We start from the raw sequence: 56,360 nt of genomic DNA, 5'->3' as shown, positions 1-56,360 counted from the left end.
GGTGGTGCGGAACAGCGGAAGCGCAAACACATAGGCCGCCATGGCCATCGCGGCGGCGGCGAGCATCGTGCCCAGCGTCAGCACGGTCCAGTAAATCAAGAACCGGGTCACCTTGGGCCGCGCGGCAGCCACCCGCCAGATGCTGTTGAAGGTCTGCTCGATGCTGTGCAGGGTGATCAGCAACGAGGCCACCAGCGCCACCATACCGGCGACGGTGAACTTGCCCAGATCTTCCAGCGAGCGGTTGAGGTAGTTCTGTACCGAGCGCGCGGCGCCCGGCACGAAGTTGTTGAAGATGAAGTCGGTGAGCGCGTCCTTCCACTCGTTGAAGGCGGGAAACGCCGACAACACGCCGAACACCACGATGGCCAGCGGCACCAGCGCAAACACCGTGGTGTAGGCCAGCGAGGCGGCGGCCTGGAACAGGCGGTCGTCCAGAAAGCGGCGCCACAGAAAGCGACCGAAACTCACCGTCCGCGCGCGATCGCGCAGACGCTCTTTCCATTGGTGGAGTTTGTTCACACGCGACATCGCGCAAGGGTACCCGATGCGCCGTCATCGCGGCCTTGCCGCACCTGCGGCGTGCAGGCAGGCGGTGGCATGGCCGATACTGCGGCAACTCAATAAGCGGTAGAGGCACGATGGCGGAGATTCTGGTGCTGTATTACAGCCGTGGCGGCTCGGTAGCGCGGCTGGCGCGGCAGATCGCGCGCGGCATCGGCGAAGTGCCGGGCATGAGCGCGCGGCTGCGCACGGTGCCGCCAGTGGCCGCGGTCACCCAGACCAGCGCCCCGCCGGTGCCGGACGAAGGCGCGCCCTACGTGGACCGCGCCGACCTGGCCGAATGCAGCGGCCTGCTGCTGGGCAGTCCGACCCGCTTCGGCAACATGGCCGCACCGATGAAGCACTTCCTCGACAGCCTGGGCGCCGAATGGGCCACCGGCACCCTGGCCGGCAAGCCGGCTGGCGTGTTCACGTCCACCGCCTCGATGCATGGCGGCCAGGAATCCACCCTGCTGTCGATGCACTTGCCGCTGCTGCACCACGGCTGCCTGATCGTCGGCATCCCGTTCACCGAGGCCGCGCTCAGCCACACCACCAGCGGCGGCACCCCGTATGGCGCCAGCCATGTGTCCGGCGCCGGTGGCGACCCGCAACCCAGCGAGGACGAAGCCCTGCTGGCGCGCGCGTTGGGCCGCCGGGTCGCCGACATCGCGCGCCGGCTCGCAGCGCCGTGAGCCTGCGCGCTGTACATTGGCTGCTGACGTTCGCACTGCTGGCGCTGGCGGTGTTGTACGTGATCTGGTTTCACGACGACCCGCGCCGTGCCGCCGCCTTGCTGGTCTTCGCGCTGCCCCCGGCACTGACCGGCGTACTGGCCGTGCGTAGTGCCCGTGCCCGTTTCTGGGCCGGCACCTTTGCGCTGGGCTGGTTCAGTCACGGCGTGATGGCCGCCTGGAGTCAACCGCACGTCCGCGCTCTGGCGTGGCTGGAACTGCTGCTGGCGCTGCTCGTCATCGGGTTGGTCAGCGGGCCCGGCGTTGCCGCGCGCTTCGGCAACAAACGCGCCCCGCGCTAAGGCGACGCGCTGCAGCGCGCGCCGTCGCGCCGTATCATGACGGCCCTCGCGCGCCCTGCACCGCGCACGTTTGAAGGATTGGCTGCAATGGAAGACCTCCTGATCGTCACCACCGGTGGCACGATCGACAAGATCTACTTCGACGATAAATCCGACTACCAGATCGGCGACCCGCAGATCGGCCAGATCCTCAAGGAACTGGGCGTGACCTTCCGTTTTTCGGTGATTCCGATCATCCGCAAGGATTCGCTGCACATCACCGAGGCCGACCGCGAACTGATCCGCGCCACCATCGCCGCCCAACCGACACGCCACGTATTGATCACCCACGGCACCGACTCGATGGTGGAGACCGGCAAGGTGTTGCAGTCGATCGCCGACAAGACCATCGTGATGACCGGCGCGCTCAATCCGGCGCGCTTCCGCGGCTCGGATGCGGAATTCAATATCGGCTGCGCGGTCGGTGCAGTGCAGTCGCTGCCGGCCGGCGTGTATATCGCCATGAACGGGCGCATCTGGAATCCGGAAAAGGTGCGCAAGAACGTCGCCGCCAACCGCTTCGAGTCGCTCTGAGGCCATGAGCAAGGCCACCCGCGCGACCAAGGCATTGGACGCTGCCGGTGTGGCCTATGTGTTGCATCCCTACGACTATCAAGCCGATGCAGACGCCAAAGGCCTGCAGGCGGCAACTGCGCTTGGGCTAGCACCGCAGACGGTGCTGAAGACATTGATGGCCTGGGTCGACGATCTGGCCGTGTGCGCAGTCATTCCCTGCGACCGGCGCCTGTCGTTAAAGAAACTGGCCAGCGCATGCGGCGGCAAATCCGCACGCATGATGGACGTGGCCGATGCCGAACGCCGCACCGGCTATAAGGTCGGCGGTATCAGCCCGCTCGGTCAGCAACGGCAGGCGCCGGTGCTGATCGAAGCTACCGCGCTGGACGCACCGGCGCTGTGGATCAACGCCGGCCAACGTGGGTTGCTGCTGGAATTGCCCGGCGAACAGCTGTTGCAGGCCCTCAGCGCACGCGCCTGCGCGCTGTGCGAGTAAGAGCGGCCAACAAGACGACTGCGCAGCCGCCGGGCGCTCGACGCGGCATGTCCCACCCGTCCACTCCGTTTTCTGAGTGCACTGTCCTCACCGGCCCGACGACTGCTCGCTACGTCTTGTCAGCCGCGATAAGCCGCGGCGATCGAGCTGCCGAGGCGATACTCAGTACGCCGCCGTGACGCTGACTCCCGAAAACGCCAGCGTCGCCTTCAACCGCACGTAATACGTACCTGCCGCCGGTGCGTTCAGTGTGCAACTGTCGGCATTTCCGGGCAGCAAGCTGCGGCAGATGTAGACAGTGTCGGTGGGCAGTGCAGCTAGGCGCAGCGACAGATCCGCATTGCCGCTGCCACCGTTGAGCGTCACCTTGAGTGCGCGGGTGCCGGCCGGCACATTGATCTGGTAATACAGCGCATCCGACTGCGCTGCACTCAAGCCGATACGCGCCACATTACGGCTCAATGTCGTTGACGCGATCACCGCCGCCACCGCGCCATCGGCATTGACCAGGCCCGCACCGCAGCCCTGTGTGCAGGCAACCGGCAATGGCCGGGCGCTGCTCTTGAGCATGGCTTTCACCACGGCCGGCGTAAGCGGATTCAGTGCCACTGATTGCATCAGCGCCACCACACCGGCCACATGCGGTGCGGCCATCGAGGTGCCGCTGTAGGACGCATATGCCGCATTTCCCGAGACCGTGGTGCCGCTGTTGAGCGTGGAAACGATGGCCTGCCCCGGCGCTGCGATATCCACGCCCTTGCCGAAGTTGGAGAAGCTGGCCTTGGCGCCTGCCGAAGTCGTGGCCGCCACTGCGATTACGTTCGGGCAATTGGCTGGAACGCTGGTGGAGACATCCAGATTGCTGTTGCCGGCTGCCACCACTACCGAGCTGCCGCGCGTCACTGCGCCGGTGATGGCTGTGCTCAACGTTGTCGAACAACTGCCGGCGCCACCCAGCGACAGATTGATCACCGTGGCCGGATTGGGATTGGCCGGCACGCCGTTGACCTTGCCGCCCGATGCCCAGACGATCGCATCGGTGATATCGGACATGTAACCGCCGCATCGGCCAAGCACGCGCAGCGGCAGCAGCTTGGCATTGAACGCGGTACCGACCACCCCGACTGCATTGTTGCCGACCGCCGCCACGATGCCGGCCACATGCGTGCCATGCCAGCTGGAGCTGGAGGCCGATGCACCGGGCCCGCACTCGTTGGCGGCAGTCCAGTCGCCCTGGTCGGCAGAAGTGGCATCGCGCCCATTGCCGTCGCGCGCCGTCGCTGGGTCGGTGATGAAGTCGTAGCCGGGCAGCACATTGGCGTCCAGATCCGGATGTTTGGTAATGCCGGTATCGATCACCGCCACCACGATGCCCTTGCCGGTGGTGCGGTCCCACGCCGGCCGGATATTCAGACCGGCGGTACTGGTACCCATCGCCCACTGCTGCGGCACGCCCGGATCGTTGGGCACCAGCAAGGGACGCATCAATACGTCCACTTCCACGCGCTTGACGGCCGGGTCGGCGGCAAGACGCCGCATCAGGCTTTCTGCGTCCACGCGGTCCAGTTTGCGATCGGCCACCAACAGCATCGGGCCGGTGCTGAGCCGGCGTGTGGCGGATAACCCCACCGCGCGCCCGCGCTGTGCAGGCACGACGCTGGCGATCTCGCGCCACGGCTCGGACAGGCCGGTCGCACGGCTGCTGCCCACACGGTCCTTGTAGCTGACGATGAAACGTTGATGGGTGGAACTGGAGGCCAGCCCCTGCAGGCTCACCTCGCCGGCAGTGGCATAAAAGGTGCAGGACAACGCACAGACAAGTGCAGCGTGGCGCAGCACCCCAACCGAGACATGCGACATGGATCAACCCTCCCCAAGGAGCTGAAAGTCGGAGGACACCACGCCGATACCCTCTGCGAGGCGCACTGCCTGTCGTGGAGCGGCCGTGTACGGCGATGCCTCACGTGCGCTGGCTATCGGCGTGCCAGATGCGTAGCTGAAGCGGCCGGAGAGCAGTGCCATGGGCTGTGTTCAGCCATTGCCGACGCTGGCCGGCCAACGCCCAGGCGTGGCCAAGCCCCAAACGCACACTGCCCCACCGAAGCGGGGCATTTCAAAACACCGACAACTGCGTCGGGACCGGCCCGACGTCGATGCCAGCGGTCAGGCCGGCATCGCATCTCGCCTTCGCCTTACGGGGTCTGGCTGACCGCTCCGGCTGCGTTGACGATGCCGGCACCGCAGCCGCCCGAGCAGGCGCCCGGCAACGGACGCGCGGTGTTCTTCAACAGGGTTTCCACTGCCGCCGGGGTCAGCGGACGGCTGGCCGCCGACTGCACCAGCGCCACCACGCCGGCGACGTGCGGTGCGGCCATCGAGGTGCCGTTGTAGCTGGCGTAGCTGGCCGAACCCGGCGTGGTGGTGCCACTGTTCAAGGTCGACAGGATCGCCGAGCCCGGGCCGGAGATGTCGATGGTGCTGCCGAAGTTGGAGAAGCTCGAACGCGCGCCTGCCGAGGTGATCGATGCCACCGAGATCACGTTGGCGCAGCTGGCCGGCGTGAAGTTAGCCACGTTGGCATTGCTGTTGCCGGCCGCCACCACCACCGTGGTGCCGCGCGACACCGCGCCGTTGATCGCGTTCTGGTAAGTGCTGGAACAGGTGCCATTGCCGCCCAGCGACATGTTGATCACCTCGGCCGGATTGGCATTGGCCGGCACGCCGGACACACTACCGCCGGAGGCCCAGACGATCGCATCGGCAATATCCGACGTACTGCCCCCGCACAGGCCCAGCGCACGGATCGGCACGATACGCGCATTGAATGCGGTACCAGCCACACCGGTGCTGTTGTTGGTCACCGCGGCAATGGTGCCGGCCACATGGGTGCCGTGCCAGCTGGAATTGGCCGCGGCAACGCCGGTCCCGCACTGGTTGGCAGCACGCCAGTCGCCCTGGTCGGCCGGATTGTTGTCGCGACCATTATTGTCGCGCGCACGCGCCGCGTCGCTGATGAAGTCATAGCCCGGCAGCACGTTGGCGTTGAGGTCCGGGTGGCTGGTGATGCCGGTGTCGATCACCGCCACCACCACGCCGGTGCCGGTGGCGGTGTCCCAGGCCGGACGCACGTTGATGCTGGAGGCGGTGGTGCCGAAGCCCCACTGCTCCGACAGCCGGGTGTCGTTCGGGGTCAGGACCGGATACATGATCTGGTCGACTTCCACGTAGTCCACGCTCGGGTCGGCGGCGATGCGGCGCATCAGCGTTTCGGCTTCGGCGCGGTCCAGCCCACGGCTGGCCTTGAGCACTTCCGAGCCCAGCGCAGTGCGGCGCACGTGGTTCAGGCCCAGCGCGCGACCGGCGCGGGCCGGCACCGCGGTGGCGACAGAATTGAGCGATGCGCGCATCGACGTCGGGCTTACTGCCGGGCTGCTGCCGTCCTTGTACTTGACGATGAAGCGGTCCAGCGTGGGCTGCGAATCCAGGCCAGACAGATTGACCTGACCGGCAAACGCCGGCACGGCCAGCAGGGAGGTCAGCGCGGAAACACCCAGCACCACCAGTGCGCGTGCAGGTGCACGACGTTGCGACACATTGGACATCGATCGTTCCTCAAGAAGTAAGAAGTACCGCAGCTGCGGCGAGATGGCCGACCCCTTGCCGCATGCCGCGGTTCGGGGCGGAATGGACGGGCGATGACGCCCGTCGAAACGACTGACCGGCGTCCATTCCGGCCGAGCGGCAATGCCTCGCCAACGCCTGCCGAAACGGCAGACGTGGGCGGACATCGCAGATGGGATGCAGCGCTGGTTAGCGCTGCCTGGCCAGGCGGCCAGACAGCGCCCCAGCGTCGTAGGACAGGCTTAGTAGCTGGCGCTCAAGGTCACACCGGAGAACGTGCTGTACGCCTTGACCCGCACGTAGTAAGTGCCCGAGGGCGCGGTAATGCTGCAGGTTTCGGCATTGCCGCTGCGGTACGGGCGGCAGGTGTAGGTCGTGTCGGTCGGTGCACTGCCGGCGCGCACGTACAGATCCGCATCGCCGGTACCGCCACTGATCGCCACGGTCAGCGTCCCGCTGCCGGCGGGAACGGCGATGGTGTAGTTCAGCTCCGCACCGCTGGCCGCACCCAGGCCGGTGACCGGCGTGCCGTTGGTCAGCGTATTGCCGGTTCCGCCACCGCCACCCCCGTTGCTGCCGCTGATGGCCGCCGTCACTGCGGCGTCGGCATTGACGATGCCGGCGCCGCAACCGCCAGAACAGGCACCGGGCAACGCGCGCGCGGTGTTCTTCAGCAGCGTTTCCACCGCTGCTGGAGTGAGCGCGGTCGGTGCGACCGACTGCACCAGCGCAACGACGCCGGCCACGTGGGGGGACGCCATCGAGGTGCCGTTGTAGGACGCATAGCTGGCGCTGCCCGGGGTGGTGGTGCCGCTGTTGAGCGTGGACAGGATCGCCGAGCCGGGCGCGGACACATCGATCCCGGCGCCGAAGTTGGAATAGCTGGCCTTGGCGCCGGCAGAGGTCGTGGCCGCCACCGCAATGACGTTGGCGCAGTTGGCCGGCAGCGAACCGGACACGTTGGCCGAGCTGTTGCCGGCGGCCACCACCACAGTGGTGCCGCGCGAGACCGCGCCGCTGATCGCGTTTTGCATGGTGGTCGAGCAGGTGCCGCCACCACCGAGCGACATGTTGATGACCTCGGCCGGATTGGCGTTGGTCGGCACACCGCTGACGCTGCCTCCCGAGGCCCAGATGATGGCGTCGGAGATATCCGACAACGAACCGCCGCACTTGCCGAGCACGCGCACTGGCACGACCTTGGCGTTGTAGGCGGTACCGGCCACGCCGGTGTTGTTGCCGGTCACCGCGGCGACCGTGCCGGCCACGTGGGTACCGTGCCAGCTGGAGTTGGAGGCCGGAATTCCGGTGCCGCATTCGTTGGCGGCGTACCAGTCGCCCTCGTCCGCCGGATTGCTGTCGCGTCCATTGCCGTCGCGTGCAGCCGTCGCGTCGCTGATGAAGTCGTAGCCCGGCAGGATGTTGGCGTTGAGGTCGGCGTGCGTGGTGATGCCGGTATCGATCACTGCGACCACCACGCCGGTTCCGGTGGCCTTGTCCCAGGCTGGGCGAATGTTGAGGCCGGCATTGGTGGTGCCGAACGCCCACTGTTCGGACAGGCGGGTGTCGTTGGGCGTCAGCGTGGCGCGCAGGATCTGGTCCACTTCCACGCTCTGTACGTTAGGGTCGGCAGCAAGCTGGCGCATCAGGGTCTCGGCCTCGGCGCGATCCAGCGCGCGGTCGGCCTTGATCAGTTCCGGCCCCAACGCCAGACGGCGGACAGGGGCCAGGCCCAATGCCTTGCCGGCCTTGATCGGCACCGCACGGGCGGCGGTGCGCAACGCGCTGGTCAATGCACTCGGGCTGGCCAGCGTGGTGCTGCCATCCTTGTAGGTCACGATGAATTTCTGGTGGGTCTGGGCGGTGGCAAGACCGTCCAGATAGACCTCACCGGCAAACGCAGGCGTTGCCAGCAACAGGGAGGTCAGCGCGGCGGCACCCAGGACGGTGAGCGTGCGAGGACGCTTGCGGAAAGACTCGTTCGACATCGAATTCCCTTCTAGATCAAAGAGAACCGCCGTAGCGGTGTAGTCCGGCGCCGTCTTCCATCAGTCGGCGCCGAGGTCCTCGAACCGACCCCCTGTTATCGATTCGTTCAGCGAACCTATCTCACTACAACCAGACTGGAAAATACGAAATCGACATTTTTGAAACTTAAATATCATTTTTGTGACAAGCGTCATGTCTGTTCAGTCCGCTTCCCACACTTTTTTGACTTAGCGCGTGGCGCGCTGCTGCATAACAGGCAAAAAAAAGCCCCTGCGCTGACGCGCAGAGGCCTGTTTTTGACGCTGTAACGCTGACTTAGGACAAGCGCACTAGCCAGCCGTGTCGGTCCGCCACGCGGCCGTACTGGATATCGGTCAATTCCTGGCGCAGCGACATGGTGACTTCGCCTGCCGGTGCGGACAGATCACCCACCGCAAAGCCGTCGCCCTTGAGCTCACCGATCGGGGTGACCACCGCAGCGGTGCCGCAAGCGAACACTTCGACGATGTCGCCGGACGCTACGCCCTGCTTCCATTCGTCGATTGCGACTTTGCGCTCGACCACGCGCATGCCGCGGTCGCGCGCCAGCTGCAGGATGCTGTCGCGGGTGATGCCTTCCAGGATGCTGCCGGACAGTTCCGGGGTCACCAAGGTGCCGTCTTTGTAGACGAGGAACACGTTCATGCCGCCCAGTTCTTCGATGTACTTGCCTTCCACCGGATCCAGGAACAGCACCTGGGAGCAGCCCTGCGCATAGGCTTTTTGCTGCGGCAACAGCGAGGCGGCGTAGTTACCGCCGCACTTGGCCGCGCCGGTACCGCCCTTGGCCGCACGCGCGTACTCGGTGGACAAACAGATCGACACCGGCGCCACGCCCTTGGCGAAGTAAGGGCCGGCCGGGCTGGCGATGACGTAATACGAAGCCTTGTGCGCCGCGCGCACACCCAGGAAGGCCTCATCGGCAATCATGAAGGGGCGGAAATACAGGCTGGTTTCCGGTGCCGACGGCACCCAGCCGGCATCCACGGCAACCAGCTGGCGTAGCGATTCAACGAACAGGTCCACCGGCAATTCCGGCAACGCCAGGCGACGCGCCGAGCGCTGCAGGCGCTCGCCGTTGGCCTGGGGGCGGAAGGTCCAGATCGATCCATCGGCGTGCCGGTAGGCCTTGATGCCTTCGAAGATTTCCTGGCCGTAATGCAGCACCGAGGCAGCCGGATCCAGCTGCAGCGGGCCGTACGCACGCACTTGCGCATCGTGCCAGCCCTGCTCGTTGTTCCAGGAAATGGCGACCATGTGGTCGGTGAAATGCAGCCCGAAACCGGGCGCGGCCAGAATCACGGACAGTTCGTCGGCACTGCGCGGCGACGGGGAACGGGTGGAAGCGAAGGACACGGACACCGGAAGATTCCTGTATGGCGGGCGAAAGGACGCGGCGCCACATCTGAGGACATGGCGCCTGACGATCAGAGCATGCCGGTCTCGAGACGGGCCGCTTCGGACATCATATGCCGGCCCCACGGCGGGTCGAACACCAGCTCGACGTCGGCCTCGGCAATGGTCGGGATCATCTCCACCTTGCTGCGCACGTCGTCGACCAGGATCTCGCCCATGCCGCAACCAGGCGCGGTGAGGGTCATCTTGACGTCCACCCGGCGCTGGCCATCTTCTTCGCGATGGCTGACCACCGCCTCGTAGACCAGGCCTAGGTCGACGATATTGAACGGGATTTCCGGGTCGAAGCAGGTGCGCAACTGCTGCCACACTAGGGCTTCCACTTCTTCATCGCTGGCGTTGTCGGGCAATTCCAGCCCCGGCGGGGCCTCCTTGCCGATCGCATCGCCATCCTTGCCGGCAATACGGAACAGATTGCCTTCGACAAAGACCGTATAGCTGCCACCCAAGGCCTGGGTGATATAGCCGTAACTGCCTGCGGGCAGGGTCACCGAATCGCCCTGCGGCACCATGACGGCATCGCAATCGCGTTCGAACTGGACGGGTTCGCTGCTACGGGAGTACATGGGCTGGATATGGGGCCGCGCCGGACGCGCGCAAGTCGGCCATTCTAGCCGACCGCGGTGGCGCCACCGCCGCCGGCCGCCCATCCCGTCGACGACGCTGCATTCCATTCGCCGACGCAGTGCGTCGCAAAGTGCGGCATGCGCTCTATCATGTGCGCACTGTCAGGAGCTCCAATGCCGCCCACTTCCGCGTCCGCCAGAACCGCCCACTGGCTCTGGCCCCCGCTCCTGCCGCTGGGAAGCGTCACCGCCCTCATCGCCTGGCTGCTCATCGCCCTTGCGCTGGGCAACCAGGCCGGCTGGATGGCAGTGCTGGTTGCACTGGAAGTGGCCTGGATGCTGCGCCTGGGCACGATGCGCGCCGGCCGGTTGCGTATCGGCGTGGCAGTGGCGACCACCGCACTGGTCATCGTCGGCGCCAACTGGGGCATTGCCTCCGCGCAACTGGGCGGATCGCTGGGGCTGGACCCATGGACCTCGGCGCAGAAAATGGGCCCGCGTCTGGCCTGGACCCTGTTGCAACTGGCAAACAATGCATTTGATCTGCTGTGTTATGCCGCGGCAGTGATCGTTGCGTGGTGGGCGGCGCGCTGAACCGCACGTGGTCGCAACGGCTACCGATAGCAGTCGTTGACGCTGATGCTTCATCTGCCCGGCTCAAGTCACGCTTCTGCTACTGAGCGCCGGCGCGTTCTTTTCCCTGACGCGGCGATGCCGGGGGCTCTGCGACTTGGCTGCGGAGCCCTTGCCCGCCCACCATCGCAGGACACGCCGCAAGTACGTCCCTGTGGGCTCTTACGCGGCATCCATGCCGAGCAAGGCCCGCGACGGTGGGCGGGCAAGGACCTGTCGGAATGGTCGGTGGGCATGGTTGCAAGCGGTGCATGACGTGCGCTGGTCGGATCACGTGCGTCGACCAACGTCTCACCTCCCATCGCAAACCGGGCAATGGGCAGGCGTCGACACACGACATACAAACTTCTCACTTGCCCAGACGGGCAACACGCTTTCAAGAGAGCAGCCAACCAACTCTCTGGTGCGGCGTCCTTGCCGGTTGCGGGACCCTTGGCGGCATGGATGCCGCCAAGGAGCCTCCACGCACGGATTCACGGCGTGTCCCGCAAGCGGTGAGGCACCGCGCACTCGACAAGCCGAGCTTTTGGATGTCTTTAAACACCGCTACGCCCCCGAAAGCTCGGTATTTTCTTGAAACTGCGTGGCTGGTTTACGACTGGCTGGACAATGCAAGCAGATCAACTGTGGAGCGGCGGTTCTGCAGCTCCGCTACTAGCTCCTTGGTTGTAAGGGATGCCCCCCTCGACCAAGCAGCTTCGCAAATTCACCTGCCAAATCAGTCGCACCACGCCTCAATGCCCGCCCCCATCCAACGCTTTCAACTCGCTGACCAGCGCGCCCGCCGCCTCCGCGCCATCGCCATAAAGCATGCGGGTGTTGTCTGCATAGAACAGCGCGTTTTCGATGCCGGCAAAGCCGGTGCCCTTGCCGCGCTTGATCACCACGGTATTGCGTGAATTGACCACGTCCAGGATCGGCATGCCATAGATCGGACTGGCCGGGTCGGTCTTGGCGACCGGATTGACCACGTCGTTGGCGCCGATCACCAGCGACACATCGGTGCTGGCGAACTCGGGATTGATGTCGTCCATATCGGCGATCAGGTCGTACGGCACGCCGGCCTCGGCCAGCAACACGCTCATGTGCCCCGGCATGCGCCCGGCGACCGGGTGGATCGCGAACTTCACTTTCACCCCGCGCGCGATCAGCCGCTGCGCCAGCTCCCAGATCTTGTGCTGCGCCTGCGCCACGGCCATGCCGTAGCCGGGCACGATCACCACCCGCTCGGCGAAAGCCATCATCGCGGCCACGTCGCCGGCTTCGATGGGTTTTTGCGCGCCGCCGATCTCCTGCGCCTGTCCGCCGCCGCCGAAGTTGGAAAACAGCACGCCGCTGATCGGCCGGTTCATCGCCTTGGCCATCAACCGGGTCAGCAGGATGCCCGCCGCGCCCACCATCATGCCGGCGATGATCAGCGCCTCGTTGCCCAGCACATAGCCCTCGAACGCCACCGCCAGCCCGGTAAACGCGTTGTAGAGCGAAATCACCACCGGCATGTCGGCACCGCCGATCGACAGCGTCATCAACACGCCCAGCGCGAGCGCCACAGCGAAGAAGGCGATGATCGCCAGCGGCTGCAGACTGCTCGCCGCCCAGATGCCAAGGATCAGCACCGCCACTGCTACCACCAGGTTGAACACCTGCTGGCCGGGGAAGATGACCTGCCGGTCGAGCCGGCCATCCAGTTTGGCCCAGGCGATGATCGAGCCGGACAAGGACACCGCCCCGATCGCCGAGCCGATCACCGCCAGCACCACGGTGGTGGTGTCCGGCCGCCGTGCCGCCAGCTCAGCGATCGCCTGCGCGCTCCAGTGCGCGGTGTCGCGATTGGCGAAGAAGGAAAACCGCAGCAACTCCACCGCGCCGATCGCCGCCGCGGAGCCGCCGCCCATGCCGTTGTACAAGGCCACCATCTGCGGCATGTCGGTGATGGCCACCTTCTTGGCGGACCACCACGCCACCCCGGTGCCAATCGCCAATGCCGCCAGGATCAACGGCACGTTGTGCAGTTCCGGCAGGAAGAACGTGGCCACCGTGGCGATCAGCATGCCCAGCCCGGCCCACCGGATGCCGCTGCGCGCAGTCAGTGGCGAGGCCATGCGCTGCAGGCCGAGCAGGAACAGGGTGGCTGCGATCAGATAGCTGGACTTGACCAGCCAACCCAGCAATTCGGGCGTGGAGACGTTCATGGCGCCTGCCCGCCAGGCGGCTTACGGCTGGATTTGAACATGTCCAGCATCCGCTCGGTCACCACATAGCCGCCGGCCGCATTGCCCGCGCCCAGCACCACCGCGATAAAGCCCAGCGCTTTTTCCAAGGGGGTATCGGCATGCCCAAGTACCACCATCGCGCCGATCAGCACGATGCCGTGGATGAAGTTGGAACCGGACATCAGCGGGGTATGCAGGATCACCGGCACCCGCGAGATGATCACGTGCCCGGCGATGGCCGCCAGCATGAAGATGTACAGCGCTACGAATCCGTCGCTCATCGTCTTTCGCTCCACTGGCCGGTGTGGCCCGCCGATCATACCCACGCATCGGGCATGCCAACCGACCATGTCAACCAAATCCGCGCTCGCCCGTTGACGTCGTATCGTCTTCGCGGAAGCTACGCTGTGCTGGTGGGAACTCCTTTCGATCCGCAACCCGCTGCAACGGCCGCCGCCGTCCCGGTGTCGCTGGACGCCTTCCTGGCCGGCATCGGCCCGCGCGCGTTCCGGTTTGCCGAGGCCGGCCTGCGCCACCGCGAAGACGCGCTGGATGCCGTGCAGGACGCCATGGTCAAGCTGCTCGGCTACCGCGAGCGGCCGGCTGCCGAATGGACGCCGCTGTTCTGGAGCATCCTGCGCAGCCGCATCATCGACCTGCAGCGCCGCCGCACGTTTCGGCTGAAATTCTGGGCACCGGCCGAGCGCGCCGATGACGAAGGCCCGATCGATTGGGCCGACCCTGGCATCGGCCCGGTCGGCGAGCAGCAACATCAGCAGGCCTACCAGCGGCTGGTTCAGGCGCTGCGCAACCTGCCGGCACGCCAGCGCGAGGCATTCACGCTGCGCGTACTGGAAGACCTGGATGTGGCCACCACCGCCAAGGCGATGGGCTGCTCCGAGGGCTCGGTCAAAACTCACCTGTCGCGCGCTCGCGACGCGTTACAAAAACAGTTCGAGGATTTCCTGTGAACCGCTCCCACGATCCGGCCCAGTTCGATGCGCAACTGCGCCAACTGCATGCCGCCGCGCTCACCAGCCTGCCGCCGCAGACCCTGGCACGCCTGCGCCAGGCCCGCCAGGCGTCGGCAACGCGCACGCGCCGCGGCTATTGGCTGCTGGCAACCGCCTGCTCCGGGCTGCTGGCCATCGGTATCGGCCTGCAGCTGCGACCGGGCGACAGCGCACCCGCAGGCGTGGCCCCGACCCAGGCCGTGGCCACCGCCGGCAATGCCGCCAGCACCGACACCGACGACCTGCTGACCCAGAACCCCGACCTGTATGTCTGGCTCGGGTCCGACACCGCTTTGGCCATGGAATGAGCACGATGACCCGCACCACCCGCCTGCTGTTGACCCTGTTGCTCTGCGCCGGGCCGTGCGCGCCGCTATTGGCGCAGGACCGCCCGCCGCCGGGGCCAGCGCCGATGCTGGACGGGCCCGGCCCGCATGGCCCGACACCGCGTAACGAAACGCCGATGCCGGAGTGGGACAAGCTGACCCAGCAGCAGCGTCAGGTACTGATCGACGCGCTGCGCGAGCGCTGGAACGATGTGCCCGAAGAACGGCCACGCATGTACCGGCACGCCAGCCGCTGGCTGGACATGACACCCGAACAGCGCAAGCAGGCCAAGGCCGGCATGGACCGCTTCCGCAACATGAGCCCGGACCAGCGCCGCGAAGCCAAGGCCTTGTTCGACCGCATGCGCACGCTCAACCCACAACAGCGCAACGAGCTGCAACAACGCTGGCAGAAGATGAGCCCGGCCGAACGCAGCGCCTGGTTACGCGAGCACCCGCCGACGGACGATTGAACGCCGCTGCATCAAAGGCGCGAGCGCACCGGCTTGCGATGGAAGGCGGCACCGATCAAACCACGGCGCCCCCAGCGCTCCTTGAAAGCCCTTTGGTGCTTCAAAGAAGACACGGCGCGTTACGCAGCCGGTGTCGCGGGTATCGCTGACCAACGCGTCTTCACCAGCAACTCGTCGTCCCAGTCGAATGACAGCGCACCATCGGCGATCAACAGCGCGGCGAACGCGTACACGTTGCGCGCGAACATCTCGCTGGCGTGCACGGCACCCTGGCTTGCCAGATTGAGCGGCCCGGCGATCACCACGCCATCGAGCTCAAAGGTTTCGCCCGGACGCGTGGCGGCGCAATTGCCGCCGGTTTCCGCAGCCAGATCCCCGATCACGCTGCCGGCGCGCATGCCCTGCACCATCTGCGTGGTCACGATCGTTGGCGCAGGCCGGCCCGGCACGGCCGCGGTGCAGACCACCACATCCACGCCTTTGAGATGCTCTGCCAGGCGGCGCTGCTGCTCGGCGCGTTCGTCGTCGGTGAGTTGGCGTGCATAGCCGCCTTCGCCGGCAGCACTGACGCCCAGATCCAGAAAGCGCGCGCCTAAGGACGCGATCTGTTCGCGGGTTTCCGGGCGCACATCGAAGCCTTCCACCTGCGCGCCAAGCCGTTTGGCCGTAGCGATGGCCTGCAAGCCGGCCACGCCCGCACCGATCACCAATACCTTGCTGGGGCGCATGGTGCCGGCCGCGGTGGTGAGCATCGGGAAGAACCGCGGCGCCAGTTGCGCGGCGATCAGCACCGCCTTGTAGCCGGCCATGCCGGCCTGCGAACTCAGCACGTCCATCGATTGCGCGCGCGTGGTGCGCGGCAGGCGCTCCAGCGGAAACACAACCAGTTCGCGGGTGGCAAATGCCTGCGCACGCGCCGGGTCGGCATCGGGTGCAAGCATGCCGATCACCACCGCCTGCGGCTTGCAATGCAGCAGGACGTCGGTCGGCGGCGCCTGCACGCAGAGCAACATGTCGGCCTGAGCGAGTGTGTGCGCATTGGCCAATTGCGCGCCGGCCTGCAGATACCCTGCATCGTCCATGCTGCTGGCGCGGCCGGCCGCCGGCTCGATCCACACGCTGGCGCCGAGCGCGACCAGCTTTTTGACCGTTTCCGGCGTTGCGGCCACCCGGCGTTCGCCTGCCGCCTGTTCTTTCAGCACCAGCACCTGCACAGCCATGGGTTGCTCCGGTCTCGCGCTCAGTGCGGCGATGCTAGCAGAGCGTGGCCGCGGGGCCTGGAACGCGTGCTGCGGCCGGGTCACCACCTCGGCACGTACTGCAGTTGCCTCGCAGATCGCCCCTCAGGGCTCCAGCACCGCATGCAGCAACGGGGCGAATACCGCTTCAGGCGCAAACGCGCGCAAGGCGTCGTACTTGCGGTCGATCGCCAGCGAGGCATAACCGTGCACTGCGCTCCACGCCAGCAGGGTGCGCTGTTCCAGCAGCTCGGCAGCCGGCGCCCCGCCGTGGCGGGCAATCCACTGCGTGCGCACCGTGTCGCGCAGGCAGGCCATGGCCGCCTCGCTGGCCTGCTGCAGCCTTGGCAGGCTGCGCGCACGCACGTCCAGGCCCAGCATCAGCCGGAACTGCTGCGGATAGTCGATGGCGAATCGCACATATCCCAACCCGCAGCCCAGCAGGGGGTTGGCAAGTTCCTGCTGGGTTGCGTGGATGCGCGCGAGCATGCGCTCGTAGCCATCGGCCGCCAGTTCCGCCAGCAATCCCTCCAGCGAACCGAAGTGATGCGCCGGTGCGGCGTGTGAGACCCCGGCCCGGCGCGCGCATTCGCGCAAGGTCAACCCACGCACGCCCGATTCGCCGACCAGCTCCCAGCCAGCCCGACGCAGCGCGGCTGGCAGATCGCCGTGGTGATAGGCAGCAGGGACGTCTAATCGCGACATGGCGGCTTCGTTTATCGGGATCTCAGTGGAGCAGATCATCTTGACGCTGACAAGATTCAATCGGCAGACTTGTGCTGCATCTTGCCATCGACAAGATATGCGACGCACCCTCCACCACAAGGACTTTCCCATGAGTTCGTCCATCGCCAAATTGCGTGCGCGACTGCTCCGCGGTCTGATGAGCGGAGCCAGTCGCGTGGCCCCGGGCCCCACTGGCCGCTATCTGGCGCGCCAGTTCGTCACCCCGGGTGCGGCTGGGCGCCGGCAGGCCGCCGCCATCGCTGCGACGCTGGCCAACGTGCAGCGGCAGACCCTGCACATCGAGGGTATCGACACCGCCGTCTACCAGTGGGGCGACCCCGCACAACAGCCATACGTGCTGTTGTCGCACGGCTGGGCCAGCTACGGCCTGCGCTTTGCGGCCTGGGTGCCGCAGCTGCGCGCGCTTGGCTATGCGGTGCTAGCGTTCGACCAGGCGGCGCATGGCCTGAGCAGCGGCAAGATGAGCAATATGCCGCACTTTGTAACGATGCTGCGCCAGATCGGCGAGCGCTTTGGCCGGCCTGCGGTCTTCATCGGTCATTCGCTGGGGGCGGCATCGGTGGTGTTCGCCGATGACCCGGCATGGCGTCCGGCCCGTTACGTGTTGATCGCCCCGCTGCTGGCGCCGGCCGCCAGCGCGCAACGGCAGTTCCGCGCATTCGGCATCGCATCCGGCACATTCGCGCCGTTCGAAAACTGGCTGTTCCAGCTTACCGGCAAGCGCTTTGCCGACTTCGATGCGACCGCGCACCTGCCGCACTTCGATCGCCCGGCGCTGATCATCCACGACCGCCGCGACCGCGAGACGCCGTGGGAAGAAGGCGCGCGCTTTGCCGCACTGTGGCCGGGCGCGCAGCTGTTCAGTACCGAAGGGCTGGGCCATAACCGCATGGTCGATCACGCGTCGGTAATCACGCGAGCGTTGGAGTTCATTGGACCGGCATCGGCCTGAGGACTGCGCTGCGTAATGCGCGCATCGCCGGCGTGGCGGCCGGCGTGTAAGCGTCAAGGCCAATGCATCGGTGAATGCGTGCTGCGCAACTCGATCGCAACGGCAGTGCTCTCGTGTTGCGCGATATGGCAGCAGACGTCGTGTTTGCGGCTGCAATAATCCCGCGCCTGCCAATGTGCGTTGAACGCGCCGCCTGACGTTCCGGAACGCGACAATGCCAAGGACATCCGGCGCCTGCTTCAAGAGCAAGCCTGACTCCAACAGCTCAAACACCGATACGGCAACACCGCCGCGATGGTCGCCCCAGCAACGCATGTCGCTGCTCCAAAGCATGCTCTCCGAAGGCAGCGATCTGGCCCACACCGCGCAGCGACAGCGCTGCGCCATCCATGCATTCGCTCAGTGCACCGTGCCGCTGTTGTGCAACGGGTCCAGCCGGTCGATCACGCCCTGCATCGCACTGTCGAACGCGCCGTCGTTGATGTGTTCGCGCAGGCGGCCTAGCCGCACCATCACCGCCAGTTCTTCCGGCGAGGCGACGCAAAAACGCACACCGCGACGGTTGACGAACAACAGCCGCTGCGAGATCGGGCTCACCCACGACAGCTTGCCGGCCTGCACCTTGCCGTCCTTGTCGACGAAATCCAGCCAGGTACCGATATCCATCGCGCGGAACCGCTCGGCATCGGCACTGTCGATGCTCTGCGCCACCGCTTCGGCACCCAGCACCACGCTGACGCTTTCGGCGGCTGGCGGCGGCAGGTTGACCTGCGGCAGTTCCGGCAAGGCTTTTTCCAGCTCCGGGCGCGCCTCGGCAATGGCCTGCAAGGTGTCGTGCAACGCGGTGATTGCCACCACCACCGCGTCGCCATGCAAGCCCACGCTGGCGAACACGCGATGCAACGCCGGTTGCCAGACCTGCAGCCACGGCTTGCCGATGATGTGGCGGCGTGCCTCGCCCAGTTCTTCCAACACGCCGTCGGCCAGCGCCAATGCTTCCACTGTGCCGGGACCTTCGTCGCCATCGCGCAGGATCGCCATGGTCAGGTGATGCAGCCATGGCTGACGCAGGAAATCCTCTACAGCCTTGGGCAACGGTGCACCGGCCAGCACGCGTTGCTCCAGCTCGGCCAGCGCGCGGCTGCGCGCCAGCTCCAGTTTTTCCTGGCCGCGCTGGGTTTCGGTGGCGCGGCGTTCGGCAATTTCCACACGGCGGCGATGCTGCGACAGGAAGTCGCGGAACTCTTCTTCCAGGGTGAGGAAGATCGCCAGGTTCTCGTTGAATTCGGCCACTAGGCGGTCGACGATTTCTTCGACCTTGCCCATCAGCACGCGCTCGGCAGCACTGTCGCCGTTGTTGCCCTCGCAAGCCTCGGCCAGCGAGTTGAGCAGGCGCCGCGCTGGATGGGTCTTCTGCACGAACATCTTGCGGTCCAGCAGCGCCACCTTGACGAAGGGCACCACCAGCCGGCCAATCATCTCGCGCGAGCGGCTCTCCAAATCGCGCTCGTCCAACATCACGTCGAACAGCATTCCGACCAGATCGATCGCATCCTCGTCCATCGGATCGAGTTTGGCGGTGGCCGGGTCCACGCCCAGACGCGTGGCGCTGTTGAGCACTTCGTTTTTCAAACGCTGCGCAAGCGATTCGTTGTCGTCGCCGATCGCCGCCTGCAGCGTCGCGCTGGGCGTGGCCTGCAGCAACGACAACACCGACATCATCTCGCGCTGGCTCAGCGGACGTTGCTGGCCCACCGCCACCGACGCGGCTGAGGCCGCGCTATCACGCACGTTACGGGTCTGCTGCAGCAATTCGTGCAGCGCATCCAGCAACATGCCCTGACTGCCGCCCGGGTGATCGGCGTCGCCTTCCATCCCGCCAGGGCCGCCGCCATCGGCATGGCCGCGTTGTGCGGCGGCCTGCATGCGGCCACGGCTATGCGCCCAGCGATCCAGAAACCGATTGGCCCAGGCTGGCGCGTATTGGTCGTTCTGATCGTCTCCGCCCATCTCGGCGTTGCCGCCGTAAGCCTCGGCCTGCGCGCGTTCTTCAGGCGTCTCGCCACGCGGCTGCATGCGCGGTGGCGGGCGTTTGGGCTGCGAAATCTCCGGCATCACGCCGGCCTTGGCCAGGGTTTCGTCCAGACGCGCGTACAACTTGCCAATGGGCTCAGCCAGGTCGCGCTCGCAAAGCTTGATCACCACCAGGCGCACTTCCGGCGCCAGGTCGCAGGTGGCGAATGCTTCGTGGATCGCCACGCCCAGATGTTCCGGACCGATCGGGTTGGTGTCGGCCACCAGTTCCAGACCACCGGCAATCCAGCCCAGACGACGGTCGACCCGCGCCAGCACCTGCTTGAAGTCGCGCAGCAATACGGTGGCAAGGTTGCGCACCGCCAACCGTGATTCGAGCACGTGCTCGGGCACCAGACTGAGCGGGCCGGTGCCCATGTCGCCGGCCAGCACCACTTCAGCGGACAACGGCGCCCCGAGCAACAGCGCCTGCCAACCGTCTTCCAACTGCTGACGGAATTGGGTAGTCACCTCTTCGCGCTTGCGGCGCAGCTCGCGCATGCCATCGAGAAACAGCAACTGTGATGCGCCAGCGGATTCGGCGCGATCAAACAGGACATCATCAAAATGCGCGACTGCAGCTGCAAACACCTGCACAAGCGCGGGCACGAACACGTCGTGCGCCTGCTCGAGCAAGCGTTGGTCACGGCCCGGATGTCCCGACGGACTGGGCTGAAAAGTCATGCGCAAAGGCTCCCCGCCTCTGCAGGCGTGAAAATATTCAAACGAGGAATAACAGGCGCGGCCCCAAATTCCGCCCTCGCATGGTAGGCGTTTCGCTCGTTCGTTAAGTGTGACGCATCCCTCACTTTGCTCGTGACCGCCCAGGGTTTGCGTGTCAAACCCACATCCTAGCTCGCAACGCTGCGGTGGAGCCTGCCGTTGCCCGTTATACGCCTGCGGGGGTTAAGGCTTCAGGTGGCCGGGGTCATCCAGACCGTCTACGACGCCCTGCATCGCGCTATAGAAGGCGTCTTCTTCGCGGTGCAGTCGCAAGCGGTCCAGCCAGACCATCATGGCCAGTTCTTCGGGCGAAGACACGCACAGCCGCCCGCCGCGCCGATTGACGAACATCAGCCGCCCGGAAATCGGGCTGATCCACGACAGCTTGCCCGCCTGGACGCGGCCTTCGCGGTCGACGAAATCCAGGCTGGTCCCGATTGCCAGGGCGCGAAAGAAGTCGGCGGTGATGCGATCGAATTCGACCTGCGCACCGGCATCGAGCATCGGTGTCAGCGGCTCTGCCACCGGGTCGGCCGGGCTGGGCGCCAGGCTCAACGCGGTCAGGGTGGGCGCAAGCGGTTCCGCATCGGCGGCAGCCGGCGTGGGCGCCAGCGCGCGCAGCAATTCCTGCACGGCCTGCTCGGCCTCGCGCGCCCCAAGGCCGGCCAATGCAAAGGCCTGCAGCAGCGCCGCGCGCTGCGTGTCCAGGCCCGTGTCGCTGCGTGCAGGCGTCAATTGCGCCAGCACGGCATCGCCCACTGCCATGGCAGCCTCCAGGTCCGGGCCGGCGCCATCGGTGCGTAGCGCGGCCTGCTGCACGCTCGGATGCCAGACGCGGCTGAGAAAGTGCTCCACCACCGGCGGCAGCGGTCCGCGTGCCAGACGCTCGGCCAGTGCCTGGCGGCGATGCCGCGTGCGCGTTCCCGGCGCTCTTCAGCCCGTTGCAACTCATTGGCGCGGCGCTCGGCAATGTCCACGCGCCGCCGGTATTGCTCGTAACTGGCGCCGAACTCGGCTTCCAGCGCCAGAAAGACCGCTGGATGCTCGTCGAAATCCCGCACGACAGTCGTAACGGCCGCCTCCACCTGCGCCAGCAAGGCCTGTTCAGCGGAGGTCTCGCCGCCATTGCCGTCACAGGCATCCAACAGCAGATTGAGCAAACGCCGCGCCGGATGGCCGTCGCGTACGAACAGATGGCCGTCGAGCATCGCCAGCTTGGCGATCGGCACCAGCAATTGCCCGAGCAGACGACGCTGTGCAGCGGAAAGCTGGCTCTGCACCAGGATCGCGTCGAACAGCAGCGCGATCAGATCCAGCGCATCGGCATCGCAGGGGTCCAGGCAGGTGGTGGCCGGGTCGACGCCAAGCGAGGCAGCCGCGCGCATGAGGTGCTGCCGCAATGCGTGCGGCAAGCCGCGCTGCCCGTCGTCGATGCTGTCGAACCCGGCACCGGGCATGGTCTGCAGCAGCGACAACGCCGACACGACCTCGCGTGGCGACAGCCGCCGCTGTGCGGCCGACTCCTGCAGGCCGACCTCTGTCTCGCGCAGGTGGCGTGCCTGCTGCAGGCGCTGGTGCAACGCGGCCGGCAGCACTTCGCGGCCGCTACGCAGATGCACGTCGATCACCTCCACGCCCACCAGCGCCCCCTGCCCGCCAGACCAGTCGGCAAAGAAGCGTGCGATCCAGTCCGGCGTGTCGGCGCTGTCTTGGCCGCCGGCCTGGCCCTGGCGCGGAATGCCGCCGCGGCGCAGGCGCGCCTGCGGTAACTCGCGCAGACGGGCCACCTGCGCCAGGGAATGCTCCAGCTCCGCGTAGCGCTGGCCCACGCGCGGCATCAGCTGCTGCTCGCAGACCTTGATCACCGCCAGATGCACCTTCGCCGCCAGCGTCACGCCCTGGAAGGCCTCGTACAGCGCCACGCCCAGATGATCAGGCCCGAACGGGTTGCTGTCGCCATCGATGCGCCACCCGCCAGCGATGAAGCCCAGATAGCGATTGAGCCGCATCAGCTCCGGCCGCCATTGATGCTGCAGGGCGCCGGCCAGATTGCGCACCGCCAGCCGGACTTCCAGATCCTGTTCGGGCAGCAGGGTCAGCCCGGCCGCACCGCGCGCCAAGGTGCGCTCGGCCGACAAGGGGCGCGCGGACTCCAGGCCTTGCCAGGCCTTGGCCAGATGCCCGCGAAAGCGCGCGGTGATCGGCTCGCGCTGCTGTCGCAGGGCCTGGATGGCTTCCATGAAATCGTTCTGCGCCGCGCCCGCATCGGCCGCCAGCCGGAACAGTGCCTCGGCCAGCGCGTCCTGCACATCGATGAATGCATCGGCCAGCGGCACCAGTACGATGTCGCGCACCTGATCGAGCAGTTGCGGGTTGCGGCTGGGCAGCGGGTCGGTAAAAACGAACTGGGTCATCGGACAACGCTGAAAGAGCGGGCGGGAAGGAGCGCTGCCATGACTGCAGGCAACACTTAGCCAGCCATCATGCGGCCGGCGTTGGGAAGGGCCCGTCTATAATTGGCGCATTCTTTGCTTAGAACCGCAAATTATGCACGCACCGTATTCGCTACAGGCATTGGACGCGCGTCGTTCGGTCCCCTCCAAACAACTGGGGGAGCCCGGGCCGGATGAAGACACCGTGCTGCGCATGCTGACGTCGGCGGTGCGCGTGCCCGATCACGGCAAGCTAGTGCCGTTCCGCTTTCTGCGTATTAGCGGCGATGCACGCCAGGCATTGGGCGATTTCCTCGCCGAACGCACCCAGGCCGCCGACCCGTTAGCATCGCCGGCGGCCATTGCCAAGGAACGTGGACGCTTCGGCGACGCGCCGGTCGTGATCGTGGTGATCGCCTCGCTACGTCCCGAGCACAAGGTGCCCGAGCAGGAACAGCTGCTCACCGCCGGCTGCGTGTGTTTTGCGTTGCTGCAGGCCGCGCAGGCGCATGGCTTCGGCGCGCAGTGGCTGACCGCCTGGATGGCCTACGACCCAGCCGTCACCGGCTATCTGGGCCTGGGCGAAAACGAGCGCATCGCCGGCTTCATCCATATCGGTACGCCGCGCCTGCAGGTGCCCGAGCGCGAGCGTCCGGACCCGCGCGCCTTGCTGCGCGACTGGACCCCGTGAGCACGCTGCCGGGTGCCATTGCCGCGGCGCTGCCGGGCGGTCCGCGCCCGGAGCCGCTGTATCTGATCGACGCCAGCCTGTACGTGTTCCGTGCCTGGCATTCGATCCCGGACGAGTTTCAGGACGCGCAAGGCTGGCCGACCAACGCGGTGCACGGCTTTGCGCGGTTTCTGCTGGACCTGCTGGAACGCGAGCGCCCGCAGCACATCACCATCGCCTTCGACGAAGCGCTGGACAGCTGTTTTCGGCATGCAATCTACCCTGCCTACAAGGGCAACCGCGAGCCGGCACCGGATGCATTGCGGCGCCAGTTTGCGCATTGCAAGGCGCTGTGCGCGGCACTGGGCCTGAGCGTGCTGGCCCACCGCGAGTACGAGGCCGACGACCTGATCGGCAGCGCCTTGCACAGCATGCGTGCGCACGGCATGCGCGGGGTGATCGTGTCGGCCGACAAGGATCTGTCGCAGTTGTTGTTCGACCACGACGAACAGTGGGATTACGCGCGCAACCTGCGTTGGGGCATGGATGGGGTCAAGGCGCGCCATGGCGTGCACGCCCATCAGATTGCCGACTACCTGGCGCTGTGCGGCGATGCGATCGACAACATTCCCGGCGTCACCGGCATCGGCGCCAAATCCGCGGCCGTGCTGCTGGCGCATTTCGGCAGCCTGGATGCGCTGCTGGAGCGTATCGACGAGATCCCGTTCCTGCGCTTGCGCGGCGCCGCGCAAATGGCCGTGCGGCTACGCGAACAACGCGACCACGCGCTGCTGTGGCGCCAGCTCACCACGATTGCACTCGACGCACCGCTTGGCTTGACCGATGCCGGTTTCACGCGCGCGCAGGCCGATGCGGACATGCTGATCGGCCTGTGCGACAGCCTGCGCTTCGGGCCGCTCACGCGCCGACGCCTGCTGGCCGTGTGCGACGGCGCCGCGCTGCCCCCACCTCCCGCTTCCCTGTCTCAAGGCACGTCCCCATGAACCGACACGACACCCCGCCCACCGTGGTCTACGAAGGCAAGTACCAGCGCATGGTCGTGCGCGGCACCTGGGAGTATTCCGAACGCGTGCACGCCGGCGGCCTGGCCGCGATCATCGTGGCGGTGACGCCGGACGATGCGATGCTGTTCGTCGAACAGTTCCGCGTGCCGCTGCAGGCGCGCACCATCGAAATGCCGGCCGGACTGGTCGGCGATGTACACGCCGATGAATCGATCGAACTGTCGGCGATCCGCGAACTGGAAGAAGAAACCGGCTGGACTGCCGAGCATGCCGAAGTGCTGATGATCGGCCCCACCTCGGCCGGTGCCAGCAGCGAAAAGATCGCCTTCGTGCGCGCCACCGGGCTGCGCAAGGTCGGCGCAGGCGGCGGCGATGCCAGCGAGGACATCACCGTGCACGAAATCCCGCGCGCGCAGGTCGGCGCCTGGCTGGTGCAGAAGATGGCCGAGGGCTATCAGATGGATCCCAAGTTGTGGGCCGGGTTGTACCTGGTCGATCACGCACTGGATGGCACGCCGCGTGGTTGATGCCGCTGCCGTTCCATTGCTTGGCACAGAGGATCCGCCTGCGTTCACCGTACGCAACGCGCAGGCGGCATCGCCGTGGTTGTTGATCGCCGATCACGCCGGCCGGCGCGTGCCTGCACGGCTGGCCAATCTGGGCCTGCCGCAGCATGAGCTGGACCGCCATATCGGCTGGGATATCGGCATTGCGCAGGTCACGCGCTTGCTGGCCGACGCGCTGGATGCCTTCGCTATCGCCCAGACCTATTCGCGGCTGGTGATCGACTGCAACCGGCCCGAGGGCGCGGCCAGCCGGATGCCGGAGATCAGCGACGGCACCTCCATTCCCGGCAACCTGGCGTTGAGCCCCGCCGATCGCCAACAGCGTATCGATGCGATCTTCGCGCCGTACCACGCACGCATTGCGGCCGAACTGGATGCACGCGCGCAGCGCGCCCAACCGACGCTGCTGGTGTCCATGCACAGCTTTACCCCGGTGATGGCTGGCCAGGCGCGTCCCTGGCATGCCGGCGTGCTGTACCACCGCGACACCCGGCTGGCGCATCGCTTACTGGATGCCTTGCGTGCGGAGCCGACGTTGGTGGTGGGCGACAACCAGCCGTATGCGGTGAGCGACGCCACCGATTACGCCATCCCGGTGTATGGCGAAGGCCGCGGCCTGCTGCATGTGGAACTGGAAATCCGCCAGGACCTGATCAGCGACGCCGCCGGGCAACAGGCATGGGCAGACCGATTGGCGCGCATCCTGCCGCCGCTGGCCGAGGCACTGCTGCCGCGCTGAAACGGCAATCACTGTCGAAGCACGTTTGCGCGCGATGCGGCGTATCGCTAACGCCCCATCGCGCGCGCCTACGGGTCATGCGAGGGCATGACCCGTAGGCGCCTGATGTGATCGCTCAGGCAAACCCGTCGGTCGCGCGCACCAGCGCATCGACATTTTCCGGCTCGAACGCCGAATGCCCCGACGCCGGGCTGATCTGCAGCTGCGCCTTTGGCCACGCCTTGTGCAGATCCCAGGCGCTTTGCAACGGGCAGACCACATCGTAACGGCCGTGCACGATCACCCCGGGGATATCGGCAATGCGGTGCGCATCGCGCAACAGCTGGCCTTCCACCTCGAAGAAGCCCTGGTTGACGAAGTAGTGGTTCTCGATGCGGGCGAAGGCCAACGCGAAGTGCGCGTCCTCATGCCCGGTGACGAAGTCTTCGTCCACATGCAGGAAGCTGGTGGCGCCTTCCCACACGCTCCAGGCCTTGGCGGCGGCCAGCCGCGTGGCCTCGTCGTCGCTGGTCAGGCGGCGATGGAAGGCAGCGATCAGGTCGCCGCGCTCGTCGGCCGGAATCGCGTTGATGTAGTGCTCCCACGCATCCGGGAACAGCCGGCTGGCGCCTTCCTGATAGAACCAGTCCAACTCGAAACGGCGCAGCAGGAAGATGCCGCGCAGCACCAGCTCGGTGACCTGCTGCGGATGGGTTTGCGCGTAGGCCAGCGCCAGCGTCGAGCCCCAGCTGCCGCCGAATACCTGCCAGCGGTCGATCCCCAGATGGGTGCGCAGGCGTTCGATGTCGGCCACCAGGTCCCAGGTGGTGTTATCGGTGAGATCGGCATGCGGGGTGGACCGGCCGGAGCCGCGCTGGTCGAACAACACGATGCGGTACTTGGCCGGATCGTGGAAACGCCGCATCTTGGCGTTACAGCCGCCGCCTGGGCCGCCGTGCAGCATCACCACCGGCTTGCCCTGCGGGTTGCCGCACTGTTCGAAGTACAGCGTGTGGCGGTCGTCGACCTTCAGGCTGCCCTGCTCGTAGGGCGTGATCTCGGAATAGAGGGTGCGCATGCGTCGGTCCTGGGCGAAAACCGGCATTGTATCGATCGACGATGGGACCAACGCCTGCGCCCTCTTGCGGTGCGGAGTGGCGACGCGTGTCGGCGCGATGGCGCCGTGACCCCCGACGTTGCGTCACCGGCCAGCATCACCGCGTAGCGCCATCCTCCCAGCGTCCCAATGTCACCCGCTCGCGCTGTTCCAGATCCTGGTGCGTGGCCACCTGCGCAAACCCGCACCTGCGCAGCAGTTCGGCCACCGCCGCTCCCTGATCCCAGCCATGCTCGAGCAGCAACCAGCCGCCTGCGCGCAGATGCGCGGGCGCATCGGCCACGATCGAACGGATGTCATCCAGCCCGTCGCTGCCGGAGGCCAGCGCGCTGGCCGGCTCGTAGCGCAGGTCGCCCTGCGCAAGATGCGGGTCGCCGGCAGCGATATACGGCGGGTTGCTGGCGATCAGGTCGAAGCGCTCGCCTGCCAGCGGCGCGAACCAGCTGCCGTGGCGGCAGTGCACGTTCGATAGGCCATGACTGTCGGCATTGCGCTGGGCGATGGCGAGCGCGGCTGCGCTGGCGTCGGTGGCGATCACCTGCGCCTGCGGCCGCTCGCTGGCGATCGCCAGTGCGATCGCACCGCTGCCGGCGCCCAGATCGGCCACGCGCCGGCCGGGCGCATGGTCCAGCCGCTCGAGCGCCAGTTCGACCAACGCCTCGGTATCGGCACGTGGAATCAGCGTGGCGGTGGAGACTGCCAGATCCAGGGTCCAGAACCCACGCGAACCGGTCAGGTAGGCCACCGGCTCGCCAGCCTGCCGCCGCTGCACCAATGTGTCGAAGGCCTGCGCCAGGGCGGGCGGCACCGGGTCGCGGCCGTGCGCAAACAACCAGGCGCGGTCACGGCCCAACGCATGCAGCAACAGTGGCTCGGCATCAGCACGGTCGATCCGCAGTGTGGCCTGCCGCAACAACTGTTCGGCAGGGATGCCTGCAGGATCGTCGTTCATACGGATCGTTCACTCATGCGAAACATCGGCTGACCATTATCGGAGATGGAACGGCCCATCCGCAGCGCCAGAGGCCGTCTGCGGAATCGATAGTCAAAAACTATCTATGCAATTCTATCAATCGATTTGAGAAATCTATCGATCCTGCCTACGATGGCGACTGTTCCATCCCCCGCCCCCTTTCATCGCACGAGGAAACTCAATGTCTCTCATCAACACCCAGGTCCAGCCGTTCAAGGCGAATGCGTACCACAATGGCAACTTCATCGAAGTCACCGAGGCCAGCCTGAAGGGCAAGTGGTCGGTGCTGATCTTCATGCCGGCCGCATTCACCTTCAACTGCCCGACCGAAGTGGAAGACGCCGCCGACAACTATGCCGCGTTCCAGAAGGCAGGCGCCGAGGTCTACATCGTCACCACCGACACGCACTTCTCGCACAAGGTGTGGCACGAAACCTCGCCGGCCGTGGGCAAGGCGCAGTTCCCGCTGATCGGCGATCCGACCCACAAGCTGACCCGCGCGTTCGGCGTGCATATTGAAGAAGAAGGCCTGGCCCTGCGCGGCACCTTCATCATCAATCCGGAAGGCGTGATCAAGACCCTGGAAATCCACGACAACTCGATCGCCCGCGACGTCACCGAGACGCTGCGCAAGCTGACCGCAGCCCAGTTCGTGGCCAACAATCCTGGCCAGGTCTGCCCGGCCAAGTGGAAGGAAGGCGCCAAGACCCTGGCTCCGTCGCTGGATCTGGTCGGCAAGATCTAAGCCGCCGCGCATCCCTGGCCCGGTCCATCGGGCCGGGGGTGAACCGGAGCCGGTGCCGGGCTGCCCGCCAGGCATCGCCAGCACGCATCCTCACCTCGCGCCGGCTGCGGTTCATCCCTTCCTCCCCAGGCGACCTGCGCATGCGCAGCGGCGCCACGCCCTCCCCTTGCCCATTCCCAGGAGTTCTCCATGTTGGATGCCAACCTCAAGACCCAGCTGACCGCCTACCTGGAACGGGTCACGCGGCCGATCCAGATCAATGCGTCCATCGACGACAGCCCGGCTGCGCGCGAGATGCTCGACCTGCTGGAAGACCTGGTGCTGCTCTCGGACAAGATCAGCCTGGACGTCCACCGCGACGACAACCAGCGCAAGCCGTCGTTCGCGCTGACCACGCCGGGCCAGGACATCTCGCTGCGCTTTGCCGGCCTGCCGATGGGCCACGAGTTCACCTCGCTGGTGCTGGCGCTGCTGCAGGTGGGCGGCCACCCGTCCAAGGCCACTGCCGAGCTGATCGAGCAGGTGCAGCACCTGGACGGCGATTACCAGTTCGAAACCTATTTCTCGCTGTCGTGCCAGAACTGCCCGGACGTGGTGCAGGCGCTGAACCTGGCCGCCGTGCTCAATCCCCGCATCAAGCATGTCGCCATCGATGGCGCGCTGTTCCAGGATGAGGTCGAAACCCGCCAGATCATGTCGGTGCCGACGGTGTACTTGAACGGCGAACTGTTCGACCAGGGCCGCATGACGCTGGAGCAGATCGTCGCCAAGCTCGATACCAATGCCGCCAAGCGCGATGCCGCAAAAATCGCCGCCAAGGATGCCTTCGACGTGCTGGTGGTGGGCGGTGGCCCGGCCGGCTCGGCAGCGGCAGTGTATGCCGCACGCAAGGGCATCCGCACCGGCGTGGCCGCCGAACGCTTCGGCGGGCAGGTGCTGGACACCATGTCGATCGAAAACTTCATCTCCGTGCCGGAAACCGAAGGCCCGAAGATGGCCGCCGCGCTGGAGCAGCACGTGCGCCAGTACGACGTGGACATCATGAACCTGCAGCGTGCCGAGCAATTGGTGCCGGCCGGTGCCGATGGCCTGATCGAAATCAAGCTGGCCAATGGCGCCTCGCTCAAGAGCAAGACCGTGATCCTGTCCACCGGTGCGCGCTGGAGGCAGATGAACGTGCCGGGCGAGGACCAGTACAAGAACAAGGGCGTGGCCTATTGCCCGCATTGCGACGGCCCGCTGTTCAAGGGCAAGCGCGTGGCGGTGATCGGCGGCGGCAACTCCGGTGTGGAAGCGGCGATCGATCTGGCCGGCATCGTGGCGCATGTCACGCTGATGGAATTCGACGACAAGCTGCGCGCCGACGAGGTGCTGCAACGCAAGCTGCGCAGCCTGCACAACGTGCGCATCATCACCAGTGCGCAGACCACCGAAGTGCTGGGCGACGGGCAGAAGGTCACCGGACTGGTCTACACCGACCGCACCGGCGGCGACAGCCAGCATGTGGAACTGGAAGGCGTGTTCGTGCAGATCGGCCTGCTGCCCAACACCGAGTTCCTGCGTGGCACGGTGGAGCTGTCTCCGCGCGGCGAGATCATCGTCGATGACCGTGGCCAGACCAGCGTGCCGGGCGTGTTCGCCGCCGGCGACGCCACCACGGTGCCGTACAAGCAGATCGTGATCGCGATGGGCGAAGGTTCCAAGGCCGCCCTGAGCGCATTTGATTACCTGATCCGCTCCAGCGCCCCGGTCAGCCCCGAGAACGTCGCGCAGGCCGCATAAGCGCAGCGACCGCCAACGCCCGGCCCGGCCGGGCGCTAAGCTGGCTGTACGCGTCCGTCGTCCATCGTCAACGCCATGAGGGCTGCTGCACATGAATCTGCGTGACCTGAAATATCTGGTAGCCCTGGCCGACCACAAGCACTTCGGTCGTGCTGCGACGGCATGTTTCGTCAGCCAGCCGACGCTGTCCACCCAGATCAAGAAACTCGAAGACGAGCTCGGCGTGTCGCTGGTGGAACGCGCGCCGCGCAAGGTCATGCTGACCCCGGCCGGCCGGGAAGCTGCCGTGCGTGCGCGCAGCATCGTGGCCGAGGTCGAACAGATGAAGGAAGCCGCACGGCGCAGCCAGGACCCGGAAGCGGGCACCGTGCGGCTGGGCATCTTTCCCACCCTGGCACCGTACCTGTTGCCGCATGTGGTGCCGCGCATCCGCGAGCGGTTTCCGCGCCTGGAACTGCTGTTGATCGAAGAGAAAAGCGATCAACTGATGCATCAGCTGCGCGAAGGGCGGCTGGACGCTGCCTTGCTGGCGCTGCCGTTGCAGGACGACCAGCTGCATGCCGAATTCCTGTTCGAAGAACCCTTCGTACTGGCCGTGCCGGAAGGCCACCCGCTGTCGCGCCATGACAGCATGACCCTGGACGATCTGTCCGAGCAGCGCCTGTTGCTGCTGGAAGACGGCCACTGTCTGCGCGAACAGGCGCTGGATGTCTGCCATTTGGCCGGCGCATTGGAAAAGTCTGAATTCCAGGCCACCAGCCTGGAAACACTGCGTCAGATGGTGGCCGCCAATGTCGGCGTGACCCTGCTGCCGTTGCTGGCAGTCAAACCGCCGGTGGCGCGCTCGGAGAATATCCGTCTGATCCGCTTCCGCGAAGACAAGCAACCCAGCCGCCGTATTGCCATGGCATGGCGTCGCAGCTCGGCCATGACCGCTTTCCTGGAGCAGCTGTCGCAGTTGTTCAAGGAATTGCCGGACAGCTTGTTTACGCTGGAGCAGCCTGTAGCAGGCCCTAAAGCGGTTGCGGCTTAGGGATTCGGGATTCGGGATTCGGGATTCGGGATTCGGGATTCGGGATTCGGGATTCGGGATTCGCAAAAGCGTTTCATGGATGTGATCGCTTTTTGCGACGTCCGTAGGACAGCAAACATCGGCGGCGCGGAAGCGACGCCTTTTGTTTTTTAAGCTTTCGTTTTGCTCAGTGGCAGATTCAACCGTGCCGCCCGCCGTCTGGTGGCTTACCTGCGCGGCGCGCGATCTGCCATCTGTGCCCTTGGAATTTTCTCGCAGCGCTCGCTTGGTCGCTTTGTTCACGCCAGCCCCTGAAAAAGGCGCGCCGGCTTGGGACACGTCAACGCACTTTCCGCGGGCGCGGCATGTATTGGGATCGGGCAACGGCGCCCTCATCTTGTCGATGCCGCTTGCCGTGTTGGTGGGCCGTATTCGTCAGGAGAGTGCCATGACTTCGCAACATCACAGCGGCTTGCCGCCATCCATTCTTGTCTCCAGCCACGACCTCGCACGGCTTGAAGCCTTGCTAGATTCCCCCGCGTTCAACAAACATCCCGCCGCCACCGCGCTGAGCGATGAACTGGGCCGCGCACGCCTGCTGCCGCCCGACCAGATTCCCGGCGATGTCGTCACCATGCACTCGCGCATCGAATGCGAAGACCAACTGCATGGCGAACGGCATACGCTCACCCTCGTGTACCCGCACGAGGCCGATGTGCAGCACGGCCGCATCTCGGTGCTTGCGCCGGTCGGCAGTGCGCTGCTTGGCCTGTCGGTCGGTCAGAGCATCGACTGGCGCACGCCTGACGGGCGCGACCTGCGCCTGCGCGTGACGGCCGTGCAAGATCAACCCGCTGCCACTGGCGACTTCCAGCGCGTGGCGCGCTAACGTAGCGCGCTGCGTCATCCCCGACCCGTTCCACGATTCGAGAGAACCCGCATGACTGCATCCCCCTCCAAGCTTGCCCAACTGCGCGACCTGTCCGTGGTGGTCGCCGACACCGGCGATTACGACGCCATCAAGCGACTGAAGCCGGTCGATTGCACCACCAACCCCACCCTGGTCAAGAAGGCGCTGGACCTGCCGGTCTATGACGACCTGATCGAACGCGAACTGACCTGGGGCCGCGAGCACGGCGGCGACGATCGCACCGCCACCGTCCATGAAGTCGCCGACCGCCTGACCATCGGCGTGGGCGTCAAGCTGGCCGAACTGGTCCCGGGCCGCGTGTCCACCGAAGTGGACGCCGACCTGGCCCACGACACCCAGGCCACCATCGCCAAGGCACGCAAATTCATTGCGATGTACGCCGAGCGTGGCGTGTCCAAGGACAAGATCCTGATCAAGATCGCGGCGACCTGGGAAGGCATCGAAGCCGCCCGTCAGCTGCAGCGCGAAGGCATCGACTGCAACCTGACGCTGATCTTCAACCGCTCGCAGGCGCTCGCCTGCGCAGAAGCCGGCGTCTTCCTGATCTCCCCGTTCGTGGGCCGTATCCTGGATTACTACGTTGCCCAGGGCCAGACGCCGGCCAGCATCGACGAAGACCCGGGCGTGGTGTTCGTGCGCACCGTCTACGACGAGTTCAAGCGGCGCGGCTCGTCCACCGTGGTGATGGGCGCCTCGTTCCGCTCCACTGCGCAGATCGAAGCGCTGGCCGGCTGCGACCGCCTGACCATCTCGCCGGATCTGCTCGAAAAGCTCGACACCGAACACGGCGAGTTGCCGCGTAAGCTCTCGCCGGCCAAAGCGGACAACGCACAGATCACCCCGATCAACAGCGACAGCTTCGCCACCGACCTGGCCGCCGACCCGATGGCCACCGAAAAGCTGGCCGGCGGCATCGACACCTTCGCCAAGGATCTGCAGGCCCTGCGCAAGACCATCGCCGACAAGCTCGCCGGCTGATCGTCTTAGCGACCAGATGCGACCAGCGACGCCCGCAGCCGATGCTGCGGGCGTTGTCGTTTTCGGGGCTGCCGCGGAGATCGCAGCGGGGTGTTCAAGCCTGCGGGGGACACGATGATCCGCGTATCCGACGCAACGCCAGCGCGTTACTGCCGTTGGTTCACGCCCGTGTCTAGCGCTGGCCCACGCCATCGCTTGGGGGAATGCAGCTAACCCGACGGAACTGATCGACACTGCGTCTGTGTCGCACCTCGTTGTCATTCGCCCCTACCCCGCGTATCTCACAGGATTCTGTAGGTAAAAGAAGCCGATGGACCGGGCCGCAATGCCGTCCATTCCCTGTGCGTCTCCACACCCTGCTTACAATCGCCGCGCGCGCACTGCCTAGAATCCGGAAACCTCAACTGACGTAGCGGACAATGGCAAACATTGCAGTGGTGATGGTCGACGGCGTGGCCGACTGGGAAATCGGTGTCGTGCTGCCGGCGGCACGTGAGTGGTTCGGCGACCAGGTGGCCATTGCCAGCATCGACGGGCAGCCGGTGCAGTCCATCGGCGGCCTGCGCATCACGCCGGAATTCGCACTCTCGGATCTGGCGCCACTCGAGGCTGATCTATGGATTCTGCCAGGCAGCGAACGCTGGCAAGCCGGCGAGATTCCAGGCCTGAGCGGCCTGCTGGTCGAGCGCGTGCAGCAGCAGCGTCCGGTCGCGGCGATCTGCGGCGCCACCCTCGCCTTCGCCTATGCGGGCCTGCTCGACGACCGCGCACATACCAGCAACGCGCTGGCGTTTCTGCAGGAACACGTGGTGCCCTATGCAGGCGCAGCACACTACCGCCATGAAAAGGTCGTCAGCGCCGATGGCGTCATCACCGCGCCTGGCACCAGCCCGGTGGGTTTTGCGATGGCGTGCATGCGGCTATTGCATCCAGAGCGCACCGACACGTTGGCACAGTTGCGCGGCATGTTTGCCGGCGAATTTGTGTAATCCAACGGCTCCAGGCACGCCGTGCTGATGCGCTGCATCGACTCGCCGTGCTGATTGCCTAACTGGGCCTGCGTGCCGTTGGCCGCAGCGATTCACCGGCAGTGATCCACCGCATTGAGCCGGTTCGGTACGGCGATGAACCCCTTTTTGTGCAGTGTTCGCAGCATGCACTCTCCACCACTGATTCGCTGCGCAACTTCGCTGGGCCGATCCGCCTTACGGACACACCGCGCCAACACCGCACAAAAAAAGATGGCCACGTCGTCTCCGACGTAGCCATTCAAGTTGCCTGGCATGCACTCCCATGCGCTGCCTGATCGTGATAACGCTGCCGGCCACTGTTGGCCATCGGCGCGCTGCCACGATCACGTGGTTGGCAGCGTTTCAATCCGGCCCGCCTTTCCGTCAGGCATCCAGCCCGATCGGGCAGCTCACTCCCGTGCCGCCAAGCCCGCAATAGCCATTGGGGTGCTTGGCGAGATATTGCTGGTGATCGTCTTCGGCGTAGTAGAACGTGGGCGCCGGGAAACGGATCTCCGTGGTGATGGCGCCATACCCTGCAGCATCCAGCTGCTGCTGATAGGCATCGCGGCTGGCGAGTGCCGCGTCGTACTGCGCCTGCGTCGTGCAATAGATGGCAGAGCGGTATTGCGTGCCGACATCGTTGCCTTGCTGCATGCCCTGAGTGGGGTCGTGGCTTTCCCAGAACGTGCGCAGCAACTGCGTAAACGACACCGACGCTTCGTCGTAGACCACCAACACCGCTTCGGTATGGCCGGTCTGTCCGGAACACACTTCGGAGTAGGTTGCATTGGGTGTCTCGCCGCCGGCATAGCCCACCGCGGTGGTGTACACCCCTGGCACGTTCCAGAACTTGCGTTCCGCGCCCCAGAAGCAACCAAGCCCGAATTGCACCTGGGCCAGGCCGGTGAATTCCCCGCGCAACGGGTGGCCGTTGATCAGGTGCGTGTTATGCAACGGCAGCGCTTGCTCGCGGCCAGGCAGTGCCTCGCCCGGACGTGGCATGCGTTGTTTGAAGGCGCCGATTCCCAGCATGGTGCAACTCCGCAATCGTAAGGATTGCCTGCTGGATGGCGCCGGCCGCAGCAGCTTTCAAGCCTGCCCGGCCAGCGCGCGTCGCCGATGCAGCACTTACTTGGTCTTGGCGACTGCCGCTCGCGTGTCCACTTCGGGCATCGCCGAGCTGTGGTGGTTGATGATCAGCCACTTGCCGTCGCGCTTTTCGTACACGAAGGTGTAGCGCGCCTGCACGTTGCTTTTCTTGCCGTTTTTGTCGGTCAGCGTGAAGGTGTACACGCCGGCGTCCACCGCGCTGTCGTCATCGAGCACGCGCACGGTGCGGTAATTGACCACGCCCTTCGGCTTTTTGGTCAGAAACATCTCGAAGTACTTTTCGATCTGCTCGCGCGAGGCGCGCACTTCGTTGGACACGGTCGGCAGCAGCACGCCGTCCGGCGCGTACAGATCGGCCACCTTGTGCGGGTTGCCGGTCGCCAGCGCGGCGTTCCAGGTGTCGAACAGCGCAGCGACTTCGCGCTCTTCGCCGCCAGCCGGCAAGGTGGCCTTTTCGGTGTAATGCATCACGCCAGCGGCCAGCGCCGGGGTGGCAGCCAGAGCCAAAGCCAGAGAGAACAGGGTGCGACGCATGGGATATCTCCGTTGGGTTGTTGTGGGTGCCTCATCGGGCGAGCTCAGTATCGAAATCCCACTGCCCCAACAATTCTGCCGACTGGCATATACTCGAATATGCTGATCGGCCTAGAGGGAACTTATGGAAACCCCTACCAATGCTGGAGATTGGCGCCTGAGCTTGCGACGCGAGGCATCCGATAGCGCGCGCTGGCAGGCGTTATGGGAGGCGGCCGTGGCGCTGCGTCAGGCGCACACACCGGAGCACGCTTGCGATGCGGTGCTGGGCCGCGTACTGCTGTTGCTGGGCCTGGAACATGGCGCCGTCCTCGCCCAGCGCGGTCCGCGCGCGCAGGTGCTTGCCAGCCGCGGGCGGGCGTTGCCGCCCGGTGCCAGTGCGGCCGGCGATGGCCACGAAGCGGCCTGGCTAATGCCGCCGCGCCCGAGCGATATGCGCGAAGCCAAGGTGCCGATCCATGCACTGGGCACAACCCACGGCATGCTCTGCGTGGCCTGGAACGACAACCGCCCCGCGCCCGGCAACGACGACGTGCAGGCGCTGCAGGCCTTTGCACTCTTGCTGCCGGCGATGGTGGCCGAACCGGCCAAGCCGATCGCCACGCGTCGGCGCAAACCGATGCAGGACGACCGCCTAAGCGCGCTGAGCAAGCGCGAAAAACAGGTACTGTCGCTGCTGCCACGCGGACTCACCAACGCGACGCTTGCAGCTGAACTGGGGATTTCTCCCGGCACGGTGAAAGTGCATGTCGAACGCATCCTGCAGAAACTTGAGGTAAAAGATCGCACCCAGGCCGCGGTGTACGCGGTGCAAGCCGGACTCGCGCTATGACTGCAATGGCGGTGCGTTGGAATGATTGGCCGATCACCCGCAAGAGCCTGGCGGTGGTCACCCTGCCACTACTGTTGCTGGCCGTCGCGCTGATGGCGATCTACAGCGTGGAGCGGCAGAACATCGCCGCCGAAAACGATGTGCGCCAAACCCTGGAAGTGCTGAGCGACCTGTACGAAGCGCACGCGCTGCTGGCGGAAACCGCGGCCGGCGTGCGTGGGTACCGGCTGGTGCGCCGCGATGAATTCCTGACCCCATATCGCTATGCCGAACCACGCCTGCAGCCGGTGGCCGATCGGCTTTCGCAACGCATCACCGACCCGGTGCAGGCGAAGCGCTTTGCGCGCATCAAACCGTTGTTCGCCGAGAAGATGCAGGGCTGGCGTCGTCTGCTGGCGCCGGACCTCAGCCGCGAGGAAGAGATCCGGCAGCTGTGGGACGGCAAATACAAGCTCGACATCCTGCGCGCGGAACTGCGCGAACTGCGCGATTACGAAACGGCACAGTTGCAGGTGCGCACTGCAAAAGCGCAAGGCTTGCGGCAGCGCAATCTGATCATCACCCTGAGCGCGGCAATGCTCGGCGGCCTGGGCGCGGTCTTTGCAGTGGCCTGGTTCGCTTCGGCGCTGTCCGGGCGCCTGCGCACGCTGGCCGCCAATGCCGACCGGCTCGGCGAAGGCCTGCCGCTGGCCCCCCAGCCCCGCGCGGGCGACGAACTGGGCCAGGTCGGGCAGCGCCTGGCGCAGGCCAGCGAACTGCTGGCTGCACGCGCGGCCGAAGCCCAGCTCGCGCGGAGCGAGGCCGAAACCGCCAATCGCGCCAAGACCGAATTCCTCTCCCGCAGCAGCCACGAACTACGCACCCCGCTCAATGCGATCCTGGGCTATGCGCAGGTGCTGGAGATGGATCTGCCCGAACCCGGGCACCGCCGTCATCTGCAGCACATTCTCGGCGCCGGTCGGCATCTGCTCGGATTGATCACCGAACTGCTGGATATCGCACGTATCGAGGCCGACCAGCTGGATCTGAGCCCGGAGCCGGTTCCGGTGGACGCGGCGGTGCACGAAGCGCTGGCCCTGATCGCACCGGATGCCGAAAAGCATGGCATCCACCTGCAGCCGCCAGCCATCGAAGGCGCGTGGACAGTCCGCGCCGACGCCCAGCGTCTGCGTCAGGTGCTGCTCAACCTGTTGTCCAATGCCGTCAAGTTCAATCGCCCCGGCGGCAATGTGCAGGTGAGCGCACAGGCGGACGGCGAGCAGGTGCGCATCACCGTGGCCGATCAGGGCCAGGGGCTGACGCCGCCGCAGATCCAGCGTCTGTTCACGCCGTTCGAGCGGCTGGGCGCCGAACGCTCGGCGGTGGAAGGCACCGGCCTGGGGCTGGCGCTGAGCAAGAAGCTGATCGAGGCGATGGGCGGGCAGATCGGCGTGGACAGCAGCCGCGATGGTGCGCGCTTCTGGATCTCGCTGCCGCAGGGCGAACCGCAGCGCGGCGAACCGGCGCGCACGCTGTTGCCGCCCAGTACCAGCGGCAGCGGCGTGTGCCGCTTGCTGAGCATCGAAGACAACCCGTCCAACCAGGCCCTGATCCGCACGCTCACCGAGCGCCGCCCGCAATGGCAACTGCTGGAGGCAGCCAGCCTGGCGCAGGCGCGCGAGCTGCTGCAGCACGGTTTGCCTGACCTGATCCTGCTGGACCTGCACCTGAGCGACGGCAACGGCGAGGAGCTGTTGCGCGAGCTGCAGGCGCAGCCAACCACGGCGCAGCTGCCGGTGGTGGTGATCAGCGCCGATGCCACCACCGCCACCCTGGCGCGCGTGGGCGATCAGGGCGTGCGCGCGTATCTGACCAAACCGCTCGATGTGGCGGAATTCTTCACCGTGATCGACAGGCTGCTGGCATGACCCGCGACGAAATCCTCGGCTCCCGCATCCTTATCGTCGACGACGAGCCGGCCAACGTGCGGCTGCTCGAAGACCTGCTGCAGCGCGAAGGCTTCCAGCAGGTCATCGCCACCACCGATCCACTGCGGGTGATGGGATTGGTATCGGCGTTCGCGCCGGACCTGATCCTGCTGGATCTGAAGATGCCCGAGCTGGACGGCTATGCGCTGCTGGAACAGCTGGCGCGGTTGTCCGACCCGGAGCATTTTTTGCCGGTCATCGTGCTCACCGCCGACCCCAGCCGCAGCGCGCGTCATCGTGCCTTGGGCCTGGGCGCCAAGGACTTTTTGACCAAGCCGCTGGACACCTTCGAGGTCGCGCTGCGGGTCTGGAACGTGGCCGAAACCACGGTGCTGTTCAAACGCTTGCGCGCACTGGCCGCGCCAGAGGCGGCGCCGCCAGGATGGCGTCAACCGGAATGATGCCCGGGCGTGGTAGGAGCGCACCTGGGCGCGACGTGACGTTTATCGGCAAGGCTTCATCGCGCCCGGGTGCGCTCCTACGACTGGCGCTGGGGTGCTTCAACCCTACAGCGCGCGGGTGACCTGCCCGCACAGGCCGATCTCGGCCAGCACCGCCTGCGCCTGGCCCAGATGGATGTCGGCCACGCACACCTGCAGCACACCGAAGGCCGGCAATTCGCCGGCGCCGCCCAGCAGCGACTCACCGAACACGAAGGCGGTGATGCCGGCATCTTCCAGCGCGTGTTTGGCCAGATGCGCGTCGATGATGTGACTGGCGCGATAGGCGATCTGCATCTCAGCCACGCTCCGCACGTTCGCGCTCGGCGCCGTTGCGCCATTCGCGCAGCGCCGGCAGCGCATCCAGGGCGGCCAGGTAATCGCCGGCGGCCTCGAACAGCGGGACGCCATAGCTGGCAAAGCGCAATGCAACCGGGGCGTACATCGCATCGACGATGCCGAACTCACCGCAAAGGAAGTTTCCGGCATGCCCGTGCTCGGCGCGCAGGCTGGCCCACAACGCCTGGATGCGGGTGATGTCGCGCTCGGCCGCCGCATCCCACTGCCCCGGACCGGGCGGGCGGGCCAGATCCATCGGCAGTTGCGAGCGCAAGGCAGCAAAGCCCGAATGCATTTCGGCCGCGGCCGCGCGCGCCTGGGCCCGCACCGCCAGATCGGCCGGCCAGCCGCGGCCGTCGAGCCAGCGTTCGTTGATGTATTCGCAAATCGCCAGCGAATCCCAGACATGCAGGGTGCCGTCCCACAGCACCGGCACCTTGCGGGTAGGCGAATACCCGGCGATGCGCGACTGGAACTCGGGCGTGTCCAGAGGCAGGCAGACTTCGTCGAACGGCACCTGGAAATGCCGCAGTAGCAACCACGGCCGCAACGACCACGAAGACAGGGTTTTGTCGCCGATCACCAGGCGGGGCAAAGGCATGCGCTGCTCGCTGCAGAGGGTCGGCGCAGCGTACGCGTCGGGGCCGGCGACCGCCAGCGGTGGCCGATCTGACGCTGCCACCGTTCCTTCACGCGACGGCGCGGCCGCGACCGCGACCGCGCCACCGACCGTCACACGTTGCGGCCAATAGCGGCCTCGAGGATGCCCATGGCAGCGCTGGTGGCACTGGCCAAAGGGCCAGCCGGCGTTCGATCCGCAGTAGAAAGCACCAGCCGAGCGCGCAACACCTCCCGCCGCCTACCCCTAACCGGTGCCACCGCCTAAACTTGCGGTTTACCTATTGCCGATGCCCCGCATGTCCGAGATTCCAGCCACCGACGCCACCGCCCCGGCGGAGAAGAAAGACTTCATCCGCCAGATCGTTCGCGAGGACCTGGCCAGCGGCAAGCACACGGTCATCCGCACCCGCTTCCCGCCCGAGCCCAACGGCTACCTGCACATCGGCCATGCCAAGGCGATCTGCCTGGACTTCGGCCTGGCGGCGGAGTTCGGCGGGCTGTGCAACCTGCGCCTGGACGACACCAACCCGGCCAAGGAAGACCCCGAATTCGCGGCCGCCATCCAGGACGACGTGCGCTGGCTGGGCTATGAGTGGGCGCAGCTGCGTCACGCATCGGACTATTTCGAGGTGTATTACCTGGCCGCGCTGAAGCTGATCCGCGACGGCCACGCCTTCGTCTGCGACCTTAGCGCAGAGCAGGTGCGCGAATACCGCGGCACCTTGACCGAGCCGGGTCGCAATTCGCCGTACCGCGAGCGCAGCGTCGAAGAAAACCTGGACCTGTTCGGCCGCATGCGCGCCGGCGAATTCCCGGATGGCGCTCGCACGCTGCGCGCCAAGATCGACATGGCCAGCGGCAACATCAACCTGCGCGACCCGGCGCTGTACCGCATCAAGCATGTGGAGCACCAGAACACCGGCAACGCCTGGCCAATTTACCCGATGTACGACTTCGCGCATTCGCTGGGCGATGCGGTGGAAGGCATCACCCACTCGTTGTGCACGCTGGAATTCGAAGACCATCGCCCGTTGTACGACTGGTGCGTGGACAAGGTCGACCTGGCCGGTCATCCGGAACTGCTGCAGCCGCTGCTGGACAAGGGCCTGCCGCGCGAAGCCGCCAAGCCGCGTCAGATCGAATTTTCGCGCCTCAACATCAACTACACGGTAATGAGCAAGCGCAAGCTCACCGCGCTGGTGGAAGAACAGCTGGTGGACGGCTGGGACGACCCGCGCATGTACACGCTGCAGGGCCTGCGCCGCCGTGGCTACACGCCGGCGGCGATGCGGCTGTTCGTGGACCGCGTGGGCATCAGCAAGCAGAATTCGCTGATCGATTTCTCGGTGCTGGAAGGTTGCCTGCGCGAGGATCTGGATGCCGCCGCAGCACGCCGCATGGCGGTGATCGACCCGCTCAAGCTGGTGCTGACCAACCTGCCTGAGGGCCACACCGAGACACTGCAGTTTTCCAATCACCCCAAGGATGAGAGCTTCGGCACGCGCGAGGTGCCGTTCGCACGCGAACTGTGGATCGAGCGCGAAGACTTCGCCGAGGTTCCGCCCAAGGGCTGGAAGCGACTGGTGCCGGGCGGCGAAATCCGTCTGCGCGGCGCAGGCATTGCACGCGTGGATGAGGTGATCAAGAACGCCGACGGCGAGATCGTCGAGCTGCACGGCTGGCTGGATCCGGAATCGCGCCCGGGTATGGAGGGCGCCAACCGCAAGGTCAAAGGCACCATCCATTGGGTCAGCGCTGCGCATGCGGTGGAAGCGGAAATCCGCCTCTACGACCGCCTGTTCTCGGTGGAAAAGCCCGACGACGAATCCGAAGGCAAAACCTACCGCGACTACCTCAACCCCGAGTCCAAGCGCAGCGTGCGCGGGTATGTAGAGCCGTCTGCCGCGCAGGCGACGCCGGAGCAGGCGTTCCAGTTCGAGCGTACCGGCTATTTCGTCGCCGACCGCCGCGACCATAGTGCGGCCACGCCGGTGTTCAACCGCAGCGTGACCTTGCGCGATACCTGGGCCAAGTAATCGCGGCAAACAGGTCGGCGACGCTTGCGACAAGGCAGGCGTCGCCGATTGTTTTTATGGGCGGCTGGAATCGTTCGCCACCTTGTTCGAACAACTGGCTTGTGGCCATCCGACTACTGATCGCTGCGGCGTCGTTGGCCACGACATGCACCCGTGCATGCGGCATGACGCGGGCAATCGAACGACCGCCTACAGGAACGCCAGGTCGCATTGAGCATGCTGCTGATGGGCGCACTGCGTTGACGGGTTCATCGCGACACACAACCATCCCATGGCGGCGAGCAGGCGTGTGATCGGCGCGCTTGATCAATACCGCACTGCACTGCACGCTGCAGTCCATGGCAGGAAGGAGAAACACGATGCGTGAGCGCCTGACAATGGGCGTGGCCTGCGGCATCGGTGCGGGTGCGTTGTGGGGGCTGGTGTTTCTGGCACCGCAGCTGTTGTCGGCGTTTACCCCACTGCAATTGGCGGTGGCGCGTTACCTGTCGTATGGCGCGGTGGCCGCGCTGGTGCTGGCACCGCGCGCGCGACAAACGGCTGCGCGCCTGGGCCGCGCCGAATGGTGGGCGCTAGTCCGTCTGAGCCTGATGGGCAATCTGATTTATTACGTCTTGCTCGGCAGCGCGGTGCAATGGGCCGGTAGCGCGGCCACGGCGCTGATCATCGGGCTGCTGCCGGTGGTGGTCACCATCATCGGCACGCGCGCGGCCGGCGCAGTGCAATTACGGCGGCTCGCTGCGCCGTGCGTGTTGTGCGTCATCGGCGTAGCGCTGGTCGCGCTGGACACCGTACAGGACGACTCCGGGCAACAGGCAAGCGACCGCCTCACCCGTATTGCCGGCTTGTTGTGCGCGGTCGGTGCACTGGTCTCGTGGTCGGCCTATTCAATCGCCAATGCGCGCTGGCTACGTCGCCGCCCCGACCTCTCCGGTGGCGACTGGTCGCTGCTGACCGGCGTGGTCACCGGCGCACTGGCCGCGTTGCTGGCGCCGGCGGCGCTGATCGGCGGCGCCGCGCATGCAGCGATCGACTGGGCCAGTTTCTGGGGCGTCTCGCTGCTGCTGGGCGTTCTGGCATCGGTGATCGGCAATGCCTTGTGGAACCGCGCCAGCCGCGTCCTGCCGCTGACCCTGGTCGGGCAGATGATCGTGTTCGAAACCGTGTTTGCGCTGCTGTACGGCTTTGCCTGGGAAATGCGGCTGCCCACGCCATTGGAGCTGGCCGCGATCGCCTGCCTGCTAGTCGGCGTGCTGTGGTGCGCAGCACTGCATGCGGAAGCGAATTGACGCCGCCCGCCGGTGTGCGCCTGCGCCTAGATTGCAGGCTCTGTCCAATGGAACACCGTCATGTGCCTCCCACGAGCAGGCCCGCGGGCGCTGTACGGCGCCATGTTTTCGCTTTCGATCGGCCTGGCTGGCTGCGCGCAGCCTCAGCAAGGCGCACAAGCGGTCACCCCGGGCGAGGCCTTATGCATGTTCATCCCGAATCCGCCCGACGAGGAGCTTCCTAGCGCCGGCCGTGACGAGAGCATGCAGCAACTGACGCTCGCGACACGCTGCAGCGCTGTGCTGCGCCGACATCGTTGATTGCGCTGCCGCGTCGCCCTGATCCAGCGATCAGCGGACGCATCGCAACCGGAAGCTGCATGCGTGACGGCGACCGGCAGCACGAGAGGGTGAATGCTGGGAAGATGTCGCCTACTCACTTGACACGGCCAGCGTGCCCAAAAGCAATTGCCAGGCCGATACAGAGCGCAGCCCGCTCGAGTGTCCGGTGGACGCGACTGGCGACGTGGTGACCACACGCACGCCGTCCAGCGCTTACCATGTCCACCCACCTGTCGTGATCGGAGCAGCCGCAATGTCCCGTGTCTTGTCCCGGTGTTTGAGCAGTTTGTTGCTGATGGCGTTGTTGGTTCTGATGGGCTGCGTCGCCGCGCCGCCGACCGATGCGGCAACCCCACCGCCGACCAGTGCCAAGCCGATCACCGTCACCACCACGTGCAAGGTCGATGCAGATTGCACGGTGAAGAACGTCGGCAACTGTTGCGGCGCGTTCCCGGCCTGCGTCAACGTCACTAGCGCCACCGACCCGCAAGGCGTGATGGCGCAATGCCAGTCCAGCGGCATGATGAGCGTGTGCGGGTTCCGGGAGATCAGCGCCTGCCAGTGCGTTTCCGGACAATGCGCTGCGAAATAGGTCTGGCCTCGTCGCGAGCAGTGGGCGCCACGTTCGCAGCAGCTCGGCTACGTGCCGCCATCCGTGGGCAAGCACCACGCGTAACGAGACCCGGCCACGATGGCGTTTGCACCCGGCCGCAGCCGCATGTTGCGCGCTGCCCCCAGGCCGATACACTGCGCCGCCTCGGTTCCCCTCTTTTACCGGTCGTCCCCTGATGCTCTACGCGCAAGTTCACCTCACCCTGCCCGCCTGGATCCATGAGTTTGTGGATGCCAGCCGTGCCTATCCCGGCGACGACGACAAGGTGGCGCTGGCGATCGCACTGTCGCGGATGAACGTGGAAGCGCGCAGCGGCGGACCATTCGGTGCTGTCGTGTTCGGCCCGGATCATCACATCATTGCGGCTGCGGTCAACCGTGTGGTGCCGCAAAATACCTCGCTGGCGCATGCAGAAAACATGGCCTACATGCTCGCGCAGCAGCGCCTGCAGACGCCTCGCTTGAACGATGTGCTGTCGCCGGTGACGCTGGCCACCTCTGCACAGCCATGTTGCCAGTGCTACGGCGCCACGGTCTGGGCCGGTATCGATCGCCTGTTGATCGGCGCCCGCGCCGAAGACGTGATGGCGCTGACCGAATTCGACGAGGGTCCGCTGCCAACCGACTGGATCGGCGAACTCACCCGCCGCGGTATCGAGGTGGTCCGCGATGTGCAACGCGAGCAGGCCTGTGCGGTGCTGCGCAGCTACGGCGAGGGCGGCGGTGATCATTATTGACCTGTGCTTGCGAGTGCTGCGATGAGCGGTCTGCTGTGTTATTGCCGCCAGGGCTTCGAGCCGGAGCTGGCTGCCGAACTGAGCGCGCGCGCCGCGTTCGTCGGCATCGCCGGCTATGCGCGTACGCAGCGCAACGATGGCTATGTGCTGTTCGTGTGCGATGAACCCGCGCAATTGGCCGCAAAGCTGCATTGGCGCGAGCTGATCTTTGCCCGGCAGAAACTGGTGGTAATGGCCGAGCTCAAGGGCATCGATCCCAAGGACCGCATCACCCCGATCCTGGCCGTACTGGAAGGACAATCGCGCTTTGGCGACCTGTGGGTCGAGCACCCCGACTCCGACGCCGGCAAGCCGTTGGCCGGCCTGGCGCGCAGCTTCGGCAACGCGCTGCGCCCGGCACTGCGCAAGGCCGGTCTGCTTACAGACAAGCCACAGCTGCGCCTGCCGCGCTTGCATGTGTGTTTTCTCGACGGCGACCACGCGTTGATTGCAGTGGCCGATGCCGACGATAGCGCGCCCTGGCCGCTGGGCATTCCGCGGTTGAAATTGCTGCCCGAAGCGCCCTCGCGCTCGGCGCTCAAACTCGATGAGGCCCTGCTCACCCTGCTGGCCCCGGAAGAACGCGAACGGCTGGTCAAACCTGGCATGCGCGCGGCCGATCTGGGCGCAGCTCCCGGAGGCTGGACCTGGGTGCTCACCCGCCAACATGTGCATGTCACCAGCGTCGACAACGGCCCGCTACGCGAGCATGTGCTGGACACCGGCCTGGTCGAACATCTGCGTGCCGACGGCTTCCATTGGAAGCCGGCGCAACCGCTGGACTGGATGGTCTGCGACATGGTCGAGCAACCGCGCCGGGTGGCCGAGCGCATGGCCACCTGGGTGCGCGAAGGCTGGTGCCGCCATACCATCTTCAACCTCAAGCTGCCGATGAAAAAACGCTGGGACGAAACGCGCCTGTGCCTGGATCTGTTCGAACAGCAGGCCGAAAAATCGCTGACCGTGCGTGCCAAGCAGCTGTATCACGATCGCGAAGAGATCACCGTACTGGCGATGCGGGAGTGAGTTGGGATTGGGGAGTGCGGAGCGGGGATTCCTAGAGGCCGTTGATCGCCGCGTTGTTTGCGCCTATCCGCCATTGATTCCTTCAGCCATTCCGCAGTGAGCGTTGTGTCGGTGACGCGCGGTAAGACGCTGTAGCAGACGCGGGAGTTCTAGACGCGGGATTCGTGGACGCGATCGATTCGGCTTTTTACCGCATGCGTTCGTCATGGATTCCGCCAGTCGTTGCGCAGTGCATCCTGTGCCTGTCGTGCACCGCCGCTGGAACGGAAGTGATGGCGGCTGGGGTCGCTGATGGATCCCGAGGGCTGTTGACAGGTTGCAGCTCAGTGCTTCGCCCCTAGGCCAAGGCTTGTTGCGTCACTGTTTCGGCGGCGCAGCGGCCGCCGAAACCAGCTGACTTACAGCACGATGCGCTTGCTGCCTTCGCGCGCGGAGCGGTAGATCGCATCGACGATGCGGATATCCCGCAGGCCTTCTTCGCCCGGCGCGCGCAACGGTGTGCCATTCATGATCGCCAAGGCATCTTCGTCCATCTGCAAGGCCTGCTGATGCGGCACCTTGGCGTCGAAGACGCGCCCGTCGCTGGCCTTGCCGGTCACGCCTTGATAGCTCTGGAACGGCGACAACTCGTACCAGCCGCGCTCGCATTCGGCGCGCAGCACATTCATGTTGGCGCCGAAGCTGGTCTTGCATGCCGCACGCACGGAATTGGGAAATTCCAGCGTGAAATCCATATGTTCGTCGACTTCATCGAACAACTCGGGACGGTCGGTCCAGCGCTTGGCGGTGACTGCGAGCGGTTCAGCGCCTACGGTGTAACGCGCAGCATTGAGCGGATACACGCCCATGTCGTACATCGCGCCGCCACCGAACTGCGAACGCAACCGCCACGGGCGATCGGCCTTGGTTGTATCGCGATAGCCGTTGTAACCGGCCTCGGCACGCACGCGCTGCATCGCGCCGAACGGCTTCTCGCTGGCCATCGCGATCAGGCGCCGCGTATTGGGTTCGTGCTGCATGCGATAGCCGATCGTCAGCGCCACCTTGTTGCGCTTGCAGGCCGCAATCATCGCCTCGCATTCGCCCGCGTGCATGGCCATCGGCTTTTCGCACCACACGTGCTTGCCGGCCGCCGCTGCACGCAATGCCAATGGTGCATGCAGGTGGGTGGGGGTGACGATGTAAACCACGTCGATGTCGTCGTTGTCGGCAATGCGATCGAAGTTATCGTAGTTGTAGACGTTGCGATCGGCGATGCCGTACTTGGATTGCCACTGCGCAATCTTGGACGGAGTACCGGTGACGATGCCGGCCAGCTTGCAGTGTTTGGTCAAGGCCAGCCCGGGTGCGAGTTGCTCGCTGGCGTAACTTCCCAGCCCGGCCAGGGCGACATTGAGCGGCTTTCCAGGCTTCTTTTTCGGCAGCGCCCATGCAGGTGCGCCAAGCAGGATGCCCGCACCGCCGAAGGCGGCGAGCAAGCGGCGACGCGTCACGGATTCCACAGACATGCAAACCTCCTTCGTAGTAAAGATTAGCGACCAGCGTTTGACCAGCGGCAGCATGCAGGCCATGTCGGCGCATCGGGCGTTGCAATGCGCGTGCGACACGTGCCTCGGCCACACCTGCCTGGCCGCACGCTGGCATCGCGTCGCTGCTCCACTCCAATCCTGCTCGCGCACCTTACTTGATCGCACGTGATCATCGCCATGGTCGCGCTGCACGTTCTGGCACACTGCCACGATCACCCCTGGAGCATTGCGCATGACCACCGCTGCCCGCCATCGTTTACTGCCACTGGCACTCCTGTTGTCCAGTTCGCTCGCTATCGCCGACAATGCGCCATTTGTTGCACGTGACCTGATTGGCGATGGCACGTTCACACATAATGCCGAAGGCCCGGCAGCCGGCCCGGACGGTGCGCTGTACGCAGTGAATCTGGGCAAGGACGGCACCATCGCACGCATCGCAGCGCAAGCAGACGGCAGCGCGACTGCCGAGGTGTTTGTCACCTTGCCTGCCGGCAGCACCGGCAACGGCATTCGCTTCCGTGACGGCGCAATGTACGTGGCCGATTACACAAGCCACAAGATCCTGCAGGTGAATCTGCAGACGCGCGCGGTGAGTACGTTTGCCTCGCTGCCCAATGCCGATGGGCCCAACGATCTCGCGCTGGCACCCGACGGCAGCTTCTACGCCAGCGACCCGAACTGGAAGGACAACAGCGGCCGCTTGTGGCACATCAGTCGCGACGGCGTGGTGCGGCTGTTGGAATCGGGCATGACCACGCCCAACGGGCTGGACGTCAGCCCGGATGGCAAGCGCCTGTACGTCAACGAAAGCATGTCACGCAAGGTGTGGGTGTACGACCGTCGCGACGATGGCAGCCTGCGCAATAAACGCCTGCTGATCGCGTTCCCCGATTTCGGCATGGACGGCATGCGCTGCGATGCCGACGGCAACCTGTATATCGCCCGCTACGACGCCGGACAGATCGCAGTGGTATCGCCGGCGGGCAAATTGCTGCGCACCGTCGCACTCAAGGGCCGCAAGGCCAGCAACGTCGCCTTCGGCGGCAGCGATGGTAAGCAGGTGTTCGTCACACTGCAGGATCGCGGCGCAGTTGAAACGTTCAGGTCTGACCGCCCGGGGCGCGAAACCGGGCGCTGAAACTGCTGCGCACGTCGCGTCGGTTCTCAGTCCACGCAACAGCGTCCTGGCATCCTGCAGGTCACCAGTGGAGGACTCCCCATGCAACCGATCGAACTCAAGGATGCGGCCGCCTTCGGCAGCGAATTCCTGCGACTGACCCTGTTGCAAGGGTTTCAGTCACTCACCAAACGCGACCTGGAATTACTGATTTTCGTGCTGCTGGAACGCGATGGCGCAATTTCGCGCAATAGCTCCAATGCCGTCGTCGCATTGCAGCTGCGTGTCACCTCGGCCAAGGTGAAGGCCTTGCGTCGCGATGGCTATGCGCGTTGGCGCGCGTTGGTGCCGGAAGAAGGCGACGCGGCGATGCAGCGCATCGTGGCCAACGTGCTCACCGAAGACAATTTGCGCTCCGGTGCCAAGCACGTCAGCGAACGCAGCCGCAAGGAAGGATTTCTGGCGGTGCGGATCGAGCATCCCGACGATGCCCAGCAGTTCGAGCAAGCCATTCTCGATGTCGGCGCCTTGCCAGTGTACGAACGCAATCGCGAAGTGGTGGCAGTGCGCTTCGATACCCTGCTGAAGATCGCCGAACGCTGGGGCTATCTGCAGCAGGACCCGCAGCTTGCCGTGCGCGAACTGCAAAAGCTCACGCCCACCGCCGAAGAGGTGTCGGATCTATTAAAGAAGGACATCACCCAGCTGCGTTGGGAAGACGTGCGTCGCGCACTCAACAGCCTGGGTGCAAAGGCCGTGGCCAGCACCGCCGAAGGCGGCTTGAAGGGCTTGCTCAAGATCGTGTTCCCTTTCATCCCCGGCTGAGTGGCCTGCAGGGCGGCGGACACGCGCCGCTGCCCTGCCGGATCCAGCGTTGATGCCAACAGCTCCGCATCCGCTGCGGCGGGCGGGTGATCGGGCTCTGGTGAGCGCTGCCTCCACCGCGAGCGCGCCACCGCAATGTGCTCACACCCTCTATGCTTAGCGGCTGTTCCACATCAGGGGGATCTGATGACCATCCGCCGTATCGCCACACTCACCGCACTGCTGCTCGTTTGCGGCATCGCGTCCGCCCAACAGGCACCCACGCCAGCCAGCAGCCTGCCGCTGATCGAGGTGCCCAATGTCATTCGCACCCAGCCGCTGTCCAGCGGCGAGGTCACCCACCAGACCCAGCTGGAGCGCCCGCGCGGCGAATCCAGCGTGATCGTGCGTTCGATCCAGCCCAGCAGCGTGGTCGGTAGCTACCGCATCGACTTCCAGGCCATGGACGTGGACGGCGATGGCCGCATCAGCCGCGCCGAAGCCCAGGCCAACCCCGCGTTGGCCGACGAGTTCGATGCACTCGATACCCGCCACAGCGGTTACCTGACCCGCGAGCAGTTGGCCGGCTGGCTGACCCAGTGATCAGCCCGCACACCTGAGCGGCAAGCAGGCGCGCCGGCACTACGCAGGCGCGTACCGCACTTCAGTTTTTGACACTCGCGCCGCTTGCAGCGCCCGCTTCGGTCGGCTAGATTGTATTTAACGGATACAATCTGGACGGATCGATGACCGCTCGCCTGACACTTGCCGCAGACCTCGGCTACCAATTGCAACTGGCCACCCTGGCGTCCAGCCATGCCGCCCGCCAGGAATTGGCCGAGCTGCATCTCACCCCGGCGCGCGTCACGGCGTTGATCCACATCCGCGACCAACCTGGCTGCGACCAGACCGAACTCGGCAACCGCCTGCTGGTCAACCGCGCCGCCGGCATGAAAATCGCCAATGCGCTGGCCGAGCAAGGCCTGATCGAACGCCTGGCCGGCCGCGACCGCCGCAGCAAGGGCCTTTACCTCACTGACCATGGCCAACGCACGCTGCATGTGGCGCAAGCCTGTCTGGCGCGGGCCGTCGCACGCACCTGCACCGGCCTGCAGGCCGCCGAACAGCAAACCCTGCTCCGCCTGCTGTGCAAGTTGAACGCCAGCGCCACGCTTGAGCGGACAACCGCGGCAGAGACCGCGTTGGCCGAAGACCTTTGATCCCGCAGCCCCGACTTGAAGGAGACGCCGCTTGAACGAGCATGACGTGGTATCGGTTCGCATCGAAAACCGCATTGCCTGGGTGAAGTTCGCACGCCCGGACAAGCGCAACGCGATGAGCCCGGCGCTCAACCGCCGCATGATGGATGTGCTGGACGAGCTGGAGTTTGACGACAACGTCGGCGTGCTGGTGCTCGGCGGCGAGGGCACTGCCTGGTCGGCCGGCATGGACCTCAAGGAATACTTCCGCGAAACCGAAGCACAGGGCCTGCGCGGCGTGCGCCGCTCGCAACGCGAATCCTACGGCTGGTTCCGTCGCCTGCGCTGGTATCAAAAACCCACCATCGCCATGGTCAACGGCTGGTGCTTCGGTGGCGGCTTCGGCCCGTTGTTCGCTTGCGACCTGGCCATTGCCGCCGATGAAGCGCAGTTCGGTCTGTCGGAGATCAACTGGGGCATCCTGCCGGGCGGCGGCGTGACCAAGGTGGCGGTCGAGCTGCTGTCCATGCGCGATGCGATGTGGATGACGCTGACCGGCGAAATGATCGACGGCAAGAAGGCGGCCGAATGGCGCCTGGTCAACGAAAGCGTGCCATTGGAACGGCTGGAAACACGCACCCGCGAAGTGGCCGAGCTGTTGTTGCGCAAGAACCCGGTCGCGTTGAAGTATGCCAAGGACGCCGTGCGTCGCGTGGGCACCCTGACCTACGACGAAGCCGAAGATTATCTGGTGCGCATGCAGGAAGCGGCCAACTCGTTCGACAACAATGCCCGCAAGGAAGGCATCCGTCAGTTCATCGACGAGAAGAGCTACAAGCCCGGCCTGGGCGAATACGACCTCACCAAACACAGCGCCTGAGCACGTCCCATGGCGCCTGAAGCGATGCGTGCACGCCACGCATCGCTGGCGCTGCCAGTGGTTTTCTGCACCGAGAAGGGAGTATGGAAGCCTTATCCGCAACGCTGCGCGGGATTGCCGCGCGTGGGCCGCTGGGCCTGTTCATCGATGGACAATGGCGCGCAAGCACTGGCGATCGCCATGTCGATGTGATCGCCCCGCATACCGAGGAGCGTCTGCTGCGCTACACCGAACCATCGCACGCAGATACCGAGGCCGCCGTGGCCGCGGCGCGTGCAGCCTTCGACACCGGCCCCTGGCCGCAGCTGTCGCCGCCCGAGCGCGTGGTGATACTCAAGCGCGTTGCCGACCATCTGCGCGCACGCATGCCGGAGCTCGCCGAGGCCTGGACCGGCCAGGTGGGCGCCACCATCGGTTTCAGCCGGCGCGCCTCGCAGCAGGCACCCGGCCTGTTCGACTACTACGGCGAGCTGATCACCACACAGCCGTTCGTCGAGCCGCGCGCAGGCGCCAATGGTGGCCGCGTGCATGTAGTGCAGGAACCGGTTGGCGTGGTTGCGGCGATCACACCCTGGAACGCGCCGCTGGTGCTGCTCTGTTACAAGGTCGCCGCTGCATTGGCCGCCGGCTGCACGGTGGTGGCAAAGCCCTCGCCGGAAACTCCGATCGATGCGTACATCCTGGCCGAATGCATCAGCGCCGCAGGCGTGCCCGATGGCGTCTTCAACCTGTTGCCTGCCGGCCGCGAGGTCGGCGAACAACTGATCCGGCACCCGCTTGTCGACAAAGTCAGCTTCACCGGCTCCACCCAGGCCGGGCGGCTGATCGGCGTGGCCTGCGCCGAACGCCTGGCGCGGGCGGGCCTGGAGCTGGGCGGCAAATCGGCCGCCATCGTGCTCGGTGACGCCGACCTCGCCAAGGTGCTGCCAAGCCTTGTGCCCTACTCCATGCCCATCACCGGCCAGGTATGTTTCGCGCTGACGCGCGTGCTGGTGCCGGCGCAGCGGCGTGACGAAATCCTGCAGGCGTACTGCGCGGCAGTGGGCGCACTCAAACTCGGCGACCCGTTCGCCGCTGATACCGGCATGGGCCCGCTGGCGCTCGGCCGGCAGTTGGAACGCGTGCAGTCCTACATCGCCCAGGGCAGCGCCGAAGGCGCACAGCTGGTGATGGGCGGCAGCCGTCCGACGCACCTACCGCGTGGATTCTTCATCGAGCCGACGGTGTTCGCCAACGTCACGCCCGACATGACCATCGCACGCGAAGAAATCTTCGGCCCGGTGGTGATCTTCATCGACTATCACGACGAGGCCGATCTGATCGCCAAGGCCAATGCCAGCGACTACGGCCTGCACGGAACCGTGTATGGCGAGGATGTCGACTACGCATATCGCATTGCGCGGCGCGTACGCAGCGGCAGTCATTCGATCAACGGCATGTGGGTGGATATCGAAATGCCGTTCGGCGGCTTCAAACACTCCGGAATCGGCCGCGAAGGCGGCATCGAAGGCCTGCACGCGTTTCTCGAAACCAAGACCATCTATCTTAGTTAAAGACGCACGTCACCCCTACTGCGCAGCCGCCACGTGTGCGCAGTCGCAATGCATCGCACGCCACGTCATCGCCCTTTACTACGCCGCAGTCGCCACGGCGTTGATGAACGCGTACTGCGTTGTTGCGTGCACACGTCAACCTTCCTGCCATCTCTGTCGCACTCACGTTCGTCACTCCCCCAAGCACAATCGGAAGACAACGCCATGACCATGCCGACCGACTCGATTTCCTTCCATGCCCGCCTCACTCCGCAACGGCTTGCCGCCCGCGACCTGGTACTCAACCAGGAATGGACGTACGCCGATCTGGATACCCTGATCGGCCAACTGGCCGCCTTGCTGCAAACGCGCGGTTGTGTCGACGGCGAGCGGCTCGCCGTGCTGGCCCGTAATTCGGTATGGCAGGTCGCGCTGCATTTTGCCTGTGCGCGGGTCGGTGCGATCTACGTACCGCTCAACTGGCGGCTGAGCGGCACCGAGCTGGACACCTTGCTGCAACGTGCCCAGCCGCATTTGGTGCTGGGCGACGACGTCGCTGCCGGACGTCCGCAGATCGAAGCAATCGCCGGCTTCATTGACAGTGCCAAGGCACTGGCACCCGCCGAAACGCCGTACATCCCGCCCGAGCGGGTGAGCCTGATCCTGTTTACCTCAGGCACGTCCGGCCAGCCCAAGGGCGTGATGTTGAGCGAACAGAATCTGCAGCAGGTGGCGCACAACTTCGGCGTCACCACCCGTGTGGACGGCAACAGCAGTTTCCTGTGCGAGGCACCGATGTTCCACATCATCGGCCTGGCCACCAATGTGCGGCCGGTGCTGGCGGTGGGAGGCTCGATCCAGGTGTCGAGCGGCTTCGAGCCGAAGCGAACATTGAGCTGGCTCGGCAACCCGGCGCTGGGCATGACCCACTATGTCGGGGTGCCGCAGATGATGCAGGCGTTTCGCAACCAGCCCGGCTTCGACCCGGCAACACTGCGTCACCTCACCGCGCTGGTGAGCGGCGGCGCGCCGCACGCCGCCGACGACCTGCTGGGCTGGCTGGACGATGGCATCCCCATGGTCTGCGGCTTCGGCATGAGCGAAGCCGGCACGGTGTTCGGCATGTCTGTGGACTGCGAGGTGATTCGCCGCAAGCTCGGCGCAGCGGGCATTTCGTCGCCAAGCGTGCAGACGCGAGTGGTGGACGGCGATGGCAACGACTGCCCGGCGGGCGTGCCTGGCGAATTGTTGTTGCGCGGCCCCAACCTCAGCCCCGGCTATTGGCGCGACCCGCAAGCGAGCGCTCAGATGCGTGACGAACAGGGCTGGTTCCGCACCGGCGATATCGTCAGGCGCGATGACGACGGTTTCTTCTTCGTCGTGGACCGCAAGAAGGACATGTTCATTTCCGGCGGCGAAAACGTGTACCCGGCAGAGATCGAAGCCGTGCTGGCCGATCACCCGGATATCCGCGAATGCGCCGTGGTCGGGATGGCCGACCCGCAATGGGGCGAAGTGGGTTATCTGGCGATCGTGCCCGCAGCGGAGGAGATGGATCTGGAGAACATCCGCAGCTACCTGAGCGAGCGCCTGGCCAAATACAAGGTGCCCAAACACCTACGCTTGGTCGAGGCGCTGCCACGCACCGCCACCGGCAAGCTGCAGAAGGCGCGGTTGAAGGACGCCTTGGCCAACGACGCCTGATGGCATTGGCCGCCATGCGACGTGGGTGAGCGAATCGCCACCCACCTTATGGCTCTGGCTATTTCATTCGCGCGCTCACTGTTACCTGACGCGTCCTTGCGCGGATCAACCGGCGCGAACTGCAGCGTTCAAACACCCACAAGCGCGCTTGGCATCCGCGCGCTTCTCGCGAGTTGTAACTCGCCCTAACGAGCAATGCGCCCGATACGTCCCGCGATGCAAATCGCGCGCTGAACCAGGATCATGCGTTACGCAGACGCATCCAGCAGCATGTCGTCCTCGCCAATGTGCTCGTCGACCCACACCGCGCCTTGCTGTGCCATCAGCGCCAGCTGGTGCTCCAGCTCACGCATCAATAACCGCACGCCGGGCTTGAGGATGGCACTGCTATCGCGATAGATCACACCACCTGCACGCGCTTGCGCGGGCTGCTGTAGCTGAAACGCACGTAGTTCGCCGCGTGCGATATCGCCGGCTACCATCATGCTTGGCATCACCGCAATGCTGTCGGTGCCCAGCAGGATTTCACGGGTAAAACTGGCAGAGCTGGACCGCAGTTGATCGCGCGTGGCCAGCCCGTGCTCGCGCATGACCTGTGCCACGTCGCGCTCCACGTGCTGACTCAGGGTCGGCAAGACCTGTCGGTACGCGACCGCTTCGGCGATTCGCACCGGGCCATTGGCGAACAAGGGATGGTCGCTCCGCGCCACCAGCGCAATCGGATCCTGGTACAGCACCTTGCGGACCAACGCGTCGTAGCGCGCCAGCGGATACAAGCGGCCAACCACCAGATCCACCTCGTTTCCGGCAAGCTTTGGCAGCAATTCATCGGTACGTCCATGCAGCAGGCGCACACGCAGCGTGGGTTCGGTGCGGTACAAGGCCGCCAGCACGGCGGGCAGCAGGCCGCTCGCCGCCACTGGCAAAGCGCCGACGGTAATGGTGAGCGCATCGTCCTGCAGCAGCCCTTCGAAGGTGTCCTGCGCGCGACGCAACTGGCCGAGCACGACGTGCGCGGTCTGTACCAGCACCTCGCCCATCGCATTGGGACGCACGCCACGCGAATGGCGTTCGAACA

General features: G+C 65.7%; 53 protein-coding genes, 1 other RNA gene and 1 pseudogene (2 of these 55 only partly in view). 35 read left to right on the top strand and 20 right to left on the bottom strand.

The window, feature by feature from the left end; all coding sequences use genetic code 11:
* Positions 1–531: the 5' end (the start) of a YihY family inner membrane protein gene (locus tag BJD12_RS17595; RefSeq protein ID WP_005988828.1), read on the bottom strand. Its footprint begins 747 nt before the window's first position; the window shows 531 of its 1,278 coding nt (coding positions 1–531); the start codon lies at positions 529–531; the stop codon falls past the left edge of the window.
* Between the two features lie 110 nt (positions 532–641).
* On the opposite strand from BJD12_RS17595, the gene wrbA reads away from it, so the two are divergent.
* The 5 genes from wrbA to BJD12_RS17570 all read left to right on the top strand — a co-directional run bounded on the left by wrbA (position 642) and on the right by BJD12_RS17570 (position 2,755).
* Positions 642–1,238 (top strand): NAD(P)H:quinone oxidoreductase, encoded by a 597-nt coding sequence (gene wrbA, locus BJD12_RS17590; RefSeq protein WP_005988829.1) that lies wholly within the window; start codon positions 642–644, stop codon positions 1,236–1,238.
* On the top strand, positions 1,235–1,579 hold the full coding sequence (locus BJD12_RS17585; RefSeq protein WP_005988830.1) for a DUF2069 domain-containing protein: 345 nt from the start codon (positions 1,235–1,237) through the stop codon (positions 1,577–1,579). Before wrbA ends, BJD12_RS17585 begins: the two co-directional genes overlap by 4 nt.
* An 87-nt stretch (positions 1,580–1,666) precedes the next feature.
* Positions 1,667–2,152, top strand: coding sequence for an asparaginase domain-containing protein (locus BJD12_RS17580; protein WP_005988831.1), 486 nt, complete (start codon positions 1,667–1,669; stop codon positions 2,150–2,152).
* 4 nt (positions 2,153–2,156) lie between these two features.
* Entirely contained in the window at positions 2,157–2,630 is a 474-nt protein-coding gene (gene ybaK / locus BJD12_RS17575) for a Cys-tRNA(Pro) deacylase (RefSeq protein WP_005988832.1), read from the top strand.
* A gap of 47 nt (positions 2,631–2,677) precedes the next feature.
* Positions 2,678–2,755: non-coding RNA, sX9 sRNA (locus tag BJD12_RS17570), on the top strand.
* A gap of 37 nt (positions 2,756–2,792) precedes the next feature.
* Here the strand turns inward: BJD12_RS17570 and BJD12_RS17565 are convergent.
* From BJD12_RS17565 to sufT, 5 genes are all read right to left on the bottom strand, one after another.
* On the bottom strand, positions 2,793–4,490 hold the full coding sequence (locus tag BJD12_RS17565; protein WP_005988833.1) for a S8 family peptidase: 1,698 nt from the start codon (positions 4,488–4,490) through the stop codon (positions 2,793–2,795).
* A 332-nt stretch (positions 4,491–4,822) separates the two neighbouring features.
* A complete protein-coding gene (locus tag BJD12_RS17560; RefSeq protein WP_005988834.1) occupies positions 4,823–6,232 on the bottom strand; it encodes a S8 family peptidase in 1,410 nt (469 codons plus the stop codon).
* A 261-nt stretch (positions 6,233–6,493) separates the two neighbouring features.
* Positions 6,494–8,239: a S8 family peptidase gene (locus BJD12_RS17555; protein WP_005988835.1), complete on the bottom strand. Its 1,746-nt coding sequence runs from the start codon at positions 8,237–8,239 to the stop codon at positions 6,494–6,496.
* A gap of 316 nt (positions 8,240–8,555) precedes the next feature.
* Complete coding sequence (locus tag BJD12_RS17550; RefSeq protein ID WP_005988836.1) at positions 8,556–9,641, bottom strand: branched-chain amino acid aminotransferase; 1,086 nt, start codon at positions 9,639–9,641, stop codon at positions 8,556–8,558.
* Between the two features lie 65 nt (positions 9,642–9,706).
* Complete coding sequence (gene sufT / locus BJD12_RS17545) at positions 9,707–10,261, bottom strand: putative Fe-S cluster assembly protein SufT (protein WP_005988837.1); 555 nt, start codon at positions 10,259–10,261, stop codon at positions 9,707–9,709.
* A gap of 174 nt (positions 10,262–10,435) precedes the next feature.
* Between sufT and BJD12_RS17540 the strand changes: the two genes are divergently transcribed.
* On the top strand, positions 10,436–10,855 hold the full coding sequence (locus tag BJD12_RS17540; protein WP_005988838.1) for a hypothetical protein: 420 nt from the start codon (positions 10,436–10,438) through the stop codon (positions 10,853–10,855).
* A gap of 773 nt (positions 10,856–11,628) precedes the next feature.
* Here the strand turns inward: BJD12_RS17540 and BJD12_RS17530 are convergent.
* The gene (locus tag BJD12_RS17530; protein WP_005988839.1) at positions 11,629–13,086 is read right to left on the bottom strand and encodes an NAD(P)(+) transhydrogenase (Re/Si-specific) subunit beta; all 1,458 of its coding nucleotides are present in this window, start codon (positions 13,084–13,086) and stop codon (positions 11,629–11,631) included.
* Positions 13,083–13,388 (bottom strand): NAD(P) transhydrogenase subunit alpha part 2, encoded by a 306-nt coding sequence (locus BJD12_RS17525; protein WP_005988840.1) that lies wholly within the window; start codon positions 13,386–13,388, stop codon positions 13,083–13,085. The genes BJD12_RS17530 and BJD12_RS17525 overlap by 4 nt, the downstream gene beginning before the upstream one ends.
* A gap of 126 nt (positions 13,389–13,514) precedes the next feature.
* Between BJD12_RS17525 and BJD12_RS17520 the strand changes: the two genes are divergently transcribed.
* The 3 genes from BJD12_RS17520 to BJD12_RS17510 are packed head-to-tail and all read left to right on the top strand — an operon-like array spanning position 13,515 to position 14,919.
* Positions 13,515–14,078 (top strand): RNA polymerase sigma factor, encoded by a 564-nt coding sequence (locus BJD12_RS17520; RefSeq protein ID WP_042827648.1) that lies wholly within the window; start codon positions 13,515–13,517, stop codon positions 14,076–14,078.
* On the top strand, positions 14,075–14,428 hold the full coding sequence (locus tag BJD12_RS17515; RefSeq protein ID WP_005988842.1) for a hypothetical protein: 354 nt from the start codon (positions 14,075–14,077) through the stop codon (positions 14,426–14,428). The genes BJD12_RS17520 and BJD12_RS17515 overlap by 4 nt, the downstream gene beginning before the upstream one ends.
* Before the next feature lie 5 nt (positions 14,429–14,433).
* Positions 14,434–14,919 (top strand): DUF3106 domain-containing protein, encoded by a 486-nt coding sequence (locus BJD12_RS17510; RefSeq protein ID WP_039420939.1) that lies wholly within the window; start codon positions 14,434–14,436, stop codon positions 14,917–14,919.
* A gap of 119 nt (positions 14,920–15,038) precedes the next feature.
* On the opposite strand, the gene BJD12_RS17505 is transcribed toward BJD12_RS17510, so the two are convergent.
* Both BJD12_RS17505 and BJD12_RS17500 read right to left on the bottom strand, forming a co-directional pair.
* Positions 15,039–16,139 (bottom strand): NAD(P) transhydrogenase subunit alpha, encoded by a 1,101-nt coding sequence (locus BJD12_RS17505; protein ID WP_005988844.1) that lies wholly within the window; start codon positions 16,137–16,139, stop codon positions 15,039–15,041.
* Positions 16,140–16,262: 123 nt separating this feature from the next.
* On the bottom strand, positions 16,263–16,862 hold the full coding sequence (locus tag BJD12_RS17500) for a TetR/AcrR family transcriptional regulator (RefSeq protein ID WP_042827638.1): 600 nt from the start codon (positions 16,860–16,862) through the stop codon (positions 16,263–16,265).
* 130 nt (positions 16,863–16,992) lie between these two features.
* Here BJD12_RS17500 and BJD12_RS17495 point away from each other — a divergent pair, with 130 nt between their 5' ends.
* Entirely contained in the window at positions 16,993–17,856 is an 864-nt protein-coding gene (locus BJD12_RS17495) for an alpha/beta hydrolase (protein WP_005988846.1), read from the top strand.
* A 399-nt stretch (positions 17,857–18,255) separates the two neighbouring features.
* Here the strand turns inward: BJD12_RS17495 and BJD12_RS17490 are convergent, their stop codons facing one another.
* On the bottom strand, positions 18,256–20,613 hold the full coding sequence (locus tag BJD12_RS17490; protein ID WP_042827639.1) for a DUF1631 domain-containing protein: 2,358 nt from the start codon (positions 20,611–20,613) through the stop codon (positions 18,256–18,258).
* A gap of 222 nt (positions 20,614–20,835) precedes the next feature.
* Positions 20,836–23,066, bottom strand: a pseudogene (locus BJD12_RS17485) (DUF1631 domain-containing protein).
* Between the two features lie 133 nt (positions 23,067–23,199).
* Here BJD12_RS17485 and BJD12_RS17480 point away from each other — a divergent pair.
* From BJD12_RS17480 to BJD12_RS17465, 4 genes are read left to right on the top strand one after another with little or no spacing between them, the layout of a single operon-like run.
* Complete coding sequence (locus tag BJD12_RS17480; protein ID WP_005988851.1) at positions 23,200–23,775, top strand: nitroreductase family protein; 576 nt, start codon at positions 23,200–23,202, stop codon at positions 23,773–23,775.
* Positions 23,772–24,758 (top strand): 5'-3' exonuclease, encoded by a 987-nt coding sequence (locus BJD12_RS17475; RefSeq protein ID WP_005988853.1) that lies wholly within the window; start codon positions 23,772–23,774, stop codon positions 24,756–24,758. The genes BJD12_RS17480 and BJD12_RS17475 overlap by 4 nt, the downstream gene beginning before the upstream one ends.
* Positions 24,755–25,306, top strand: a complete 552-nt coding sequence (locus tag BJD12_RS17470; RefSeq protein WP_005988855.1) for an NUDIX hydrolase — start codon at positions 24,755–24,757, stop codon at positions 25,304–25,306. The genes BJD12_RS17475 and BJD12_RS17470 overlap by 4 nt, the downstream gene beginning before the upstream one ends.
* Positions 25,287–26,084 (top strand): N-formylglutamate amidohydrolase, encoded by a 798-nt coding sequence (locus BJD12_RS17465; protein ID WP_005988856.1) that lies wholly within the window; start codon positions 25,287–25,289, stop codon positions 26,082–26,084. Before BJD12_RS17470 ends, BJD12_RS17465 begins: the two co-directional genes overlap by 20 nt.
* 115 nt (positions 26,085–26,199) lie before the next feature.
* Here BJD12_RS17465 and pip read toward each other — a convergent pair whose 3' ends face one another.
* Complete coding sequence (gene pip / locus BJD12_RS17460; protein WP_005988857.1) at positions 26,200–27,141, bottom strand: prolyl aminopeptidase; 942 nt, start codon at positions 27,139–27,141, stop codon at positions 26,200–26,202.
* Between the two features lie 136 nt (positions 27,142–27,277).
* Positions 27,278–28,132, bottom strand: coding sequence for a peptide chain release factor N(5)-glutamine methyltransferase (gene prmC / locus BJD12_RS17455; RefSeq protein WP_005988858.1), 855 nt, complete (start codon positions 28,130–28,132; stop codon positions 27,278–27,280).
* A gap of 202 nt (positions 28,133–28,334) precedes the next feature.
* Here prmC and ahpC point away from each other — a divergent pair, with 202 nt between their 5' ends.
* The 6 genes from ahpC to BJD12_RS17425 all read left to right on the top strand — a co-directional run bounded on the left by ahpC (position 28,335) and on the right by BJD12_RS17425 (position 34,590).
* A complete protein-coding gene (ahpC, locus tag BJD12_RS17450) occupies positions 28,335–28,898 on the top strand; it encodes an alkyl hydroperoxide reductase subunit C (protein WP_003488826.1) in 564 nt (187 codons plus the stop codon).
* 189 nt (positions 28,899–29,087) lie between these two features.
* Positions 29,088–30,680 (top strand): alkyl hydroperoxide reductase subunit F, encoded by a 1,593-nt coding sequence (ahpF, locus tag BJD12_RS17445; RefSeq protein WP_005988859.1) that lies wholly within the window; start codon positions 29,088–29,090, stop codon positions 30,678–30,680.
* Between the two features lie 91 nt (positions 30,681–30,771).
* Positions 30,772–31,713 (top strand): LysR substrate-binding domain-containing protein, encoded by a 942-nt coding sequence (locus BJD12_RS17440; RefSeq protein ID WP_005988861.1) that lies wholly within the window; start codon positions 30,772–30,774, stop codon positions 31,711–31,713.
* Between the two features lie 427 nt (positions 31,714–32,140).
* Positions 32,141–32,581 (top strand): nucleoside diphosphate kinase regulator, encoded by a 441-nt coding sequence (gene rnk, locus BJD12_RS17435; RefSeq protein ID WP_042827651.1) that lies wholly within the window; start codon positions 32,141–32,143, stop codon positions 32,579–32,581.
* Positions 32,582–32,632: 51 nt separating this feature from the next.
* Positions 32,633–33,601, top strand: coding sequence for a transaldolase (gene tal, locus BJD12_RS17430; RefSeq protein WP_005988865.1), 969 nt, complete (start codon positions 32,633–32,635; stop codon positions 33,599–33,601).
* A gap of 419 nt (positions 33,602–34,020) precedes the next feature.
* A complete protein-coding gene (locus tag BJD12_RS17425) occupies positions 34,021–34,590 on the top strand; it encodes a type 1 glutamine amidotransferase family protein (RefSeq protein ID WP_005988866.1) in 570 nt (189 codons plus the stop codon).
* A 405-nt stretch (positions 34,591–34,995) separates the two neighbouring features.
* Here BJD12_RS17425 and msrA read toward each other — a convergent pair whose 3' ends face one another.
* Together msrA and BJD12_RS17415 are read right to left on the bottom strand one after the other, a co-directional pair.
* Complete coding sequence (msrA, locus tag BJD12_RS17420) at positions 34,996–35,646, bottom strand: peptide-methionine (S)-S-oxide reductase MsrA (protein WP_005988868.1); 651 nt, start codon at positions 35,644–35,646, stop codon at positions 34,996–34,998.
* A 96-nt stretch (positions 35,647–35,742) separates the two neighbouring features.
* On the bottom strand, positions 35,743–36,258 hold the full coding sequence (locus BJD12_RS17415; protein WP_005994158.1) for an SgcJ/EcaC family oxidoreductase: 516 nt from the start codon (positions 36,256–36,258) through the stop codon (positions 35,743–35,745).
* A 124-nt stretch (positions 36,259–36,382) separates the two neighbouring features.
* Here BJD12_RS17415 and BJD12_RS17410 point away from each other — a divergent pair, with 124 nt between their 5' ends.
* The 3 genes from BJD12_RS17410 to BJD12_RS17400 are packed head-to-tail and all read left to right on the top strand — an operon-like array spanning position 36,383 to position 39,458.
* Complete coding sequence (locus tag BJD12_RS17410; RefSeq protein WP_005994157.1) at positions 36,383–37,090, top strand: helix-turn-helix transcriptional regulator; 708 nt, start codon at positions 36,383–36,385, stop codon at positions 37,088–37,090.
* On the top strand, positions 37,087–38,997 hold the full coding sequence (locus BJD12_RS17405) for an ATP-binding protein (protein ID WP_005994155.1): 1,911 nt from the start codon (positions 37,087–37,089) through the stop codon (positions 38,995–38,997). Before BJD12_RS17410 ends, BJD12_RS17405 begins: the two co-directional genes overlap by 4 nt.
* Positions 38,994–39,458 (top strand): response regulator, encoded by a 465-nt coding sequence (locus BJD12_RS17400; protein ID WP_005994153.1) that lies wholly within the window; start codon positions 38,994–38,996, stop codon positions 39,456–39,458. The genes BJD12_RS17405 and BJD12_RS17400 overlap by 4 nt, the downstream gene beginning before the upstream one ends.
* Before the next feature lie 105 nt (positions 39,459–39,563).
* Here BJD12_RS17400 and BJD12_RS17395 read toward each other — a convergent pair whose 3' ends face one another.
* The gene (locus BJD12_RS17395; protein WP_039420933.1) at positions 39,564–39,794 is read right to left on the bottom strand and encodes a putative signal transducing protein; all 231 of its coding nucleotides are present in this window, start codon (positions 39,792–39,794) and stop codon (positions 39,564–39,566) included.
* Between the two features lies 1 nt (position 39,795).
* Positions 39,796–40,437: a glutathione S-transferase family protein gene (locus BJD12_RS17390; RefSeq protein ID WP_039420931.1), complete on the bottom strand. Its 642-nt coding sequence runs from the start codon at positions 40,435–40,437 to the stop codon at positions 39,796–39,798.
* 316 nt (positions 40,438–40,753) lie between these two features.
* On the opposite strand from BJD12_RS17390, the gene BJD12_RS17385 reads away from it, so the two are divergent.
* The 5 genes from BJD12_RS17385 (at position 40,754) to rlmM (ending at position 46,517) form a co-directional block, all read left to right on the top strand.
* Positions 40,754–42,493 (top strand): glutamine--tRNA ligase/YqeY domain fusion protein, encoded by a 1,740-nt coding sequence (locus tag BJD12_RS17385; RefSeq protein ID WP_042828201.1) that lies wholly within the window; start codon positions 40,754–40,756, stop codon positions 42,491–42,493.
* 359 nt (positions 42,494–42,852) lie between these two features.
* The gene (locus BJD12_RS17380) at positions 42,853–43,782 is read left to right on the top strand and encodes a DMT family transporter (protein WP_005994145.1); all 930 of its coding nucleotides are present in this window, start codon (positions 42,853–42,855) and stop codon (positions 43,780–43,782) included.
* Positions 43,783–44,356: 574 nt separating this feature from the next.
* Positions 44,357–44,695, top strand: coding sequence for a hypothetical protein (locus tag BJD12_RS17370; RefSeq protein ID WP_042828209.1), 339 nt, complete (start codon positions 44,357–44,359; stop codon positions 44,693–44,695).
* A 196-nt stretch (positions 44,696–44,891) separates the two neighbouring features.
* Positions 44,892–45,452 (top strand): nucleoside deaminase, encoded by a 561-nt coding sequence (locus BJD12_RS17365; protein WP_005994139.1) that lies wholly within the window; start codon positions 44,892–44,894, stop codon positions 45,450–45,452.
* A 21-nt stretch (positions 45,453–45,473) separates the two neighbouring features.
* Entirely contained in the window at positions 45,474–46,517 is a 1,044-nt protein-coding gene (rlmM, locus tag BJD12_RS17360; RefSeq protein WP_005994137.1) for a 23S rRNA (cytidine(2498)-2'-O)-methyltransferase RlmM, read from the top strand.
* 398 nt (positions 46,518–46,915) lie between these two features.
* Here rlmM and BJD12_RS17355 read toward each other — a convergent pair whose 3' ends face one another.
* On the bottom strand, positions 46,916–48,025 hold the full coding sequence (locus BJD12_RS17355; protein ID WP_042828207.1) for a Gfo/Idh/MocA family protein: 1,110 nt from the start codon (positions 48,023–48,025) through the stop codon (positions 46,916–46,918).
* A gap of 253 nt (positions 48,026–48,278) precedes the next feature.
* Between BJD12_RS17355 and BJD12_RS17350 the strand changes: the two genes are divergently transcribed.
* The 7 genes from BJD12_RS17350 to BJD12_RS17320 all read left to right on the top strand — a co-directional run bounded on the left by BJD12_RS17350 (position 48,279) and on the right by BJD12_RS17320 (position 55,282).
* Positions 48,279–49,184: an SMP-30/gluconolactonase/LRE family protein gene (locus BJD12_RS17350; protein ID WP_005994134.1), complete on the top strand. Its 906-nt coding sequence runs from the start codon at positions 48,279–48,281 to the stop codon at positions 49,182–49,184.
* Between the two features lie 81 nt (positions 49,185–49,265).
* On the top strand, positions 49,266–49,988 hold the full coding sequence (locus BJD12_RS17345) for a hypothetical protein (protein ID WP_005994132.1): 723 nt from the start codon (positions 49,266–49,268) through the stop codon (positions 49,986–49,988).
* Positions 49,989–50,174: 186 nt separating this feature from the next.
* Positions 50,175–50,570, top strand: coding sequence for an EF-hand domain-containing protein (locus tag BJD12_RS17340; protein WP_005994130.1), 396 nt, complete (start codon positions 50,175–50,177; stop codon positions 50,568–50,570).
* 143 nt (positions 50,571–50,713) lie between these two features.
* Positions 50,714–51,187, top strand: a complete 474-nt coding sequence (locus tag BJD12_RS17335; protein WP_005994128.1) for a MarR family winged helix-turn-helix transcriptional regulator — start codon at positions 50,714–50,716, stop codon at positions 51,185–51,187.
* 31 nt (positions 51,188–51,218) lie between these two features.
* Positions 51,219–52,046 (top strand): p-hydroxycinnamoyl CoA hydratase/lyase, encoded by an 828-nt coding sequence (locus BJD12_RS17330; protein WP_039420854.1) that lies wholly within the window; start codon positions 51,219–51,221, stop codon positions 52,044–52,046.
* 83 nt (positions 52,047–52,129) lie between these two features.
* Entirely contained in the window at positions 52,130–53,599 is a 1,470-nt protein-coding gene (locus BJD12_RS17325) for an aldehyde dehydrogenase (protein ID WP_005995117.1), read from the top strand.
* 204 nt (positions 53,600–53,803) lie between these two features.
* Positions 53,804–55,282, top strand: a complete 1,479-nt coding sequence (locus BJD12_RS17320) for an AMP-binding protein (protein ID WP_005995119.1) — start codon at positions 53,804–53,806, stop codon at positions 55,280–55,282.
* Between the two features lie 248 nt (positions 55,283–55,530).
* Here BJD12_RS17320 and BJD12_RS17315 read toward each other — a convergent pair whose 3' ends face one another.
* Positions 55,531–56,360: the 3' portion of a LysR substrate-binding domain-containing protein gene (locus BJD12_RS17315; RefSeq protein ID WP_005995121.1), read on the bottom strand. The gene runs 172 nt beyond the window's last position; 830 of the gene's 1,002 nt are visible here — the last part of the coding sequence; its start codon lies off the right edge, out of view; the stop codon is at positions 55,531–55,533.

The organism is Xanthomonas vesicatoria ATCC 35937, from assembly GCF_001908725.1.
Classification (GTDB): Bacteria; Pseudomonadota; Gammaproteobacteria; order Xanthomonadales; family Xanthomonadaceae; genus Xanthomonas; species Xanthomonas vesicatoria.
Note: the sequence above shows the minus strand (reverse complement) of the source record. Positions and strands in the feature narration are given on the sequence as shown.

What these genes read in the sequence shown, in the direction of transcription:
- wrbA (WP_005988829.1), top strand. Translation starts at nt 642, where the DNA reads ATGGCGGAGATTCTGGTGCTGTATTACAGCCGTGGCGGCTCGGTAGCG.
- BJD12_RS17350 (WP_005994134.1), top strand. Translation starts at nt 48,279, where the DNA reads ATGACCACCGCTGCCCGCCATCGTTTACTGCCACTGGCACTCCTGTTG.
- BJD12_RS17525 (WP_005988840.1), bottom strand. Translation starts at nt 13,388, where the DNA reads ATGAGCGACGGATTCGTAGCGCTGTACATCTTCATGCTGGCGGCCATC.
- BJD12_RS17380 (WP_005994145.1), top strand. Translation starts at nt 42,853, where the DNA reads ATGCGTGAGCGCCTGACAATGGGCGTGGCCTGCGGCATCGGTGCGGGT.
- BJD12_RS17560 (WP_005988834.1), bottom strand. Translation starts at nt 6,232, where the DNA reads ATGTCCAATGTGTCGCAACGTCGTGCACCTGCACGCGCACTGGTGGTG.
- BJD12_RS17385 (WP_042828201.1), top strand. Translation starts at nt 40,754, where the DNA reads ATGTCCGAGATTCCAGCCACCGACGCCACCGCCCCGGCGGAGAAGAAA.
- BJD12_RS17480 (WP_005988851.1), top strand. Translation starts at nt 23,200, where the DNA reads ATGCACGCACCGTATTCGCTACAGGCATTGGACGCGCGTCGTTCGGTC.
- BJD12_RS17465 (WP_005988856.1), top strand. Translation starts at nt 25,287, where the DNA reads ATGGCACGCCGCGTGGTTGATGCCGCTGCCGTTCCATTGCTTGGCACA.
- ybaK (WP_005988832.1), top strand. Translation starts at nt 2,157, where the DNA reads ATGAGCAAGGCCACCCGCGCGACCAAGGCATTGGACGCTGCCGGTGTG.
- sufT (WP_005988837.1), bottom strand. Translation starts at nt 10,261, where the DNA reads ATGTACTCCCGTAGCAGCGAACCCGTCCAGTTCGAACGCGATTGCGAT.
- ahpF (WP_005988859.1), top strand. Translation starts at nt 29,088, where the DNA reads ATGTTGGATGCCAACCTCAAGACCCAGCTGACCGCCTACCTGGAACGG.
- BJD12_RS17490 (WP_042827639.1), bottom strand. Translation starts at nt 20,613, where the DNA reads ATGACTTTTCAGCCCAGTCCGTCGGGACATCCGGGCCGTGACCAACGC.
- BJD12_RS17340 (WP_005994130.1), top strand. Translation starts at nt 50,175, where the DNA reads ATGACCATCCGCCGTATCGCCACACTCACCGCACTGCTGCTCGTTTGC.
- BJD12_RS17365 (WP_005994139.1), top strand. Translation starts at nt 44,892, where the DNA reads ATGCTCTACGCGCAAGTTCACCTCACCCTGCCCGCCTGGATCCATGAG.
- BJD12_RS17400 (WP_005994153.1), top strand. Translation starts at nt 38,994, where the DNA reads ATGACCCGCGACGAAATCCTCGGCTCCCGCATCCTTATCGTCGACGAC.
- BJD12_RS17505 (WP_005988844.1), bottom strand. Translation starts at nt 16,139, where the DNA reads ATGGCTGTGCAGGTGCTGGTGCTGAAAGAACAGGCGGCAGGCGAACGC.
- BJD12_RS17565 (WP_005988833.1), bottom strand. Translation starts at nt 4,490, where the DNA reads ATGTCGCATGTCTCGGTTGGGGTGCTGCGCCACGCTGCACTTGTCTGT.
- ahpC (WP_003488826.1), top strand. Translation starts at nt 28,335, where the DNA reads ATGTCTCTCATCAACACCCAGGTCCAGCCGTTCAAGGCGAATGCGTAC.
- rnk (WP_042827651.1), top strand. Translation starts at nt 32,141, where the DNA reads ATGACTTCGCAACATCACAGCGGCTTGCCGCCATCCATTCTTGTCTCC.
- BJD12_RS17405 (WP_005994155.1), top strand. Translation starts at nt 37,087, where the DNA reads ATGACTGCAATGGCGGTGCGTTGGAATGATTGGCCGATCACCCGCAAG.
- BJD12_RS17500 (WP_042827638.1), bottom strand. Translation starts at nt 16,862, where the DNA reads ATGTCGCGATTAGACGTCCCTGCTGCCTATCACCACGGCGATCTGCCA.
- BJD12_RS17390 (WP_039420931.1), bottom strand. Translation starts at nt 40,437, where the DNA reads ATGCCTTTGCCCCGCCTGGTGATCGGCGACAAAACCCTGTCTTCGTGG.
- tal (WP_005988865.1), top strand. Translation starts at nt 32,633, where the DNA reads ATGACTGCATCCCCCTCCAAGCTTGCCCAACTGCGCGACCTGTCCGTG.
- BJD12_RS17540 (WP_005988838.1), top strand. Translation starts at nt 10,436, where the DNA reads ATGCCGCCCACTTCCGCGTCCGCCAGAACCGCCCACTGGCTCTGGCCC.
- BJD12_RS17345 (WP_005994132.1), top strand. Translation starts at nt 49,266, where the DNA reads ATGCAACCGATCGAACTCAAGGATGCGGCCGCCTTCGGCAGCGAATTC.
- BJD12_RS17555 (WP_005988835.1), bottom strand. Translation starts at nt 8,239, where the DNA reads ATGTCGAACGAGTCTTTCCGCAAGCGTCCTCGCACGCTCACCGTCCTG.
- BJD12_RS17370 (WP_042828209.1), top strand. Translation starts at nt 44,357, where the DNA reads ATGTCCCGTGTCTTGTCCCGGTGTTTGAGCAGTTTGTTGCTGATGGCG.
- BJD12_RS17510 (WP_039420939.1), top strand. Translation starts at nt 14,434, where the DNA reads ATGACCCGCACCACCCGCCTGCTGTTGACCCTGTTGCTCTGCGCCGGG.
- BJD12_RS17425 (WP_005988866.1), top strand. Translation starts at nt 34,021, where the DNA reads ATGGCAAACATTGCAGTGGTGATGGTCGACGGCGTGGCCGACTGGGAA.
- BJD12_RS17415 (WP_005994158.1), bottom strand. Translation starts at nt 36,258, where the DNA reads ATGCGTCGCACCCTGTTCTCTCTGGCTTTGGCTCTGGCTGCCACCCCG.
- BJD12_RS17320 (WP_005995119.1), top strand. Translation starts at nt 53,804, where the DNA reads ATGACCATGCCGACCGACTCGATTTCCTTCCATGCCCGCCTCACTCCG.
- BJD12_RS17580 (WP_005988831.1), top strand. Translation starts at nt 1,667, where the DNA reads ATGGAAGACCTCCTGATCGTCACCACCGGTGGCACGATCGACAAGATC.
- BJD12_RS17470 (WP_005988855.1), top strand. Translation starts at nt 24,755, where the DNA reads ATGAACCGACACGACACCCCGCCCACCGTGGTCTACGAAGGCAAGTAC.
- BJD12_RS17325 (WP_005995117.1), top strand. Translation starts at nt 52,130, where the DNA reads ATGGAAGCCTTATCCGCAACGCTGCGCGGGATTGCCGCGCGTGGGCCG.
- prmC (WP_005988858.1), bottom strand. Translation starts at nt 28,132, where the DNA reads ATGAACGACGATCCTGCAGGCATCCCTGCCGAACAGTTGTTGCGGCAG.
- BJD12_RS17335 (WP_005994128.1), top strand. Translation starts at nt 50,714, where the DNA reads ATGACCGCTCGCCTGACACTTGCCGCAGACCTCGGCTACCAATTGCAA.
- BJD12_RS17410 (WP_005994157.1), top strand. Translation starts at nt 36,383, where the DNA reads ATGGAAACCCCTACCAATGCTGGAGATTGGCGCCTGAGCTTGCGACGC.
- BJD12_RS17495 (WP_005988846.1), top strand. Translation starts at nt 16,993, where the DNA reads ATGAGTTCGTCCATCGCCAAATTGCGTGCGCGACTGCTCCGCGGTCTG.
- pip (WP_005988857.1), bottom strand. Translation starts at nt 27,141, where the DNA reads ATGCGCACCCTCTATTCCGAGATCACGCCCTACGAGCAGGGCAGCCTG.
- rlmM (WP_005994137.1), top strand. Translation starts at nt 45,474, where the DNA reads ATGAGCGGTCTGCTGTGTTATTGCCGCCAGGGCTTCGAGCCGGAGCTG.
- BJD12_RS17440 (WP_005988861.1), top strand. Translation starts at nt 30,772, where the DNA reads ATGAATCTGCGTGACCTGAAATATCTGGTAGCCCTGGCCGACCACAAG.
- msrA (WP_005988868.1), bottom strand. Translation starts at nt 35,646, where the DNA reads ATGCTGGGAATCGGCGCCTTCAAACAACGCATGCCACGTCCGGGCGAG.
- BJD12_RS17355 (WP_042828207.1), bottom strand. Translation starts at nt 48,025, where the DNA reads ATGTCTGTGGAATCCGTGACGCGTCGCCGCTTGCTCGCCGCCTTCGGC.
- BJD12_RS17395 (WP_039420933.1), bottom strand. Translation starts at nt 39,794, where the DNA reads ATGCAGATCGCCTATCGCGCCAGTCACATCATCGACGCGCATCTGGCC.
- BJD12_RS17530 (WP_005988839.1), bottom strand. Translation starts at nt 13,086, where the DNA reads ATGAACGTCTCCACGCCCGAATTGCTGGGTTGGCTGGTCAAGTCCAGC.